This is a genomic window from Salsuginibacillus kocurii DSM 18087, assembly GCF_000377705.1.
Taxonomy (GTDB): Bacteria; Bacillota; Bacilli; order Bacillales; family Marinococcaceae; genus Salsuginibacillus; species Salsuginibacillus kocurii.
The window spans coordinates 115,344-173,014 of the sequence record NZ_KB898626.1 but is presented as its reverse complement, the minus strand read 5'-3'; the positions used below and the strand labels follow the sequence as shown (position 1 = coordinate 173,014).

Below are 57,671 nucleotides of genomic sequence, written 5' to 3'. Positions count from 1 at the left end.
GAATCGCGAGCCTCCTCAAACTCCACTCCGTTTCGTTCTGCGGAGTCTCACCTGGCTCGCTTTTCCCGCAGTGAGCGTTTTTTGCGAATGAAGAGGCTGAAGTGTTGCCCGCGGAAAGCCTCCGCCTGAAACGGATTCGAGTTATACTCACTAACAAAAAAAATAACGTTTTTATAGTAAATAGCCAAGAATGAATTATTTCATCACGAATTCAGGTATAGAGACAAAAACCACGCTTGCTTATTAAGAGGGTGAGGGCATAGTTTTTCGTTTTAGTTCATGCTCCACTTTCAGAAAAGGGAAACGCCAGAGCTTGAGTTCCTGGACAGCATACAGTGTGCCGGTTTCTCCTTTCCAGACGTGAAAAGTTTCTACGAGCGGGGTGCGGACGGTGACGGGACCGAGCGTGATATATATGCCCTCTCCTCCTTTGCCTACCCTGCTTGTGAGCCACAAACCATCTTCTTTATCATTTTCCGGCCGGAGCACGCCTACCATCACACCGCGGGCAAGCGGCAAAGCAATGTTCATAAAAGCATAGCCTTCTCGTACATCTGTGCTGTATATAGCAGTAAAAACGTGTTCTTTCGTATCCTTGCGCCAGCGCAGCCAGGCACTTGGCTGCGGGCGCCGATCCTGTTTTTCTGAAAGAGCTGCGAGCGTGCCTTCTAATTCTACTTCCCGTTCAATCGGCACATTCAATTGGCCCATGCGGCGCGTAACAGCACGGTTGAACCGCAAAAATGGTCGGGTCCAGCTTCCCCATTGAATGAAAGCGCGCATCTTATAACGGGTCGGATCGGTGTAAAATTCTTTCACTTCCTGGGCCACATCGGCCGGTTCGAAACCAGCGCTCCTGTACTGCTCCCAATCAGCTATAAGCGCTGGCGCACGCGCGTCGTCTTCTTTCCACTCTTTCTTTTCAAGCGGGCGCTTGCCGACATAGCCTTTCGTGCGCAAGTCACTCATCACAAACGCAGACAACGCTGGCTGAGTTTCTGCCAGCTTGGATGCAATCACAATGAGCGTCGTAAAAATAAGGGCGTTGACGGCCCCGTGCCAATTAACCATCCAAGGAATATCAACGATAAGCGTTCCCTGCCATAGCCCGAAGCTATACGTAACTGCAAAGCTCGTCGTTATGAGAAAAACTAAGCCTCCACTCCCCCAAAGTAATCGTTCCGCCCGGCGCAGCCGTGGGCTGTAAAAAGCTGCACCAAGCCACCAGAGAGCGAGCAGAACAAGCGCTGTCCCGTAAATAATAACGAAATAAAATTCCAGCGGCGGACCTTGCATAATACCGAACGCGACCATTAGCGGACCAAGTCCTAAAAGGGTCGCAAGGTATGGCCAGAAGAAGGGAGCGTGCTGCTTTTCTTTTATAGACCGAACGTAAAGACCTGTTACAGCAAGCAGGATAAAAGCGGCATAGTGAAAATGGACGGCGGTAAGCCAGACGATGACGTTCGTGTAAGGCAGCACATCCGCAAAGCCACCGGCCCCCAGGAGAAGCCAGGCACCTCCGACCGGCAAATAGATCATAGCCAGATTGATGATGACTTCTTCACTTTTTTGAAAACCATACCGGAGTTGACGCAACAGGCCGGCACATCCGATAAGCGCAGTATAGAAGAACCAGGCGGCCGCGGCAATGAGCGGCCCGTTTCCTTCAGGTAGAATGAAAGCGAGCGTGCTTATTAGCGCGAATGGGTAGCTGCGTTCGCTTAAGCTGCGGACCATCTGGTCGCTCCGTATAGCGGTCGGCTTTGGGACGACAAGGCTTAGAAGGGCTGGTACCCAGACAAACATGGCCATTAAAAGGGCTAAATCGATAATGGTCAATGGAAATACATAATAAACAGCCACGGCAGTGACCAAGCCGAGGCGGATGCGGGTGTTGGGCGGCACAACAATCGTTCCTTTCAACTAATCTTGCACGTGTTTAGTTATCTTTATTTGTTTAGTAAGGTTGATTTCTTAAAGGAGGGGGCTTTTTTTAATGTAAGGCTATTTGGATTCACTATTGCAGGAGCCCGGCAGGATCACTCGACTTTGATCAACTCCACCCTGTAACAAACCCTCATGATGTACATAAAAAGCAAATCACTCTCTCTTGCTACCCTTACCCTATCTTTAGGCTACAGCCCGATGTATGTAGTACCTTTAATTATAGCGAATATAAAAAATGAATGATAGCTACAAGTATTGCACCCTCTACGCAGAATCCACTTTTACGCGTTCATGTGGTAGTTCAATTGGAGAGAACGAATAGCTTCAACAATCCATATATGGCTAATGCCATTAGGAACGACTCATACAAAGGTCGGAATGTGAAAGAGCACGTTTCAGCTGGGCTTATTGCGGAAATATCTTTACTGAAAGCATAGAAGAAAAGCGAACAAAAAGGAGGTAACTATAATGAACAGAGAAGATTTTCATGGCAAATGGAACAAAATGTCCGGAGAAGCGAAACGGCAATGGAGTAAATTAACAGACGATGATGTACGCTTTGTTGATGGCAATCGTGATAAATTAATTGGTAAACTTCAGGATCGCTACAATTATTCAGAAGAAGAGGCTGAGCGGGAAGTCGATTCGTGGATTAACAAGATTTCACTTTAAGAATGGCTTAAGGAGGCTATCGCTAGGTGGAAACAACGGAGAATATTGAAAAATCCATGCAAGTAAACCACGGAGTCTGTGTCGAAGAGTACGAACGCAGCCTTAAGCGAAAATTGGAAGTCGAAGAGAAACGTTATGAAGACCACCGCCACAGCCAAATTCTTCAGCAGGAATTGAATAATAAACTGTTTTAGAAAACTGGCCAAAGTCAAACTATACCTGTGCCATCAGGTTCGATGACAAGCCCCGATCCATTTTGGATCGGGGCTTGTGTGCGTTCACCAGGTGCCTTCGTGACCCTACATCGTGAAAACAATGGTAAGATGCTAATCCAGGGCTGTTGCCGGGTTCACTGCCGGCCGTTCTACTAAAGTTTCGTCCGCCTCTTCAAGCTCAAGCGTAAAAAACCGTAAAACCGATCACATAAAATAGTTGAACGCACAAACCAGCTATTGAGGTAATGGATCCTGCCTTTGCCAATCCTTCCCCTCTCTCACGGCTGCGCCTTATTTCCTGCGTGCCTTGCTTCGAAAAAATCATGCCGACCGCAGCTAAAATGATGCCGATAAATGGTAAAAAGAAAGATAGTACGCCCAGCATAAGAGACGCTTGCGCTTTTCCATTGGTTATGGCACGTTTCGCCATTTGAAACTCCCCCTAGGTTACTTCATCCTTGCAACGTTTCTATGTTTTCTTCTGAGGCTCGAATCTCGACTTGGATTTTACCTGAATGTGCATCGATAAACGAACGCACGATAACTGGGAAATCATAGGGGTTGCTAAATCGCAAATCAGCCCATCCCCAGCTGACCATGGCATCCAACCCTTCCGGTACATATTTCACCGGTTTAGAATGCGGGTTTCTCTCTACAATGTCCATCCCAGCCTCTAGTGCTGTATTATACAGCGTTGTTGATGTTTGGCAAATCCCCCCGCCAAGACCATCTACAAAATCACCATCAATAATGACATTAGCTTCTCGGTACCCTCTCTCTCTAGTTCGCTCTCCCACCACTTCATTAAAGGAAAAAGTGTCCTCTGGTCCTAGTACTGTCCGATCGATGCTATCAGAAGATATCGCAATATTGTGCGAGCGCCCCTCAATGTATTTATCAAAATACGTGCTGTATTGCCCGATCACTGTTTCCTCAATATCCTCTAGCTCCTCTAAGCTGATGTTCGGCTCGGTAATATATAGTGGAAGCTCCACTTTTTGATTAAAAAAGCTGTCATGGGTTGAAATGGCCTCTACCAATTCTTCCTCGTCTAAAATGACTTGGGGGCGTCCTTCTTCTAATTCTCCGTCTTCGGTCAATCTTGGACTTTGCATACGTTGGTCAAACCCATCCTCACCCTGAGCTAAGTCATTCGCAAATGCTTTTAAGTTATTCTGTTTTTCTTCTCCCTCCTGGCCAAACTCCTCTTTATAGAACGTTTTTATTGTTTCGTCATTGGCTGGGTCGTACAATTCAATCCCTCTGGTCTGCGGCTGGTTTATTGTTTTTGTCGTCTCAGCGAGTGCTGATGCTTCAGTGACTTCTACCGGACCACGTTCTTCGAGTGTAGAACAAGCTGAAAGTAAAATCAGCAAAGCTGCGCCTGCAATCATTCTCCTCACCATGCAATCCTTTCCTCCCCTTGCCACTTCCTATATTTTTTTAGTGTATTCTGTTTTCTTTTGCGTTATTAAGCGTCAAATCTTCTTTTAAACGCAAGCTCTCCCATTATATTAAAGTAAAGGCATTTTATAACCAGTCATAGGTTGATTTTTTGTTATCTACAGCTTTGATTGTTCTTAAACGAACACTCTAATTCTTCCTAATTATACCACACACCTTGTTACTAAATGGTTGTCAAATCGCCTGACATGTCTGATTCTCTGCCTTTCCCCTGCATCTTTCACCCTATTAATAAAAACAATAAGATCCAACAAATTTCCTAGAATATTTATTTTTTTTGCTGGGTAACTAACAGGCAGAGTCAAAATTGAGGAGGTAGTACACACCATGAAAAAATATGTTGTAGGACTAACACTAGCCACTATTCTAGCAGCTTGCGGCGATGAAGATGCAGGCACCGATGAGACCGAACCAACTGAAGACGATCCAGGCGCTGAAGAACAGGACGATGAGAACGGTTTGGATGATGATGATGACGATGATTTGGATGAAGATGAGGACGAGGAAGACGATGAAGACGAAGATGAAGACAACGTAACACTAGATGAGGTAACTACATTTGACCTTGAAATTGAAATGACAGAGGGTGACGTTTACACCTTCCATTATGATAGCGAAGATGAAGAAGAACCAACCGTTGAAGTTAATGCAAACGGCTTATTAGATGACGACGATGATAATGGCGATGATGACGAGGACATTGACCTCGAAGAAGACGATAATGGAGATAACGGCAACGACGAAGATGTCGACGGCGTTGACGACGATGAAGAAGGCGTATTTGAAGACAATGGCGATGATGAAACAGGCGAAGACGGTTTAGCCGACGATGATGAGAACAATGGTGACAACGGACTTACTGATGATGAAGAGGATGAAGAATTAGAAGGTGACGAAGCCGAAGAAGAAATCGAAGCACTCTTTGAGGAAGTTGATTTCTCCTCTGATCGTGACCAGGAAGATATAAAAGAAGATGTGCTTGAGCATTTCGATTTGGATGAGGAAGATGTTGAGGAATTTAACCTTGAAATCATTTATGCCGATGAAGACGAAGAAGACTTCGTATATGAAGCAGATGAAGAAGACGAAGACAACGGCGACGACGGTGAACTTGGGGATAATGGCGACAATGGAGACAATGGCGACTTAGGTGACAACGGCGATGAAGATGAAGATGACGACGATGCAGACCTCGACATCGGAGAAGACGATGATGATAACGACCTCGACAATGGCGACGATGATGACGACAATGACCTATAATTTACTGTAGGATAACAATTAAATGAAACCATTCCAGCTGTATCCAGAATGGGGGGAAACATTTCTCTTTTCTGTAATCTAAGCTGACTCAAGTGCAGGAGTTGTCTTATTAAGAGGCAGCTCCTCACTTATTTTCTCATTCAACATAAAAAATAAAAAGTTGGTGACACTCCATCATAACTAAACGAAGGAGGATATACATATGAAGAAATCTGTAGTAGGACTCACACTCATCAGTCTATTAGCCGCATGTGGCGACAATACGGATACTAATGACGAGATGGAAACAGCAGATGAGGAAGCTGTTGAAAATATTGAAGAAGACGAAGTTGAACTATCTAAGGATGAAGATGACGAAGATGAGGGCAGTGATAATGAAGACGTTGAAGAAAACAGTGACGGAGACGACCATTTTCTCAGCTTGGATGAGGTGGAGGAATTTGAATTAGAAATAGAATTAACGGATGGGACCGAGTACGAGTATGAATTTGAAACAGACGATGATGCTGAAGTAGAAATTGAAAACGGTAGTGATCAGGATATGGAAGGGGATGAAGCGAACAGCGAAATCGAAGAGTTGTTTGCAAACGTTGATTTCTCCTCTAATCGTGATGAAAGTGACATCGAAGCGGATGTTTTAGACTTTTTAGAGATAGACAGCTCTGAACTCAATGAATTTGAGCTTGAGATTAAGTATACTGACGGTGAAGAAATGGATTATGAAAACGAAAATGGTTAGCGGTAAGCTCCCAACCTTATGAACCGTTTAACACACAGAACCCCCCTCACTTGAGCGGGGTTTTTACACGTCTAAGGAGGCCGCTATGGCGTAAGTGAGCCGTGAGCACAATACCTCCCTACTCTTTTCAAAATTGAAGAGTCAATTGCCCGAACGTATGCAGGCCGCTGCCATGACAAGCTTTTTCCGTTCCCAATAGCGCTGATGCTGCTTGGCCGGCATCGTCTAAGATCGCAGTTGATAATCTGACATTATTATGAGCTCCGAAAACGGACATCACATCTGTAAGCTCACTTAAACGTTGTAAGGACTGTAGTAATACTTTCGGGTCAGTAGAAGGAAAATGGGCATAAACAGGGGTGCCGCTGTACAATATATCGCCACTAAACAAATAGCCTGTGTTTGTTTCAAACAGACACACGTGCCCCGGAGAATGACCGGGTGTATGTAACACAATCAGCTCCCTCCCCCCTGCTTGCAGGCGGTCGCCATCTTGCAACAAGGCTGTCGGAGAGCCAGTAAACGGCTGGTACGTAGCTGGGTTAAAAGAATTCGGAGTCGGTTTTGTTATGTCACGCCCGACATCATGTCGAATCTGCTCCAGTGGCAGGCCCGGGATCCCATTTTTCAACCAATCTGCTTCCGCTTCGTGAACATAAATCGTAGCAAAAGAGCCATGGCTGCCAATATGGTCCCAATGCACGTGGGTTGTTATCACTTCTACTGGATAAGACGTTAACTGCTCGACTACGTGCTGTATATCAAAGATCCCCAACCCAGTATCAATTAAAAACGCTTCGCCCTCCCCTATCAAAAGATACGAGTGCACCTGCTCCCAATGCCCTAATTCGCTCAGTGCGAAGGTAGAATCATCTATTTTCGTCACCGTAAACCACTCTTCTGTTTTCATAAACACACCCCCCTTCCATTACATAGTAGCGGGCAAACGGAAAAACCTCTTTTTTGCCAAGGCTACGTATTGATGCATATAAACTATCATCAACGAAATGAAGTGACAATAATGACTTGATAATTACAGGGGATTTAATTCCAAATGTTGAACTTATGATAAACTAAAGCTAGCTATGTTAACAATATATAAATTTTTTATTTGGCGAAGAGGCAGCATTATGAATTCAAATAAGGTAGTTTTGTAGGAGTTTTCATTTTAGGAATTAGAGAAGCTCACATTACTAATAGCAACAATCTTAGTGAATTAGCTTATAGATCAAAAGCATATTGAAACACTTCTTATCGAATGTTATAAGTTCATTTTATACAAATAGGACTGTTATTAAATGAGAGTTCTACTTTTTATGACCAAACCAACAGTAAAAAATGACAGAGCCAAATAAAAAAGGCCCCTCTCTGGGGACCTTGCTTCTTAAAGCATGGATAATATAAAGCTCACCACAACAATTAAGCCAATAATCATAAGAATGGTACGAAGCATAAATAAGTCCTCCTTTTCGACATCGTATTTCTACCTTTCCCTATTCCTACGCACTTAAAAACCCTCTTCGCAAAGATTTCAACATCGTAATTTTTTTGTTACATGAATCACTTTCAACATTTAAATTAAGATGTCAAATCCGACTAATGAATGGGACCTTCACTTCAGACGGACGCTTTCCCGAGGGCTTGTCTTCAGCTACCTGTTTCGAAGGTAAAACCTTTGAAACAGTGGCCCTTCAGACTGCGCGTTATCCTCTGGGAGTCACCGTCTTACGTTTTAATCACTTTTTACATTCCGTATAGTAAATAAAAAATATATAGCATTCGTTTTATTTCTCATAAAACGTCATGATGAAATTGATTTACATGCTGTAACATTTTCCGTTTTCTCACGACAGTTAGAAAAAAGGGGGAATAGCCATGTTTCAGCGATTAGCTACATTCGGTCTCTTCGGTTGCCTTTTAATGGCTGCCGGCTGCGATTCGACGGGTGAAAGTACTCCATCCAGCTCAGCTGACGAATTTGACGCCGCTGCCAATTCAGAAGTGGAGGACCTTGAGATAGAAAGAGCTTCAGAAGATGTCATAGCCGGACAGCGAGCCTTTGGGATCGAACTTTTGCAACACACATATCACGAAGATGAAAATACGCTCATATCACCGTTAAGTATTCAAATGGCCCTTGCTATGACAATGAATGGTGCTGCGGGCGATACAAAAGCCGATATGGCTGATGTTATGCATGTAGATTCAGAGGAAATCGATGCAGTAAACGAAACGATGCAAGTGCTTATTTCACAGGCAAATGCTACTGAAGAAACAGTTTTTGCTCTTGCTAACACGATCTGGCACCAACAAGGGCGGGAAGTAAATGAAGAATTAACTGACACAGTAAGCCGTCATTACGGAGCAGAGATCGAGAGCACTAATTTTAGCGACGAGGGAACTTTGGATGAGATCAACAGCTGGGTGGAACAACAGACCGGCGGAATGATTGAGGAGCTCCTTATTGACCTTGACCCTTCAACCGTCATGCTGCTAGTGAATGCATTGTATTTTCAAGGGGATTGGCAACTGCCCTTTGACAGCAGCCAAACGACAGAACAAGAGTTTGAAACGGCTTCTGGAGCAATGGCAGACGTGGAAATGATGAAAGAAGAAGATACTTTCCCGCTCGCAGAAACAGAGACGTTCACAGCGGTTGAAATGCCATATGGAGAAGATAAAGCCTTCTCGATGCTTGCGCTTCTTCCCCATGAAGATCAAGACATAGAGGACATGAAGGCTGAGTTAGTGGATGGGAACTGGAGCTTTTTAGATGAATTTACAATGGAAGACTTCCAGCTTGAGTTTCCCAAGTTTACGACAAAAACAAATAAAAATTTAAATGAACCGCTTAAAGCACTTGGGATGGAAGTACCATTTGCAGAGAGCGAGGCTGAATTCCCCCACTTAGTTGCTGAAGAAGGGGACCCTTTGTATATCAGTGAGGTCGAACACGGCACAAAAATAAATGTCAATGAAAAAGGAACAGAAGCAGGCGCAGCAACCAGTGTCGCGATGGATGAAGACGAACCAGCTAAAGCCATCACCTTTGACCGGCCCTTTTTGCTCGCATTAGTCGAAAATGAACTAAAAGCACCTCTTTTTCTAGGCACGGTTCAAAATCCAACTCGCTAGCTGTGAAACGAGCTCAATCTCAGTTCTTTCTTATTCATATTCACAACACCACGAAGTGGCCTGCAGTTTTAGTACCAGCCTGGTTTTAGCCCAGCCCTCAGCTGATTGCGACGTCGTGTTATCATTGATTTTTCCACTTATAATCAGCGACGGTAGAGCCTGTGTACTATTTGGTTGAATACGCTCCACCTTTTTTCTTACGATCCCACTACCCTCAGAAGGCGAAGATGTGGTCGTGATTTCAATGGAACTAAAGCGGGCATAAAAATCCAATGAGGCGCTCCCCATCGTGGCGGAGCGCTTTCGTTGTTTTTAACAGCAACTCGATTTTTCAGTGACTGACAAGCGGTTTGCCTGACAGACACCTGTTGATGGAAGGTTTAACTCTGTCCGCTCCGCTGCTTCATGATCTTCTGCCAGCACTGCAGCCACGGAGCGCACTTGTTCATATCCAGTCGCGAGTAAAAATGTAGGAGCCCGACCGTAACTTTTCGCCCCTACAATATAAAAGTTAGGCTCTGGCTGAGCAAGTTCCTTGGCCCCGTGTGCCGGTACCGTGCCGCAGCTATGCACATTCGGGTCAATTAACGGGGCAAGCGCCGGCACACTTTCTATGGCTGATTCTGCTTCCACCCGCAGTTCGCGCAAATAGGAAAAGTCGGGACGCGCTCCGGTGTTGGCAATGATTTGGTCAATTTCTTTTATCTCTGCTATTTCCCCTGCGTTTTCACCAATTACTGTGAATTTCTCATGTTCTCTTACGATGCGTTTTATATAAAACGGATGAAACACTTCGACCTTGCCTTGGTCAACTAGCTCCTTTAGCTGCAAACCGATTGATCCCCGCTCCGGCAAGGCATCATCTTCTCCTCCACCAAAGACATCATTCAGCTTTTCTTTACGCACTGCCCACATAACTTTCCTGCTTGAGTTGATCTCAAGAAGGCTCAGAATAGAATGCATGGCAGAGTGGCCGCTTCCTACCACCAGAACATTGTTATGTTCATAATACGAGCGCTCAGTGCCCGTAATGTCAGGAATGGTATAGGTTATTGGAAGTGTTGGATTTGTTTCGCCAAGAGCAGGCAGGCCATTGGCACCAACAGGATTAGGCTGATTCCACGTACCAGCTGCATCAATAACAGCTTTTGCTTTCAGTTCTCCTTCTTTTCCTTCGTGATTGTAACGCACGATAAAAGGAGTACGTGCTCGTTGAGTGCTTTTAACTTTATCTATATGTTCACGGCTGATCGCGACTACTTGGTGGTTAAAGTGAAGGTGGGGTGCAATAGCTGGAAGTTCGGCCAACGGTTGTAAATACTCGTTGATTAAGTCCGCTCCCTTCGGAAGAACATCAGCTTCTGGAGGGGCCCAGCCGGCAGCTAGCAGCAGTCGGCTAGCCGCAGCATCAATATTGTATTTCCAAGGACTAAAAAGTTGAACATGCTTCCATGTTTGAATGTTGGCAGCTGGGGTTGGTCCTGCTTCCACTATCTCAAAGGGAACGTTTCGTTCAGATAACTGTGCAGCTGCTGCCAGGCCAATCGGCCCTGCCCCAATAATAATGACCGGGTATTCGTTCATCATGATCCTCTCCTTATATCAAATTTTTTTGATGTTTTGTTCGTAAAAATCGTTAGCGGCTCGGCCGGAATAAACAGCAAAGTTCTGGGGAAAGCAAGTGGTTAACAGTTTCTTCGTTAAGTTGGTAATAATGCCACGTTCCATGCTTGGTGCGGGTAATCAGCTCAGCATCCATAAGCAGCTTCAAGTGATAAGACAACTTGGATTGTGGAAGGTCCATGATGCTGCTGAGGTCACATACACAAACTTCGCCTTTTAAGGTCAACTCATGCATAAGTTTTAAACGCCTAGCATCGGATAAGGCTTTAAACTGAGTGGCGTATCGTTCAAAAGTTTGCTCGTTTGGCGAGTTAGCAGATGATTGCTGATTAATTTCAAGCTCCACCTTTCATTCTCCTCTCATTGAAGTGAATACTATACATCAATTTTTTTTGATATATATAGTGTACATCTTTTTATAAAAACAAGCAAGCAAAAATCCCCTGGTTTTTTCCAGGGGATAAGTCATTGACCTATTAAAGATTCTTTTTGCTCAAGTACCAATCGGTAATATCTATGGACTCATCTTTTAAACGCTCTTCTGCTTCTTGCTGCGTTTTTGGCGGTGGTACAACAACCTGGTCACCTGGTGTCCAATCTGCTGGAGTTGGCACTTGCTCATTGGTTGTAGTCTGCAAGGCAGTTACTAAACGCTCGATTTCGTCAAGGTTACGACCTGTTGTTAGCGGATAATAGATAATGGCACGAATTTTTTGCTGATCATCAATGACAAATACAGCACGGTTTGTTTCCGTTTGGCTTTCATTTGGGTGAATCATGCCGTATTGCGTTGCCACTTGACGGCTGGAGTCAGCAATGATTGGATACTCAATGCGTACGCCACTTTTTTCTTCGATATTGCGAACCCAGGCAATGTGTGATTGCACGCTGTCTACACTTAAACCAAGCAGTTCAGTATTCTTTTCTTTTAGACGCGGATAAATATTTTGAAAACCGATCAATTCAGTTGTGCAAACAGGAGTGAAATCGGCTGGATGCGAAAATAAAAGCAACCATTTTCCTTTGTAATCACTTAAAGAAACCGGTCCTTGCGTCGTATTTACTTCGAATTGCGGGGCATCGTCCCCAATTCGCGGCAGGCTAACTGCAGTTTGTGCTTGTGTATCTACTTGACTCATGCTGTTTCCTCCTTCAATTCATAGTAAATTTATATGATTTATAGATATTGTATATATAAATCAGAAATATTACAAGAGGAAATTTTGATTATTTCAGAAAATAAATCAATTTCATCATTTAACATAAGATGTGAAGACCCGACTAATGAAGGTGACCTTCACTGTCAGACAGACGCTTTCCCAAGGGCTTGTCTTCAGCTAACTTGTTCGATGTAAAATCATCGAACAAGTGGATCTTCAGACTGCGCATGATCCTCTGGGAGTCGCCGTCTTACGTTTCAGTCACTTTTTACATTCCGTATAGTAAATAAAAAATATATAGCATTCGTTTTATTACTCATAAAACGTCATGATGACATGGATTCAAACAAGTTATATATTAAATTTTTTTAAGACTTCACATATGAGATGAGACATCGCTTTGCCCATACCTTAGTAAACAGATACCACCAGGGAAAGAACCGTAAAAAACCCGCTGGAATGAGTGCTCCGACTAAACGGATGCCAGCGGGAGGATACTTAATTTTTTTATGTTCACAATTCATACGTTAAAGCAGCCGATACACGCAGCAGTTAGCTGCCTTTAGTTGTTCATTGTCTTACTCATCACCTGGCGGATTGGTTCATAACCAAGTGCTTCATAAAAAGCGCGCGCACTCTCGTTTTTCACCCAGACATCAAGTTCAATTCGATCGATCCCGTCCCGGATGGCCAATTGTTCAACTTCTTGCATGAGCATCTTGCCAACACCTTGCTGTTTGACACCTTCCTTAACACAGATCTGGTGTACGTAAAGGGAAGCAAAACTTTGTTTAAAGCTGTTTTCATGATAAGCGCGCTGCTCAAACCAAAGATAACCCAGCGGCTTCCCCGCTTGTACCGCTAAGAAGAAAGTCATCACAGAAGTAGCCATCATTTGTTTGAAAAAAGTGACCGTGTCAGCACGGTTATAGGATTTGAAACGTTCTGGATGCCACGTTTCATGAAGCTGGTGAACTTCTTTATTAATCTCACTTAAAATGAATGGATCTCTTGTCGGCTGAATTTCGATCGAAGCTGCCTTGGAACGATTCTTTTGCGAACGTTCAGCTTCCTTCCATTCCGAATAATAATGAACTTTTTTGCCACTACGAGTCGCATACTCGATTTCATCACGCGTACTTTCTCCTACATACTCATTCACATCAATCACAAAGATTTCATCTGCCATATCTATTTTTTTAAAATGAATGCGGCGAAATGTATCTAGTTCTTCAGCTGAGACAAGCTTGGCTTCCGCTTTCTCAAAAAAACCAACGCTCAGAACTATATGCCCTGCCCGCGTTAAGCTTTCGTTCATTTCTTCGAATTGGGATTTGAAACGAGTGGAACCACACAATGTGATCACCTTCATCAGCTATCACCTACTGGCAAGGTCTTATGCATTTCAAAAATAGCAATCTTTCCCCCATCAAAACGTGTAATTGTCCGTTCTGCAGTAATGTCATAACCTAAATGTTGATAGCGGGGGACATGTTTTTCTTCATCTTTCCGCACTTTTAAACTCATAAAAGACTTCCGGTGTGCCCTGGCTTTCGCTTCTGCATGTAGCAGCAGCGCGTTGCCCCAGCCAAGACCTCGTGCTGCCGGCCGTACCGCAAGTCGTGATAAATAAAGCTCATTCTCTTTTAATGTACAACGAAGGGCTGCGACTGGCTCATGATGATCCGTACCGAGAAAAGCTGCTTGATGCTCTTCTTTTAAAAACTGAAAAATCTCTTCTTCCTTTTCCTTCAGTGCTCCAGTCACAGGCTTTAAATGCCTCGCTTCCCAAAACGCTTCCCGAGTGATCTGTTGAATAATGTTTGTATCGTTTTCTGTAGCTTCTCGTATCACCATCGTTCATGCTCCTCTTAGCTATTTATTAATGCTGGTGTCGCAAACGGACGTATTAGTGGGGGAAACCTAAGTAGCTACAAGGCGAAACCACCAACCGGAGTGAAGATTAAACCGCTGTTGTTCTTGAGCCTGTGGTGAAAACGTCCATCTCTAGTAATTAAAAACTTTACCTTTTTCAAGATTATTAAAGGACGTTATTTAACGACCATATGATATACCGAAATGATCGACACTTCTGCGGGCCAAGCGAGCCTGGCGAAACCACGTAAGAGCCTAGCCCGAGAAGGCTTGTAGATCACCCGCAGCAAGGAAGACCATGGCCATATGGGTTACACTACGCTTTAACAAATCCTATTTTAAAATCAACCAGCTCTTCTAACACAGCTTAAAATTATAATTGCATGTTGAAACAAGATGCAAAGTCGCATTTCAGCCGCTTAGTCTTTAGTCATCACTCGGCACGGTCACCTTAAAATTGTGTTGCTCCAACTGGTCAACAATGCTATTTTCACCTACTAAGTGCATGGCGCCAACTACGACAAACGTAGTTTCCTCGTTGTCTTCTTCAAGATAATTTATAATTTCTGCAGCCATATGTGCATCACGTTCATCAAGCGCGAGCGTATCATGTGTGGCCGTTTCCCCATCCTGGTCTCGCATTTCTTCAATCGCTTCTTCATTCCCATCAAGCCAAATCTGCTGAAGATCTTCCAGCGCTTCACTCGCTCCATCCATATCTTGAAGCGTCAACTCCAGCTCCTTAATTTGTTCATCCTGAGGCGTTTGAGTGAACATGTTAATTTGGTCCTCAATGTCTTCGAGACTATCAATTGGTATGTCCTGATCACTTGCCTGCTCAAGAAAATATTGGTCCACCCCAAAATCCGGGTCAAACTCCGTTGTCATAACAGCTTGCTGAGTAAGCATCAGTGTAGCAAGCCATGGCTGAAATTGATCAATCATATCCTCCTGCCCGGGCATGAAGCTGAGCTCTTCTAACAAGTGCTCAAACGTTTCTTCAGGTAAATAATCAGAAAGACGCTCCTCTCCTTGATATAAACCAGCTGACATCAGTTGATTCGTAATTTCTTGATCCGTTTCGTAATCGCTGATATTTACTTCCACTGCTAGTCGGTCTGCTTCTTCAAACCGCTCTTCGATTACGTCATCAAGCGGATACATTCTTTCTTCTCCAATATGAATTGAGCCGAATAAGTATACCGTTTGCTCTCCCTCTTCTACTTTATAAAAGACGCCTTCATGTTCTGGCTCTGCCGTTTTTTGACCGTCTGTGCAAGCTGCACACACCGCGACTAAAATAGTTAAAAGAACAGCCTTAACAACCTTCATTTTCCGCTCCCCCATTTCCTTCCCCGCTACTCCTTTTTTTATTATGTAAGAATCTACAGATGCATGTAACCCATTTCACATAGAAAGTAGTTAGGACCTAAAGCTAAGCAGCGCCAGCCCCCGCAATACTTGCTTACCCCGCTTTTGTACAAGACTAGCATCTCATGCTTAAGTCCTTCTCCAACTAATTAACGTAAAGAGTCCTTTCCGTCCACTAACTTGCATAGACTATAACCTAGCTATGAAACTTGGCTGTTTAAAGATTCTGATAAAGAATGCTGTTGATAAGAAGCGGTGCTACCCCAAGAATGGCCAACCTTCCTGCGTGCTAAGCGGGCCTGAGGAGAATACACAGGGCGCTAGCCTGAAAAGGTTCGCAGCTCACCCGCGAATAGGAAGACCATGGACAAACTATCAATACATTTAAAGAAGCGCCCGCGGCAAAAAAGACAAAGCCCTTCAACGCAGTGAAGCCTCCCTTACTTAAAAGCAACCGTTTAGAAAACCTCTACATTGAAAGGAGCATTTATGAATTATTTTCAAAACACAGCTAGTACACCTAGCCTAGACAGCAGCATGACAGTATTAACATGGACGACAGGCGATGTTTCTGGAGATAGTATGAACGACCACATCTATCTGCTTGGCGAACCACTAGCAGACAGCCCGCTTCGAAAAAATATCAAACTTCTCGTGGTAGATGGGCAGAGCCATTATTCATATATAGTAGACCTCCCTGATGATCAAGGCTATGACCCTCGCTTGTTTCTCGGTGACTTCACTGGAAATGGTGTTGAGGAAGTAATGATAAGTATTGCATCAGGAGGCAGCGGGGGATACAGCTATTATATGATCTATTCGTTTGTACATCATCAGCCGGTCTTGCTGTTTGACAATGAAAGGTTTGACAACATGTTTACGTATCAAGTGAACTACGAAGATGATTTTAAAGTACACGTGGTTAATAACACCCTTAACCTTGCTTTTATCGTTGACATCAGTCTGCGCCCACCCGCTTATTTAAAAGAAATCTATCTTAAGAACGGTCAATTAAAAGCACCGATAGAGGGGTGGGTATCTGGTTTGAACCAACTCTATCCAATTGATTTTAACGGCGATGGCGTCTATGACTTGCTGGCTGTCCAGCGCGTCATCGGGCAATACAGCGCAGATGGTCTTGGCCTCATGCAAACTCAGCTAAGTTGGGATACTAACATATTTGCTCCTGCGTTTAATGAGCAGTCATTGGCTATTTACAGCACTGAAATTGGCAGGTAGCGACCTACAAGAACGGGCGGCGAGATGTTGCAGCAGCCCTTTTGGCCTGTAAGTAAATACTTGTCACCCTTCTCTTTTCACTCCAACTTCCTTATTTTACCACAAATTCCTCTTTTCTTGTACAGCCCCTCTAGTATTTTATGCTATGCATTTGAGGGACCTATAAAAGCCTGGACACAAGGTGTATCCAGGCTTTACAGCGGTTACGGCTTATCTGTCGTCACGTACGTATTGGCAATGAAATCATGGAGGGCACGCCTGTCCTTACGCAGGCCAATCATAAAGGCTGAAACGAGCACTCCCATCAATAAAGTGATCACATAAACAATACCACCGAGGAAATGTCTTAAAAGCATAGTACCAAAGGACACATTGGATCCATCCACTTTAACAATCCGTATACCCAACAGACGCTTTCCTACCGTATAGCCATACCATAGCGGCGGCAGAATAAAAAGATATATGATCGTTAACCCTGTTTCAAATAATTGCAGCGTGAACTCTTCAGCCGCAAATTCTCCAAATACGATCAGGGCAAAGATAAATATAACAGCCACTATCAATAGACTATCAAGTAACACCGCAGCAAACCTGCGCCAAAAACCGACTGGGTTATTCAATTCATCCACCTCTTTTCACCACTACTTCTTTACCCTACTTTAACGAAGAAAAAACAGCCCGTCCAGTATTTTAGGCTTGAGCCGGTAGGGAATGCACACCTAAAGAGCATGGAGAAGCATGAATGCAAAACAGCAAGTAGCACACGAGCTACTACTCATACATTCAGTCTTTTTTGTAGACGATAAAGAAGCTCACTCCAGAACGAATCAGAAGCCTCATATGTTTCATAGTTGAATGTGTATGGCTGGGCATCGTTTGTCCACATCTCTTCAAACCACGCCTTAACGTCTTCTGCCGCTTCAGCATCACTGCTGCTTTCCACATAAAGGTTCATATCCAAATTCCGGTTTTCCATATTGGGAGCAGAAAAGTTCGCTGAACCAGCAAGCATTTTGGCGTCATTGTTTGAAAAAACTGCCATCATTTTTACATGAAATTGCTGTTTGTCCGAATTATACCAGCGTATTTCTAGCTCTCCGTCATCCTTAGCCAACATTTCTTTTGCCACGGGGGGATTAGGCATGCCAAAGTCGGAGAGGCCAAATACATGAGTATTCGGGTCAAGAATCATCCTCACTTTTGCCCCACGCTCTGAAGCCTCCAAAATAGCGTCAATGATAGCCCGATCAGATACATAAAACATTCCAATCCAAACTTCCTCGCCCACTCCTGCTCCTTCTAACATGCTGAGCACCCGTTCAAAGTTTTTACTCTCTGTAAGAACTTGAACCTTATAGTCCCCCGCCTCTTGTGGTGTTGACTCCATTTGTTCAAGCTGAGGTCCGCCGGAAAAGTTAAGAACAGCTTGTTCGGCAGCCACAATATCTTCTACTATCTCGCCGTACACTTGAAATCCTGCATTTGTAAAGTAATAACTTTTATCATTCACGTTTGCCGAAGAAACAATCGCTGTCTGGTCTGTTACAACGACTTTACGGTGATTGGCTTTTGCGTTTAGAAGCATGAGGCCTGAGCGCAATGTCATAGCAGGTGCTTCATTACCGAATGGATTGGGGATCCACCCCTTACCTTCTTGTCCGAACCATTGGATAAACATGCGCCAAATCCCCGAATACAGGGGGTTGGGATCTTGTAAAGGATCTAAATTCGTAAGTACTGTTTCTATTCCCGCTTCTTGTAAGTTGGTTAAAATCGGCAAAGAGTGGGAATTATAACTGGTGTTGATCGGGTCCGTGATTACCACGATGTCAACATGGGGATCCCGTTCCTTTTTTTCAAGTAACGCCTCCTTGACTTCGTTACTAAGTGGAGGGTACTTCCCATTAGGATAAGGACTTTCACCATTGGTATTGCTATTTATTAAAAACATGTCCAGCACGATGAAAGATTCCGCCTCTTCAATCGCTTGAAAGAGATGAACATAAATATCGTCTTCAAAATCAATCGCTCCTCCTGATTCTGTAGGAAGAGATCGGTTAAATAAAAAATCAACTTGTTCCACCTCACGCAGTTCTCCTTCATAGGAAAGACCCGGTGGCAGTGGTTTAAAATATGCCGCTAACGTAGCGACAACAATACATATAAACAAGACAGCCAAACCTACACGAAACGGGTACTTTTTTAACATTTAGGGCGCCCCCCTTCGCAGCTATTACAAACAACTTACCTGATTTTTGCATAACAAATAGGCAAAGGAATATAGTTCCTTCACCTAGAGTGCCCCGCTTTTTATTTTCTACAACCAGCTTTACTTCTTTTTCATGTTTTCTCTATTGAGTAAATAAACATGTCTCTCCCTTTTCTGATGTGCTTCTTTTCAAAACTCATCCCGATTCGTTCCGCTACCTTAATTGATGGAATGTTTTCTGTAAGAATGATCGAAATGAATCGCTTTATTCCCATGATCTGAAACCCCTGCTGTTTTACAGCTTCTGCTGCTTCCGTAGCAAACCCTTGTCCCCACTGTTTCCGCACGAACAAATAACCAATCTCGCTTTCTATAACCTCATCCACACGTTGAGGCACAATCCCACACTGACCTAAAAATGTTCCCGTTTCTTTATGCTCACATATCCATAAGCCTGCACCCGTTTCCTTATAATTTCGTTGATTCCATCTAATCCACCGTTCAGCTTCGGCCCGGGTCTTAGTGGAAGGATAATAGCGCATAGTAACAGGGTCGGAAAAAATCTCCATAAGCAGGTCGACGTCTTGTTCAGTCATTTCTCGTAACTGCATTCGCTTTGTTTCAAGTATAATCACAAGCTCTCCCTCCTTCAGCCCTTCCTTAAAGAAACTGCATTTAACTAACTATAGCATAGGACAAGCTCGACATTTACGAAGGCCTGTCCTAAAAGGCTTTGCAAGACAGCCGCCATCCAAAATAGTAGGCACCTGCGTGCAAAGAAGACACGGTGCGACCCCAATCGTAGTGAAAGTGAAACCGAGGTCGCATGGGGCTCAGGGGTGAAAGTAAGTGTGTTTCCGAGAACGGACGTAAAGGACAGCTTCTATAGGCTTAAATATCCTTTGGCGTAAGTGTCCGTTTCATAAATAAAGACAAAATAAAGGCAATAACGGCAAAGAGGAGGCCGACAGTGAATGCGCTTTGTACGCCGGCTGTCATCGCATTGGCAATGTGAGACTCAGAGCTTGGATCACTCACATTGCTTAAATAATTGGCTTCACCTGCAGACATGATTCCAATAAATAAAGCAATGCCGATCGCACCACTCACTTGCATGAGCGTATTGATGACAGCAGTACCATGCGGGTAATAATCCTTTGGCAGTTGGTTTAATCCGTTCGTCTGACCAGGCATCATTACCATCGCAATGCCAACCATTAAGGCTGTATGTAATAGCACAAACACATACACCGAGGTCGAAGCTGAGACCTGAGTAAACACTGCCATTACAACGACGAGTATAAGCGTGCCAGGAATCACAAGGACACGCGGGCCGAAGCGGTCAAATATTCGACCGGCGATAGGCGACATGAGACCATTTAACACCCCACCCGGCAAGAGCGCCAGACCAGCTACGAGCGCAGATAAGGCGAGAGGCCCTTGGAAATACATCGGCAAAATAATCATGGTCGAGAACATGGTCATCATCATAATAATTAACAGCACAGTCGTTAATGAAAACATCGGTGACTTAAAGACACGGAATTCCAAAATCGGGTCTTTAATTTTTAATTGCCTCAGTATAAAACTTAGTAAAGCAGAAATGGCAATCACTAAAGAGAGGTATACTTCAGGACTTGACCAGCCTGCCTCACCTTCACCTACACTGCTGAAGCCAAATACAATCCCACCGAATCCAAGTGTAGATAAAATAATAGATATCACGTCTACCCGCGGCTTCGTGACTTCAGAGACATTTTTTAAATAAATGTACGCAAATCCAATCGAAAATAATGAAAATGGAAGTACAATATAAAATAAACCGCGCCAGTTTAACGTTTCTACAATAAGACCAGACAAAGTAGGGCCGATCGCAGGAGCGAACATAATCACAAGCCCCATCATTCCCATGGCTCCTCCTCGTTTCTCAGCTGGATAAAGCAACAAAATAGTATTCATCATCACCGGCAGCAAAAGCCCAGTACCTGCAGCTTGAAGAAGTCTTCCGATTAGCAGTACAGAAAAGGCAGGGGCAATCGCACAAACGAGTGTGCCCACGGTAAAAATCGTCATCGCTCCAATAAACATCTGCCGCGTCGTAAACCATTGGACAAGCAGTGCGGAGATCGGAACAAGGACACCAACCACCAGCATAAAGCTAGTCGTAAGCCATTGTACGGTCGGAGCTGTTACATTAAAAGCTGCCATTAAGTCTGTATATGCTACGTTTAACAGCGTTTCATTTAATATCGCAAAAAAGACACCGATTATTAAAGAAACCATAATCGGTAGTCGTTTAATCGTTTCCTCTGTTGCTACGTCTTCTTGTGTTTGCGTGGTTGCTGTATTCATAAACTTTCCTCCAATTTCTTTCTCTATCGTTTTACCAGTAAAAAAGGAAGCTGATCTCTACTGATTTGAAGTGGCATACTGCTTTTCTTTGTAACAGCTTGAATTAGTCCGCCTTCCATTAAGGAAATGGTAATGGTCCCCAGCTCCTCTGCTCGTTCCCTGGAGAAGCCATCTTTTATGAGCTTATCTGTATAAATGTCTTTCCACTTCTCAAAAGCTCGCTCACAAGCGATTCGCAGCCGTTCACTCATTGACCATGTTTCCAGCGCTAGCAGACCAATCGGCACCCCCTCAAACTCTTCATCGCTTTCAAATCCATCAATTAAACCTTGGAATGCTGCTTGAAATGCTTCCATACTTGTAGAGCTTCGTTCCATATGCCTAGTTAACTCGTAGCTGATTTGCCGGTCTGTCATTCGAATAGCCTCTTCAGCCAACTGCTCCTTGCCTTCTGGAAAGTAGTAGTAAAGCGAGCCTTTTGGCGAATCACTTTCCTTAATAATCTGATTCAGACCGGTGGCATGATAGCCTTGAAGTTGAAACAGCTTTGCAGCAGCCTTTAATATGCGATCTCTTGTATGTGCAGTCTGACGCTCACTCATCATCTTCACCTACCTGTATATTATAACAACTGGTCTATATATTCTGCTTCTCCTTTTCATAAAGGTCAAGTAAAAAACCCTAGCAACAATTGAAAGCGCTATATCAGTTACTTAATGATTTATATACTTTCTAAGAGTGCTTATTTTTCTGCGCAGATCTTTGAAAAAAACAAGAATTTAGTACGGCAAATAAAGAGGTATTGAAAATACTGTTTTATAGCACGTTAACGTAATAACATGTATTTTCTATACATGAAAAAGTTTGTCAGATTATTTTTCACGATTCACCAAAGACCTTATTTCGTGCTATACAATAACCTTTAACAAAACATACACACATTTGAAGCACCAGCTACAAGGGGGTTGACCATATTTGCTGATTGATGATGGCTGTATAAGAAGACAGTTTAGAGGCTGCTTACATTCTGTGCCACAAACTGATCATTAAACCAAGAGCGTACGTTGATAAGTATTACAACGAGAAGGCGATGGACCTACGAGCTCAATTTTCAGAAAAGTGATAATTAAAGAAAAGCAAACACATGGGAGTTAGCAAACTAGCTAGAAACTAGAAAGGGGCGCCTGGAGAGATGACTACACGCAAAGAGAAATTAGTCGTCGTTGGAAATGGGATGGCTGGAGTACGAACAGTAGAGGAACTATTGAAACGGGAACCTAATCGCTTTGACATTACGATTTTTGGTAAAGAACCACACCCAAACTACAACCGAATTCTTTTATCCTCTGTTCTTCAAGGTGACACATCGGTTGATGACATTATTTTAAACACTTACGAGTGGTATGAACAAAACAACATCACGCTTTTCACCGGTGATCCTGTCACTCACATTGATACGAAGCAGCAATTTGTAATAAGTGAACAAGGGCAGAAGGTTGCTTATGACCATCTCATCATGGCAACCGGTTCAAATCCATTCATGCTTCCGCTACCTGGCGCAGATTTAGAAGGTGTGATCGCCTTCCGTGACATCGAAGACTGCGAAAAAATGATTGATGCTGCGAAAAACTATAAAAAAGCTGTAGTCATCGGCGGCGGTCTGTTAGGGCTTGAAGCTGCCCGCGGATTGTTGAACTTAAACATGCAAGCTGATGTGGTCCATTTAGAACATTACTTAATGGAACGTCAGCTCGATGAAACGGCAGGAGATATGCTGCGGGACGAATTAGCTTCCCAGGGCATGACGTTTCACATGGGCAAACAAACGAAGCAAATTAACGGCAAAGAACGCGTGCAAGCCATCCAATTTAATGACGGTGAAATTGTAGAAGCAGACCTCGTCGTAATGGCAGTTGGGATCAAACCAAACGTCGCTTTAGCCGCAGATTCCGGCATTGAAACAAACCGGGCAATCGTCGTAAATGATTTCCTAGAAACAAGTGCCCCAAACGTCTACGCAGTTGGGGAGTGCGCGGAACATAACGGCATTGCCTACGGATTGGTGGCCCCTTTATACGAACAAGGGCAAGTACTTGCTGACACGATTTGTAAAAAAGAGCAAGTGGACGGATATAAAGGCTCATTGATGTATACCCAGTTAAAAGTGTCAGGTGTAGACGTCTTCTCAGCTGGTGATTTCCGAGAAGGCGAAGGCAAAAAAGCGATTCGTGTCCACGACGAATTCGAAGGCATTTACAAAAAAATCATGGTAAAAGACGACAAAATTACAGGCGTTGTCTTATACGGTGACACTTCCGATTCACCGCGCCTGTTAGACATGATGAAGCAAGGAGAAGACATCAGCGACATGAGTAAAGCGGTTCTTCTTCCTTCTGAAGACGCAGCCGGCGGCCAAAGCCCGGTTGTAAACATGGAGCCTCACGAAACGGTCTGCGGCTGTAACGGCGTCTCAAAAGAGGACATCGTGCAAGCCATCAACCAAGACGGCCTGCAATCCGTGGAAGAAATCAAACAACATACAAATGCTTCTCGCTCATGTGGAGGTTGTAAGCCACTCGTAGCTGATTTACTTCAAGAAACATTGGGCAGCGATGTCGACATCGCGCAGGCAGAACCTCTATGCGGGTGCACCGATCTTTCTCATGATGTCATTCAAGAAGCGATCAAGAGTCAAATGCTCACCAACCCGCGTGAAGTCATGAATGTACTCGGCTGGGAAAATGAAGAAGGCTGCTCAAAGTGTCGCCCAGCGATTAACTACTATCTTAATGTCATCCACCCAGAATCGTATGAAGACGATGATCGCTCTCGTTTCGTTAACGAACGGGTCCACGCCAACATTCAAAACGATGGCACCTATTCGGTTGTACCGCGCATGTACGGCGGGGTCACCAACGCCGAACAGCTGAGAAAAATTGCCGATGCTGCCGATAAATACGAAGTTCCCCTCTTAAAAGTTACCGGCGGCCAGCGCATCGACTTGCTCGGTGTAAACAAAGAAGACCTTCCAGATATGTGGGCCGACTTGGATATGCCATCCGGTTACGCCTATGGAAAAGCAATACGGACGGTAAAAACGTGTGTCGGTGAAGACTTCTGCCGCTTCGGTACACAAGATTCGATCGGCCTCGGCATGAAAATCGAAAAAAAGTTCGAACGACTTAGCACGCCCCACAAAGTAAAAATGGCCGTTTCCGCCTGTCCAAGAAACTGTGCGGAATCAGGCATCAAAGACATTGGCATTGTCGGTGTCGAAGGAGCCTGGGAAATGTACGTCGGTGGAAACGGCGGAGTAGACCTGCGCCCTGGCGACTTATTGACGAAAGTCGAAACAAGCGAAGAAGTGATGGAAATCATCAGCGCCTTCCTCCAATTCTACCGCGAAGATGCCAACTACTTAGAGCGCACCTCGCACTGGATTGAACGCAAAGGCCTCGATGCCATTCGCGATGAAATTATAGACAACATGGAAATGCGCAACGTGTACGCCGAACGCATGGAAACAGCGCTCGAACACAAGCCAGAAGATCCATGGCACAGCCTTTCTCACAACGAGAAAAAACGCCAGGAGCTATTCGAACGAAAACCAGTCGAACTCGTTTGAGACAGAAAAGCGGAGCGGGCTTGGTCAACGACGCAGAGCCCTTCTCTCCCACCGAGGAGGCTGTTGCCGCCACAGTGTGGGAGAAAGGGATCTCAAGTCGTTAGCCCGTGAAGCTAGACAGAAAAGCGGAGGGCGCCTGCACATTGGCGAAGAGCCCTTCTTCACCGCCGAGGAGGCTGTCGCCGCCGCAGGGCGGGGAAAAGGGATCTCAAGCCAATGGCGCCCGAAGCTAGACAGAAAAGCGGAGGCGCTTTGCTCAGATGCGACAAGTTTTTCTAGAACTGTGCAGCGCAGCCTGCTGCGCGGAGTCAGGACTAGAAAAAACCTCGAGCATCTAAGCGTCGCAGCTGGACAGAGAAAAGCGGAGGGCGCTCAGGGCCGTCGAGCCTGTTAAGTTTTCGTAGCGTTCATTACCCCATTTACCACCAGAAATTTTATTGAGTGAAGGGAGCTTCCAACATGTCATCAGTTCAAATCGACGAAAAGCATGTGTATGTTTTACCTTTTGAGGAGTTACGAGTAAATGTCCCGAGAGAAATTATGTGGGGCGAAACTTCGATTGCGGTATTTAAAACCAATAAAGATGAAGTCCACGCGATTGAAAACAGTTGCCCACATCGCGGCGGCCCGCTTTCCCAGGGCATTGTCAGCGGCGATCATGTATTTTGTCCGTTGCATGATTGGAAGATTAATGTCACAGACGGCCAAGTTCAGGCACCGGATGAAGGGTGTGTAAAGACATTTGACACAGCAATTATAGATGGCGCCGTCTACCTTATAGACAATGCGTAAGTGATTAACGCCCCTCATTCCAATGGTCATAAATAATAGAAACCATACGCGCTTATAAAACATGCAAAGAGAAGGTACTGCAACTTTTAAAAACAACGAAAGAACAAACCTTCGATTGATCCGTCCCATATATAACGGAAGGTGCAGGCAACCTTCCGTTCCTATCAAACAGTTAAGGCTAAGTATAACGATAAGAATAATACATTTTTATCGAATGCTTACAGTCTTAACGATTTTTACAGATAGAAAGGTGGAGGACCATTGAAAGTTAGAGATATTTTCACATTTAAAGACGAACGGATAAAAATTCTTCATTATTGCTGGTTTGCTTTTTTCGTTTCCTTTTTCGCCTGGTATAATATGGCCCCTCTCGCCACAACGATGATGGAGGATATGGGCTGGCTTACGCCCGAACATATTGCAGCCCTCGGTATTATTAATGTCGCATTAACTATACCTGCCCGCATCATCATCGGCACCCTGCTTGACCGGTTTGGTCCACGAGTGGTTTATTCAGGTTTACTTATTTTGATGTCGATCCCGACGTTTGTGTTTGCTTTTGGTGACACGTGGGCACAGCTAATGATCTCACGACTTATCCTCGGTAGCATTGGCGCCAGCTTTGTCGTAGGGATCCGCTTAGTGGCTGAATGGTTCCCGCCAAAAGACGTTGGTTTCGCCGAAGGTATTTACGGCGGCTGGGGGAACTTTGGTTCTGCTGCTGGTGCCATGCTGCTACCTTGGTTTGCCATTACGTTGTTTGGCGGCGATGAGGGCTGGCGTTATTCGATTGCTTTTACCGGGGTCGTTTGTCTTGTCTACGGGATTATTTTTTATTTCAAAGTAAAAGATACACCAGATGGCCGCGCGTTAATCAAACCTAAAGGAAATGGCGCGATGGAAGTAAGCTCCTGGGGAGATATGGTACAGCTTATTTTATGGACAATCCCGCTCGGCGGTGCACTAGCTCTCAGCGCGTGGCGTATTGAAGACATGGGTTTTATGACGATAGAGGTTCTGTATGCCATTTGGGTCGTGGTCGGGTTAGTCTTCATCTATCAGCTCTATCAAATTCTAAAAGTCAATGTCCCGATCTTAAAACGCGGCGTTCCGGAAAATGATAAATACAAGTTTAAAAATGTCGGCGCCTTGAACAGTACCTACTTTGCAAACTTTGGGGCTGAACTGGCGATTGTCTCCATGCTTCCGATGTTTTTCCAGCTGACATTTTCCTTGGATCCAGCTACTGCGGGGGTTATCGCAGCCTCATTTGCCTTTATTAACCTGCTGGCCCGGCCATTAGGAGGCATCCTTTCCGACCGGATGGGTTCAAGACGAGGTGTTATGCTCTTTTACATGCTGGGTATCACGGTCGGTCTTGCCGGCATGGGAATGATTGATTCGAATTGGCCGCTTATTTTGGCTGTTGCTCTGACTGTATTTACTTCGATGTTTATTCAAGGTGCAGAAGGTGCAACGTACGCTATTATTCCAATGGTAAAAAAGCGTATTACCGGTCAAGTAGCCGGCATGGCAGGCGCTTACGGCAATGTCGGTTCTACCATTTACCTTACGCTTTATACCTTTGTAACACCCCAGCAATTCTTTTTCGTTCTAGCGGGCGGAGCCTTGGTGAGCTTTGTCATTTGCTACTTCACCTTAGAAGAACCGAAAAATGCTTTTGCTGAGGATTACTATCTGTCAGACGAGGACTTAAAGCTAGAAGACGAAGGATTTGCTGAAGAACAACAGCCTGAAGTTGCGGCAAAAGAGGCCTAGTACCAGTTTAATAGACAAAAAAATATCACTCCCGGCTGCTAGAAATATTTCTTACTTTCTTCTGAGCCGGGATTTTTTTAGTTTGTGCGTGCGGCCTGAGCATTTGATTATATAAGCATATCCCTTCTTCCCCCTCCAAAGCTGGAGAAAAAGGAAGATATATAGAGGAGAGAAGTGTGTACATAAATAAATGAAATTGTACGCCTAAGAATTTAATAATTTACGTTATATCTCCCCTATAGGTTGGGTAATACCTCCCCTAGGAAAGAAACGCTTTTACCTTGGCAATTACAGCTGGAGTAGATACAACTTTAGAAAGAAAGCGGGGGATCAGCTGATGCTGAAATATTATGTCTTATTGGTTGCTTCTATCATTTTCGAGGTGATAGGAGCAACGTTCATGAAAGTGGCAGAAGGCTTTAATCATTTAGGCGCCGGGTTGATCGTAATTGGTTGCTATGGAATCTCGCTTGCTTTCTATGTCATTATCACCCATCAGCATGAGATTGGCATCGTTAACGCGATTTGGTCGGGAGCAGGGACTGTATTGGTTTCTATTATTGGCATTGCTGCTTTTCAAGAATCAATCTCACTTGCCAAAACAGTCGGCATTATATTAGTAGTTGGAGGAGTTGTTGCGCTTAACTTGCCAGAAAAACCTCAAGCAAGAGAGGAGCTGACATAATGGGAGCCTTACTATTAACAATTAGTCTCTGTTTTTCAGTAATTGGCAACTTTATGGTCAAGCTCTCTAAAGGGTTTCAAAATAAACTTCCTAGTATCGGTGTATTTGTTTCGTTCAGTCTCTGCATATATTTTCTGACTTTAAGTGTTCAATATATGGAAGTTGGAATTGTTTACGCCATTTGGTCAGGAGTGTCTGTAGCTGCCACGACCTCCCTTGGAATTTTGTTTTTCCAAGAGCCAAGTTCACGAAAAAAAATTACCTCTATTCTGGTCATCATTGTCGGTGTCGTTCTCCTGCAATTTTACAGTTAATTCTCCCTCTGCTCCCCTTCCTGCTAAACAGCGTTTTGACGAGCAGGCTTTAGTAAAAACTGGCTGTTTCGGCTGCTTAGCCACTTATTAAAGGAGCACTTGAGTTTGGCGCTTCTGCAGAGCAGGCTTTGAAGCAATAGCTACTTCTTCCCTACAAAAAGTGGACGCCTCACCCGTTGCGAGTGACACGTCCACTTTTTTAATTTGCGCTGATTGCTACTTTTTGTGTTATTGGTTTTAATGCTACAGCAGAACGTTTGAAACCAGGCATCCCACAATCTGGGTCAAGCGTTCCATCCACCACATTATTGATGTTTTGTTTTCCTCCCCAGTGCATCGGAACAAATACTGTATCCTGCCGGATTTTTTTTGAATGGGTGCAACGCACGATCGTTTCTCCCCGCGCAGAAGTTAATATGACTTGTTCCCCATGCTTTAGCTCATACTTTTCAGCCGTTTCCGGATGAATGTGAACGGTCGATTCAATTTCTCTTGCAAATAGACGGGAACTACGCCGCGTTTGCTCTCCCGTTAAATAATGGCTCATCGTCCGGCCTGTGGTTAGATAGAGCGGATAGGCGTCATCGGTTTCTTCTTTTTCATGTGTTGCAGCAGGGTTATAGAACAGTTCGGCTTTTCCATCAGCTGTAGCGAATTGTTCGGTGAACATCTGCTTTTCATCTGCTGTTCCTTCGGCTCGGCACGGCCAAAATACCCCATGTTCCTCGCGAATTCGATCGTAAGTAATGCCGTAATAATCTGCTTTTCCGCCTTTGGAGGCAAGGCGAAGCTCATTAAAAATCTCTTCGGCTGAGGAAAAAGAAAAAAACTCCCCTTTTCCGAGCTGTTTGGCAATGTCTGCTAAGATCCTCCAATCATGCCTGGCTTTCCCTGGTGTCCGTTTAGACGCTTCTCTTAGTGTCACCCGCCCTTCAACATTAGTCAGCGTTCCTTCATCTTCCAGATAGGAAGTGGTCGGTAATACAACGTCCGCATAAGCAGCTGATTCTGTTAAAAACATGTCTGCCACCACCATAAAAGAAAGCTCTGAAAAACCGCGACGCACTCGGTCGGCATGCGGATTGGAAAGCAAAGGGTTAGAGCCGAACAAAAACAAGCTGCGAATCTTTCCTGTTTCCATAAGAGGCATCATCTCGTGGGCGGAGACGCCTTTGTCCGGAAGCTCACTTTCCCTGATCCCCCAAACGTCAGCTATATATTGACGGTCCGCTTTATTATCAATTTTCCGATAACCAGGTAGCTGGTCAGACTTTTGGCCGTGTTCGCGTCCGCCCTGGCCATTTGCCTGGCCAGTAATGGCTCCGTAGCCACAGCCATCCTTTCCTATTTTTCCAGTCAAAAGCAGCAAATTAAGAAAGTGGCGGACTGATTCATGGCCGTCTGTCTGCTGCTCTACTCCGCGCGCCGTAAAAATCATACCTGTCTGCGCACGGCCAAAACGGTGAGCTGCTTCTAACACTTCTCTTTCAGTAACATCCATTTCCTCATAGCTTGTATGGTTGGCTTCTTCCTGTAAATAAGCTAGCAGTTCGTCCAACCCGTTCGTCCGCTCGCGGCAAAATTCTTCATCAATGAGATCTTCTTTGATCAGGTATGAAGCAATACGTTTGGCTAGCGCTTGATCATACCCCGGTTTGATTTTCAAATGAAGATCTGCCATGGCCGACGTTTCCGTCTCTCTTGGATCAATTACAATAATAAATGAGCCATTTTCTTTTGCTTTTTCAAAATAAGGAACAAAAGTAGGCTGACATTCTGCAATGTTCGTGCCTGCTAAAATAATACACTTGGCCTCTTCAATTTCAGCTAGCTGGTTGGTGAGGCCACGGTCTATTCCAAACGTTTTTGTACTGGCAGACGCTGCTGCTGACATACAAAACCGTCCGTTATAATCGATATATTTGGTACCAAGCCCTACCCTGGCAAATTTCCCTAACAGGTATGCTTCTTCATTGGTAAGGGAGCCGCCGCCGTAAACTGAATGAGCGTTCGCTCCGAATTCATTGCCTATTTCTTCAGTACGTTTTTTAATGAGCGTTAACGCTTCTTCCCAGGTAGCTTTTTTAAATTCCCCATTCTCTTTAATAAGCGGATGCTTTAACCGCTCAGAATGAAAGGCATGCTGATACGCATTTTCCCCTTTCACACACAGTCTGCCATGAGTGGTCGGATTATCCATACCTACCGTATGATAAACGTAACGAGAAGGCGTGCGTTCTTCGATGACTTTTTTCTTGCACTGCATGCTGCAAAAAGGACATTGCGTTTCATAAATCTTCTCCGAAGCTACTTCTTCCAACCGGTTGCGAAAACCGGCCAACATATTTTCATTCATAACATGACCTCCTGAAATTCCCGGTCTCTCTGCATTTACAACAGTGAATATTCACCAATTGACTGAACCACTTCAGTTTGCATAACAAGCCGATCCTTTAAAGCTGCCTGGTTTTCTCCTGATAACAATAATTCACGTATATTTACCGGCGTGTAACGCTTCACCCAGTTGGCAAACGTTTCATTAAAATAAGCTGTCTCCCGGTATAGTTGAATTAAAGCAAGCACCGTATCCTTCAAATCTTTCACAGAGACAACATATAAAATTAAACGATCGCTACCATCATCCACATGGACTTCCCACATATCGTCTACCAGAACGAGTGTGAGACTATGCGGGCTGATTGATGAAGGGAACAGGTCATGCGTTTGCAAAGTAAAGGTGGTTGGGAAAGCGAGCATAAACAAGCCAGCTTCTACTTCTGCTAAAACTTCCTGTTGGAAAGATGTCTCCAGTCCAAAAGGTTCCAAATTTGCTTCCGGCTGGGAAGACTGAGGAACCTTCAAACTTTTACAAACTTCCTCCACTTTCTCTTCAGGAACGCCTTTCAATTGAATTCTTCTGTCCTCTAAGAGGCCAAGTTCGCTTTCAGGAAGAGAAGCTTCCATATAAATCCAGGGCTCCATCGCTTTTGAAATCGAATGCGTTCGCAGTGGAAAGGAAGAAATGCTGAGCATCTCTTCGCTCTCTTGCTTAATCCACGGTGCTCTGATGGTTCCTGCCTTCTCTGCTTCGCTAAATACAGCGAAATAATACCGTAAAGCAGGGAGGCAGGTTGCGCATCCTTTTTCCAGCCACTCCGAGGAGGCCAATAACTGCTCAAGTGCTTCCCAATCTCCTATAGCAATCCGCTGCCTTACTTCTTCTTCCTCCAGTGAAGTACAGCCACAAAATGCAGCTTCTTTTTCCGGCATTTCACAGCGGTCACTAACATCAAGCAGACAGGAGACATCTTTTGTACACCCGCCACAGGAAGTAGAAGCTTTCGTCTCTGTCTTGATAGTAGAAAGAGTTGGATTCTCCGTGGAAGTGATATGGCGCAGAATCGTCTCTTTGTTCACCTGATTGCATAAACAGATCTCTTTTTCCATCGGCATATCAATAAATGTTTCTTCTTCTGTACCAGCATGAAACAGTTGTCCCTTCTCTTCATTAGAGAGGGGTTTTTGCGTTTGAAGACGCTCGGTTACTTCATCAGCTTTTGAAGTGTCTCCAAATAAAATCGCTCCTTGGATGACATCATCGTATAAAACGACCTTTTTATAGAGCGGTTTCGTGCTGTCAGCTTGCACGATAACATCCCGGCCTTCTCCTTCTTCTACCTCCCCGGCAGTGAAAAGATCCATTCCGCCGATTTTCAACTTACTGTGTGTGGTACTGCCTGCATAAGGAAAAGACAGCTCTCCGCATAAATAATGAGCGGCGGCCTCTGCTTGCTCATATACAGGCGGCACCAAGCCATAGGTTTTTCCTGCGTGTTCTATGCACTCTCCAATGGCATAAACGTTTTCTGCACTTGTTTGCATATAATCGTTAACGATAATCCCGTTATTCGTTTTAAGCCCGCTTTGTTTAGCCAGCTCAATATTAGGCCGGATGCCAATGGCCACGACAACCAAACTAGCAACAAGCTCCTGCCCGTCGTCGAGTCTAACGTGTTCCGCCTGGGAACCTCCTTCAATGCTTTCAATACCTACATCGAACATAAAAGAAATGCCGGCATGTTCTAGTTTTTGCTGCAAATATGAAGAGGCTGTTTTATCCAGCTGCTGATTGAGTAATTTGTTTCCTTTTTGCACGACTGTCACTTTCATACCAGACTGCCTCAACCCGTAGGCGGCTTCCAACCCAAGAAAACCAGCACCGATTACGACAGCCTCTTTCCTAGGTTCAGCCAGGCTCTCAATCTGTTTCGCATCAGCTATCGTGCGAAAGGTATGTACTCCTTCTTTATCCATTCCTGGGAGTGGCGGTTTAATAGGAGAGGAACCGGTAGCTATGACTAACTCATCATAAACGTAACTATCTGCTGTGGTATGTATTTGTTTTTCTGCTGTGTCAATTTCTAGCACTCGCTCGTTTGTATGCATCGTTAACGTGTCCGTTTCATACCACTCTTTATTGTGTAAAAACAAGGACGACTCTTCTACTTCATGTTGAAGGTAAGAAGAAAGCATGACACGATTGTAAGGAAACGCTGGTTCTTCCCCAAAGCAACGAATGGCGTATCCTTGGCTTTCATAAGATAGGACCATTTCAATAAAACGTAAGCTGCTCATGCCGTTTCCGATTACAATAAGTGTTTGATTCATCACTCGTTCCCCCTAATTAAACCGCTTCGTTAAGCTAATCGTTTCTCTTTGCCTGTATTTACTTAATGTACGAGTTTATTAATACCTGCAGGCGGAAAAAGTCGTTTCGCTCAGGAAAATATCGGCTTTCCTGTTTGATTCGAGCTTGTCGTTTGAACAATTGCCTTTGTATGCTCAACTATCACTTCTTCTAAGGCTTCCTTAGCCCCTAAATGCGGACATACTTTAAAGGTTTTATGCAGATGCTTATGCTGCACGTTTTGGACTACTTGATGAATCTCTTGCATCAGTAAGCCCGTAAAGAGCAAGTAAGGAACTACATAAACAGTCTCTTCTTCCTGCCTGGCAGACTGATGCATCGTCTCTTGAAAAGGAGGATTTGCAGCAGCTAAAAAACAAGTTGCCGCGTTGTTAAACTGGTGTCTGTTTTTTAGGATCTCTGTAATCTCTTTTACTTGAGAAACTACAGCTTCTTCACTGCTTCCGCGGCCAACAAGAACGAGCCTGGATGCACCGGAATCTTGTAATATGCCAGCCTCGGTCAAATGGTCACTTACAATTTGCAATAAAGACTCGCGAATCCCTAACGCGTCTCCCAACTGAATCGTAAGCTCTGGGTGTACGTGTTGAGCCCTGCTTAATTCAGCTGGTATGTCATCATGCAAATGGCGGGCTGAGAAAAGTAGGACAGGGACCACATATAACTCCGTGACGCCTTGGGCCACGCAGCGTTTAACCCCTTCTGGAATGGTCGGTGCGGCCAGCTCTAAAAAAGCTGTCTCTTGCACAGGTACAGGAACTTGATCTTTAACTTTTTCGGCAAGGGATTTAACTTGTTCGTTGCCTTCCTTAACTCGTGTGCCATGCCCGATGTAGAGTACGCCTTTCACTCTATTTAACCTCCTTTAGAAACAAGTCCAGCGGCCGGTTGAAGGGGGGATAGCGGAAGACCAGCTTCTAACGCAAACGCTTCTACTTTTTCATTTAAAGCAAATAGATTAAGTTCCAATGGCCATTCTCCCTTGGCAGTCTGCCACTCCACTGCTTCTACTGCTTGAATGTCCTCAAGTAAAAGGGAAGTTACATGTCCATCAACCATCATTTGCTTGATCCCTTCCAATTGCTGAGCTTCTACCAAATATTCGTGGGTCACAAGGTGGTTTGGCAGTACTTGCCCTGGCTGCACAGCATGCTTTATTTCCAAAGCACTGCCCAGAAGCAATTCGCCCCCCCGGCGTAATGAAGGTTGTTGTATAGTTACTGAGAGTCCACGTTCTTTTAAATAGCGCTGTACTGTTTCATCCGCGGCATAAAAGTCACCCTGGACCTGGCGAATGTCTTTATTAAGCCGTTCAAGTGTATGGAAAAAATGAGCCGCTGCCGTTGTAGACAAAAACAGGTAGCGTTCATGCGTTGCAAATGCTTTCTCCCACTGCTTCGGTTCAACAGATAAAAACTTTTTCTCTACCGTTAACTCCCGGTCAGATAATTCTTTTGGAGTGGAAGGATTTTTTAAAACAAGTTGTTTCTTCTCAGCTTCCGGTTGGAACCACTGGATGTCTTCTTTTAGGCCAACAACATCTCCGACCATAATTACCGCAGGGTTTTCAATGTGCGCTTCTTCACACACCGTGCCTATGGTAGCAAGAGTACCTGTTACTTCCCGCTGCCTGCTTAAGGTAGCCCATTCGGCGACAAGTACGGGAGTTTCTCTCTTTTTACCATGCGCAATCAACTGTTCTGCAATATAATTTAAGTTCTTCACTCCCATATAGAAGACGATCGTGTCAACTCCTTCAGCTAAAGCTTTCCAATTTACAACGGGACGGCCTTCTTTGTCTTTTTGATGACCGGTGACAATAGAGAAAGATCTCGATTTTTCCCGATGCGTTATAGGAACGCCTGCATACATAGCACCTGCAATGCCTGCTGTAACTCCGGGAATGATCGTATAACTAATGCCATGATCTTTTAACAGGTGTGCTTCTTCGCCGACCCGGCCGAAAACAGCTGGGTCACCGCCTTTTAACCGCACCACTTTCTTTCCTTTGCGCGCTTCAATTAAGAGCATTGTTTGGATGTCTTCCTGCCGGAGGGTATGTTTACATGGCTGCTTGCCGCAATAAATCCGGGTGGCATCCGGCCTGGTTTCAGCAAGAAGGGTCGGATGAGCAAGACGGTCATAAACAACAACATCTGCTTCTTTTAATGCCTTCAAACCTTTTACTGTTAATAAGCCAGGGTCTCCAGGACCTGCTCCGATAAAATCAACATGTCCTACTTTTATCATCCAACCACCTCCTTCTTTCTTTTTAAATTGCTGAACAATCTGTAAGGTTCACCGTCATCCAATAACCTTCTAGCTTCGTCTATTCCTGCCGTGACAGAAGAAACTCTATTCAAAAGAAAATGTCTAATCCCAGCGTTATATACAACTTGCTCACGATACGGTTGAATGTCAGCGTTCTTCTTTCCCCCAAGAATTTGTTCTGTGATACTAGCCTGCTGTTCGGCTGTTATCGGTTCTTTAGAAATGGTTTGTTTACTTACTCCTGTCTCGTCTAAGCGAAACGTAAGCTGTCTTACCTCTGCGGAAGTAATCACATAAGCAAAGCTGGCTGTCCGGTCGACCGGCAAATCTTCGGAACCTTCATCACCTTGAAAAACAATGACTTTTTCGTACGGCAGTGTCTGCAGCATTGGTGTCATCCGCTCAATCGCTGTTTTATGGAATGCGCCTAGCAGCAAAGTGTTTCCTTGCGTTGGACACAACGTCTTTTCAATAGTATTTATAAATGTGCGCACGCCGAGTTGTTCACGTACGTGTCTTAGTTTTTTTAAGGGAGCGCAGCGTGTTTCGAGGTTCACATACGTTACCGCGCAACCATCTTGTGTCTGAGCTGGGTCAATACCGCACGCTTCTAAGATCACTTCAAGCGGCGTCCCATATTTTGGAGGAAGTGTCCGGCTCCCTTGCAACGTTACAGGCAACCCAGCTGCCGCACTTACAAAAGCCGCTGGTATGGTAGCAGCAAACCTGTGCCTGCCATCAAATGGCCCTGCACAATCCAGCCCGTTGGGAGATGGAAGGGGAAGTACCTGGGTGTGCTCTCGAAAAACCTCGGCAAAAGCTTGCAATTCAGCCCCGGTAGCTTCTTTCATTCTCATGAGAGAAAAGAAAGCTCCCGCTTGCACATCTGTCCACTGCTCATTTGCGAAAGCTTCCGCAGCTGTTCTTGCTTCTGAATAACTTAAATCACGACTTCCTTTTTTGCCACGGCCGATTGCTTTTATCCATTCTTCCATGTTGTGCCTCTCTCCCTTTTAATGGTTACGTCTATCATAAAACAACACAAAACCCTATTTGTTAGATCTTGATAGATATTCTGACACACTTTTCGAATAGTCTGACTTTTGATAGTGGTCAAAACGCTGGCACAACAAGAGTTACCATACGTTGTTCTGGAGAGTGGAGTTGAAATTGGTAAACCGCTTACAAGTTTCTCCTTTATGTTTCTTTATTCAAAGAGAAGAGGGGGGTAGAAGTTCTGGTAAAATAAACATATAAATAACTGGCGAAGGAAGGAGGAGATTGTCAGTTCATCAAGACTCCCTTGAACCGCTAGCAGGGGTTATGTACAAATCACTGCAACATTATGTATTCTTTACTTGCAAAAAAACATTTATTTACCTATGCTGCTGTATTACTTGGATTATTGATTCTCCACTTAGATATTTGGCTGCTGCTGGACCCCGGCTTGATCGAGCTTTTTATAGTTCAGCTCCTGTTAACTTCAAGATACTAATTTCTTCAACATGACATGCACTTCATTTGTCCATAATAGTTCATGGAAACAAAAAAACGTCCGTACCGTCATTTAAGACGTTACGGACGTTTGTATAGAACGAATTCCTCTTACTCAGCTGCTGCTTTGGTAGTAACGCATCGACATTTTCTGCACGGATTCCAACGACTGAAAATATTCCAGGGCGGAAAGATCTCCCCCATCTTCCATTAAAAAAGCTGTTTTCACGGCTCGCCTCATGACTTTTCCATTTCTAGTGTCTTCGGCAGATCCTCTATAAAAAAGAGTGTAGAGGGTCTTAAGGACTTCCCCATATTATCTGCGCAGCTTTGTAGTAGTTCCTCTTTTAGATGAATAAGATCTCTCGGCTCTGTATTCAGTACGGCAAAGCAGACGACGGCCTCTCCCTTATTTTTATCCGGGACACCTATGGCTGCGGCCTCCTTCACCGCCTCATGTTCGACTAGAATTGACTCTATTTCTGCCGGCCCCACTCGTTTGCCCGCTGTGGTAATAACATCGTCAGAGCGTCCGGTAATCGTCCAATATCCTTCTTTATCTTTTACGACCCAGTCGCCGTGCACCCATGTATCTTCCCAACGGTTCCAATAGCTTTTCTCATATCGTTCCGTATCCTTCCAAAACCCTGCCGTCATGCCTACCCATGGCTTTTTCACAACCAGCTCGCCGACTTCCTCTACTACAGAGTTCCCGCTGTCATTAAATATGTCCGCTGCCATACCTGGCAGAGCGCTATTAAACATTGCCGGACCAATCGGCTTTAACAGGATGTTTCCTAATATCCCTCCCGATGTTTCGGTGCCTCCGGAATAATTAATAATAGGCGTTTGGCTTCTTCCCGCTGTGCGGGACAGCCATTTCCACGGTTTAGGATTAAAAGGCTCTCCTGTCGAGCTAATTACTCGCAAGGAAGAAAGATCATTTATTTCTGTCCATTCTGTTCCTTTCTGCATAAGAGAACGCACCAACGTTGGGGATACTCCCAAATGAGAAATGTGGTACTTTTCCGTTAACTCCCACAACCGATTCGGCTGCGGATAATCCGGAGCTCCCTCATACATCATTAAGCAGGCCCCGTTTACTAAAGCGCCATATACAAGAAACGGCCCCATCATCCAGCCCATGTCTGTATACCAGCAGAATGTATCGTCTTCCTGGACATCCATACAGATCCCTGCGTCAAACGCAGCCTTTATCGGAAAGCCTCCATGATTATGAACGGTACCCTTTGGCTTACCCGTAGTGCCTGATGTATAAATGAGCATAAAAGGATCTTCGCTTTTTGCTTCTTCCACTTTTTTCAATGGAGATGAAAGCATCACTTCATCCCAGCTGATATCTACAGCACTCCGCCAGCCCATATCTTCTTTCGTCCGCTTTACGACAATGAGTTTTTCTGCTGAGGCTGCTGCATCCAACGCACGATCCGCTTCTTTTTTCATCCGCACAAGCTTGCCTTTTCTGAAATACCCATCTGCGGTAATTAGTATGTTTGAGCCGGCTGCCTCCATTCTTGAGGCTACCGCCTCCGCCCCATAGCCGGAAAAAACCGGAGAAAAAACCGCTCCTATTTGCGATAAGGCCATCATGGATATGACGGCTTCAGGAATCATCGGCATGTACAGTGTTACTACATCCCCTTTACGAATACCGAATTCTTTGAAACCGCCGGCGGCTGTATGAATTTTTTCTCTTAATTCTGTGAATGTATACTCTTCATGACTGCCGTCTTCGCTTTCCCACTGCAGCGCTTTTTTGTTTTTCGTTCTTTCTTTTTCCGTCCATTTAAATACAGCGTTATGAGAGGCATTTAATGTTCCTTCCACAAAAAAGTGAGGCCATTTTTTCCCATTGGAAAGATCTAGGGCGTTTTTGTAACGGGAAAACCACGCAATACCGAGTTCTTTCTCCGCCTGGCTCCAAAACCAGCTTTCGTTATCGATGGAAGCTTTATAAAAATCATCATAATGGTCAAAACCAAGAACCTTCATCCACTGATGCAGCCTTGTTGCTTTCATCTGTTCCTCACTGGGGTACCACCAGTCTTCAAGTTTTTCCGTATTTTCTAAGTTATTCATGTTCTTATTCTCCTTTTATCCGATTGGTTATCACTTTTCTAGTAAAAGAAAATACTGATGCATATTGCAAAAATCAGTGCTATTAAAGGACCGACTACACACGTCCAAAAAATCGGCATATAGCTGTCTTTATGGGTGGTTCCGCAGACAACCAGGGCCGTCACTATCGCCCCACTGTGAGGCATGGCATCCAATCCGCCCGCACTGATAGCACCAATACGATGAAGAACTTCTGCGCTTACATAAGGGGTGTATTCATTAATCAACAGTTCAAGAGCTATTCCCAATCCGCCAGATGCCGAACCCGTTATGCCCACGATAATATTTACGGCTATTGCAAAAGATATAATCGGAGGGCCGGGTATATCTAAAAGAGCTGCCTGCATGACTTCAAATCCATTGGTTGCAGCCACAACCCCACCGAATCCAACCACTGCACTGGTATTTAAAATAGGAGCGGCTACGTTCATTGCTCCTGTATTAAATGTTTTGAGAGGTTGAACTAAATAATTAAAAAACAAAATCCCAGCCGCTGCTACAGCTATTGCCAAAGATAATTCTATGTTAAATTCAACAACATTTATTAATAAAAGCAGAATAGCAGAAGGAATGATACTAACAAAAAATGTTGGGTAATTTTCCTTTATTTCAAGCTCTGAGGAAACGTCGCCCTTTGTTTCTTCGTACCCAATATTTTGTTTCTGGTATTTTTTGTCCCGTTGATTCAACCACCACAGTCCAAATAGTACTACTACTACACTTGCTACCAAGCCGAGCGGTGCTCCGGCAGTAGCAGTCGTATCCAGGTATGGAATAGGAATTAAATTTTGAATCTGTGGTGTTCCGGGAAGCATGGTCATAGTAAACGTCGCAGCCCCCAGGAAAAAAGAACCGATAAAAATAGGCCAGGGTATATCCATCTGTTTAAATATTGGTCTTGCGATTGGCATGATCGCAAAAATAGCAACAAACATACTTACTCCGCCGTAAGTTAACGATGCCGTAATAAGCATGGTCGTAACAATAACAGCTAGCCGACTTTTCGTTCCGGTTACTTTAATAATTCCTTTAGCTATACTCGTGGCAGCCCCGCTATCCTCCATCACTTTCCCGAAAATTGCGCCAAATAGGAAAATTAAAAAATAGCTTCCGGCAAAACCTATAAAACTATCCATATAAGAGCCCGTCAGTACTTCCACTATATTCATGCCGCTTGTTACAGCTACCAATATTGCTAATGCTGGAGTGATCAGAAGAAGCCCGTAGCCTTTCATCGCTAAATAAATCAGTAAACCAAGAGAGAACAAAATCCCTATCAAACTTATCATTTTATCCAGTCTCCTTAGTTAATGAGTTCCACCTAACACATAATGGTCTATCGTTCCGCGCTTATTTACCTAAAGACCCTTCGTAATAGTCGGATGCTTTTAATTGATGGATCAATCTTTTAGCAAATTCTGTTTTTATAGCTTGTATATCTGCATGCCTGTAATCATAAAACCCCTCGTTTGATTTGATACCCAGCTTGCCTTCGTTCACTTTTTCTCTTAACAACGAGTTAGCTTCTGAAGAGTTATCCATCACGCTTAATAAGTTATCTCCTACCACACACCACACATCTAGGCCTCCTAAATCACAGATCTCCAGCTGGCCGGTCGTTGCATATCTAAACCCTGGACCGTACCTTAAGGCTTTGTCTGCATTTTCTGCATCCACTGCTCCCATTTCCATTAAGGAGAATACTTCTCTTGCGATACCCTGCTGGATTCTATTCGCTATAAGGCCCGGAATGTCTTTCAGCACTTTAACCGTCTGCTTATTGATGGAGTGGTACAGGTTTTCCACTTCTTCGTAAACGAATTGTTTTATATCACCGAAATAAGAAAGTTCCACAAGTGGCATTAAGTGCGCAGGGTTATACCAATGATTAATCATTATTTGTTGCTTACGCTCACCGCTGACAAATTTCAACATCTTATGCAGCTCGAAGCTGGAGGTATTACTCGCTAAAATCGTATGCGCCGTACAGTATTGATCCAATTGTTTAAACAACTGCTGCTTTACTTCTAAGTTCTCCGGAGTCGCTTCGATGACGTAATCGCATCCCTGCACGCTGTCTTGTAAACTGGAAATGAAGTTTATTCTATTAATCGTCGCTTCTAATTCATCAGCTGGAAAAAATTTTTGTTCAATCAACAGGATAAGCTCTTCTCGAATTTCGTCTTTTGCTTGGTTTAATTTATCCTTACTAATGTCATACAAGTTCACTTCATATTTATGCATCGCAAACGTTTCAGCCATGCCATGCCCCATGGTTCCAGCCCCTAATACCGCTATTTTAGTAATCATATAAAACTCCTTTTAGGATATAGTTTGAAATCACCCTATTTTGATAGCGTTTACATTTTATTGTTAAGGGTTTGGAACTCCTCAATATTTTGATCGAATATAGGAAGGTCTTTTGTCATCTCTGATTTTTTAACGAGCTCGCACACTAAATCATTAAACGGGGTGGATAAGTTTTGTTCGCTCCCTTTTTTAACCACATACCCATTAATGAAATCTATTTCTGTTTTAATATTTTTCTCTAAGTCTTGCAGCATGCTGGCTTTTGTATTGGCATGCGGCCCCCACACTTCATGGTAAAACTCCATTTTTTCTAGAATACTTTCCTGGTTTTCCAGTTCAAGAAATTCCATGTCTTTTCCCTGTATTTTTTCCAGCTGAATATTGTTGGCCCGGGCTACCTTTATCGTTTCATCTGCAATGTTGGCCAGACTTTTCATTGCGTCTTCGTTGTTTAACACATCTCCAAATGTGCAGTTAAGAGAGGCAGACATGCCGCTGAATGTAGCATTCATTAATAGCTTGGACCATTTTACACCTAGGATATTTGTAGACATTTCGCAGTCGCCAATGGTATCCAAAATCTTCTTGATCGTGATTAATCGCTCTGATATTTCGCCATTTAATTCCCCGATGTCAAAAGCATACTTTTTAACCGTTTCCCATTTAGTCGCTAATTCAGATTTACCCGGGCCTTTCCAGGTGGCACCAAATCCCACGCATCCCCCTACTGTTCTATCCGATCCCACTATTGAAGCAACCTTTTCTTCCGGGACCCCGTTTTGAAGAGTACACACGACGCTTTCCTCATGAAGAAATGGAGAAATAGAGGATAATGCAGCTTCGGTAAACACCTGCTTAGTGAGCAAAAAAACGGTGTCATATTTAGATTCCAGATCATCATAGTGTTTGGCTGAGACAGGAATTACTGTGTTTAAATGCCCGGAGATCTGGGCTCCATGTTGATTAAGTCCTTCTATATTTTCTTTATTAATATCTATTAAATCCACATTGTACCCTGCCTGAGTGATTAACCCACCAATTATCGTACCTAAGGAACCTGCACCTACCACTGCTATTTTCATTTATTTCACTCCCATGTTAGAGTTTCTTGGTATTTTCAACATTGCTCTTGCTTCATCGGGTGTTGCTATCTCTCTGTTCAATGTATTTGATAAATCGACAATTCTTTCTACAAATTGCGCATTGGATTCAGCAAGCTCTCCTTTTTTGAAATAGACGCTGTCCTCCATACCTACACGGACATGTCCTCCTAAAAGAATACTCATCGTATTAATAGTTAGTTGATCTTTACTGGCACCAATAGCTGACCAAGTTGATCCTGCGGGAATACTTTCTGTTAAGTACATTAAATTTTTCGGAGTAGCAGGCATGCCGCCGGGGACACCCAATACAAACTGAAAATGATAAGGCTCATGTATCAACTCTTTTTTAGCAATTCGCAGTGTGTTGTGGATCATTCCTACATCAAATATTTCAATTTCTGGTTTGATGTGGCGACTTTGCATTTCAGCAGCTAATTTTTCCAGGAAATTTGGAGTGTTGTAAAAAACGTCTTTGCCAAAATTCATCGTTCCTGCATCGAACGTGGCCATTTCCGGATTGAGCTCACAAACCCGCAGCCGATCTTCGTCACTCATTTTCAATCCGCCGGCGGTCGTTAAGTTTAAAATAATATCACACTTACTTTTAACCCGGTCTATCACTTCTTTATAGATATCCAGATCAAGTGAATTATTGCCATCGCGATCCCTAACATGAACGTGCCCGATAGCAGCACCGGCCTGCCAGGATTTATAAATCGAATCTGCAATTTCTTTAGGGGATAAGGGCACATGGGGAGTATGCTGCCTAGTTGTCTGAGCTCCGGTTGGTGCAACCGTAATGATCATTTTTTCCATAACTACCTCCTGAATGTTTTGTCGGTACACCTTAAACAATTGCAAGTTCTATGCCAGTCCTTTATAACTGAAAGACAGGAATTTTTGCCCTAATAAAACCACTAAGTGATGCAATTATTCATCACTTAGTGGTTTTATAAATAATACATCATACATCCGGTGGTAAAGGGAACTTCGATGAATAAATGCATCTATTGGTGCATTTGTTCATCAATGAACGTTTAGTTCTAGTCTTTTTGCTTTTTTTACTAAAGTAGACTGAGGGATTTTCAGCTTTTTTGCGGCTTTTCTCGTACTCCCTTCACTGATTAATGCTTGTTTGATCAAATCTCTTTCTAAGTTATTCACTATTTCTTTTAGGCCGCCTTCCTCTTCAACAGCGGTTTCATCCATGTCAATATTAATAATTTTCTTTACTTCTTGTTCGCCTATAACAGCATTTTTTTTAGAAATAATGACCATGCGTTCAATTACATTTTTCAATTCACGCACATTCCCCGGCCAGGCATACTTCTTCCAACAATAGAAACCGGACTGGTCTAGTTCAATATTTTTCTTGTATTTGCTGTTGTAATCCTGTAAAAACTTTTTAGTCAGAGGCTCAATGTCTTCTCTTCTTTCACGTAAAGGTGGAATGTCTAGAGGGAAGACATTTAATCGATAATACAAGTCTTCTCTGAATTCGCCTTTCTTTACGAGTTGCAGCAAATTAGCATTGGTGGCCGCAATGATTCTAATATCGAGTTTAATGGACTCGGTTCCACCAACTTTAGTGATTTCCATTTCCTGAAGCGCTCTTAATAATTTTGATTGTAACTCTAAAGGAATCTCTCCTATTTCATCTAATAGAATAGTGCCTTTATTAGCTAATTCAAATAGCCCTGTTCGGCCTTTCGATGAAGCACCAGTAAACGCTCCTTTTTCGTAGCCAAATAATTCAGCTTCCAGTAACTCTCCCGGAATAGCTGCACAGTTCACTTTAATAAAAGGCTGGTTATTTCTATGGCTGTATTTATAAATTTCATCTGAGAACACTTCTTTTCCTACTCCCGTTTCACCGGTTAATAGCACAGCTACATCCAGATCAGCTATATGATGGATCATCTCCATAATACTTTTTATTTTAATACTGTCTCCAAGGAATACATTTTTTGTTTGATAGTTCTGAAGATTTTCCAGGTTTTTCTTATGTTTCAATTCTTCTTTTTCCACAATTTTCATTTTTTCTTTCGTGGAATTTAGTTCTTTCTCTATTTTTAATAAGTCGGACATATCTCTATTTATGATAACAACGGCTTCCACATCTCCGTTGCTATTAAAAATGGGGTTCCCTGTCAGAAGAACTGTAACTCCATTTCTGATTTCCGCTACAGAGTTCACTTGTTTTTTATGTTTGAGAACTTCAGAAGCAACTCCATTCTTGTAGACTCCCCGCTCCATTAAATCAACTACATGATAGCCAACCACTTCTTCTGCTTTTAAACCAGTGATTCTCTCATACGATTTATTGACATAAAGTGTTTTTCCGTTTTTATCAGTTATGTATATCCCATCGTATATGTAACGACCAATTTCTTCAAAATTTAATATTTCCGATAAGCTCTTATCTGTCATTGTTATTAACCTCCTTTTTACAAGTCTGGTAGTAAGTTAGATAAGCCTTCCTTATGATTTATTATAAAGAATTTTAACTTTTCATCCATAAGTTCATATCGAAACCGACATCTGTCGGACATCCTACTTTTTGCTTTCTTCAAATACCGTAATATTTTTTACCGTATTTCTTGCAACTTTTGTTGCTTTTGAAATGCTTCTATCGATCTCCCCATTTAAATATCTTTAAGTTGTTTTTTGTTTCATGTGCCCACTCCCTTAACTCCCCCCAATTTTAAATTGTAATATTAGAATTATTTTCTATCAGGGTAGTTCAATTTTAAGTTACCATATACACGAAATGAATTTGACCGTTAAGGAATCAAAGCTGCTAAAACCTTTAAGAAAAGTAGGCATTACAATTTCTTTTTTCTTTCCTGCGCGTACATTTGTCCATTAATTTTTTGTTTGATTTTTTTAAAATAAGAACTGGTTTCAAATGCTCTATTAATAATTATAAATCATTAATGATTCTCATACTGGCAAAACATACAAAATTAAATGCCATATACACTACAAATAGCATTAGTATTATACTAAACAAAATTAAAACACCCCCTAAAGTATCAGGGAGTGCTTTACATCAAATTAATTTTGTCTTGATACCAACATGCCCGCAAGTAAGTACACTTGCGGGCATGTCCTGCTGCAATATTTAGCTCTGTTTCACTTGCACGGAAGCGCGTACTCTTTTGGCCGCTTGGACCATGGCAGCAAGCGACTCACGCACTTCTTTTTCTGAGCGTGTTTTTAAACCGCAATCCGGGTTGACCCAGAACACTTCAACCGGCAAATACGTTAAGCAGCGATTTAACATAGACTCCATTTCATCAACGTCTGGAATACGGGGACTGTGAATGTCATATACGCCTAAGCCGACTTCATTAACGTGCTGGCCATCTTCAAAACCAGCGAGAATGTCACCGCCACTCTTTGACGCTTCTATGGAAATAACATCGGCATCCATCGCACCAATCGCAGGCAAAATATCTTGGAATTCGCTGTAGCACATGTGCGTATGAATTTGCGTCTCGTCTTTCACATCACGGTGCGTGCGCTGGAACGTCTTAACGGCCCAGTCTTCATAGGCAGGGCGGTCTTCTTTTTTGAGCGGGTAGCCTTCTTTAAATGCTGGTTCATCAATTTGAATCATGGAAATGCCAGCCTTCTCCAGGTCCAGCACTTCTTCAGCCAACGCTTCCGCTACCTGGGCAGCCGTATCCGCTTTTGGCTGGTCACTTCGAACGAATGACCAGTTTACGATCGTAACCGGCCCGGTCAGCATCCCTTTTAACGGTTGCTCTGTAAGAGATTGAGCATATACCGTCTCCTCAACTGTCATAGCTTGCGGGCGTTTCACATCGCTATGAATAATAGGCGGTTTCACACCGCGTGAGCCGTAGGACTGTACCCAACCAAAATCGGTAAATGCAAAGCCATCGAGTTTTTCACCAAAAAATTCAACCATGTCATTGCGTTCAAATTCCCCGTGTACGAGCACATCGAGACCAAGCTCTTCTTGTTCTTGCACCCATTTTTTAATATGACCTCTTACTTCTTCTTCATAGCGTTCAGTTGACAAATCCCCACGTTTCCAATCACGGCGCAATTTGCGGACTTCTGTTGTTTGCGGCAGGCTTCCAATCGTAGTAGTAGGAAGTAGAGGCAGGTTAAATGCTTGTTGTTTTTCCTGCCGTTTCTCAAAACTGGTGCCGCGGTGAGTTTGGATATCTTTAAATACCGATGGGACGGGATCTTGTGCCAAGTAAGTGGCTAGTGTATCTTGATCTGCAGCTTGACCTTCCTTTAAGGCTTCTGTTACTTCCACCACTTCAGTTAGCTTTTCATCCGCAAAGCTTAACCGGTCATAAAGTTCAGCCGGCAATCTCGTTTCATGAGTTTTCGTTTCTGGTACATGTAAAAGCGAAGTAGTAGGCTGCACCCAAACTTCATTTACGTTGATTTTTTCTAAAACAGCTTGGAGGTAGCTCGCTTTTTCCTTTGTATGTGCGCGCCAAATGTTATCACCTGTAATAATGCCGGCTCCAAGCACTTTATCATCTGGAAACTTGCCACTTGTAAGTTGAGCAAGCGCACGCTGTGAGGTTAAATCTAAGCCCCATCCATCCACAGGAAAAGCCATGCACGTATCAAAATCAACGAGCGCCTCATAATACGTTTGAATGAAGAGCTTCATTCGTGGTGCTGCGGTTCTTAGGGCGGAATATGCCTCATGCACTTCTTTTAGGAAAGGTGCTGCTTCACCGACAACTAAAGCAGGTTCTTCGATTTGCAGCCACTCCACACCTGCTGTATCAAGCTCTTCAATCATTTGTTTATAAAGAGGAAGTACCGTCTCTAATGCTTCAGACACAGAGGTAAACCCTTTAGAAAAATAAGCAAACGTAAACGGGCCGACCAACGTCGGTTTAGGATTTGAAATACCCGCTTCCTTAGCCTCTTTCCAGGCTGCCAGCGGCATATTTTTAATAAGCGAAAGTTCCTGTCCTTCCCATTCCGGAACAATGTAATGATAGTTTGTATTAAACCACTTTTTCATCGCACATGCTTCGGCGGTTTGTTCGCCACGTGCCATCGAAAAGTAGTTTCGAAGCGAACTTTCCGAAGTATGCTGATGACGGGCAGGAATGAGATTAAACATCCAGGCCACATCCAGCATCCGGTCATAATAAGTAAAATCATTCACAGGCACGTAGTGAATTCCTGCTTTTTCTTGCTTCTTCAAACGATCCACTTTCAATTCTTCTAATTTATCATACAGTTCAGTTGCTGATAGATCTTCTTTCCAATATGATTCTAACACGCGTTTCCATTCTCTTTTCCCATCTAATTGCGGGTAACCAATATTAGTTGCTATTACGCTTCTAGACAATCCAATCTCTCCTCTTATCTCTACACATTTTGTCTGTTTCTGCTCTTGGCGCCATCGTTAATCACCTGGGCTATAAACGATGAAACGTAAAAAACCCTGCCATAACATGACAGGGGCTGATTCAACGACAAAACGTTATAGACACATAGATCCATCCGGTGCCTATACTTTTCCACATTTCGCCGTCCCTCTGCTCACCCCCCGAAGTCAGGAAACTTAAAAGACTGCGCGGCAGGTCTCCTGGCTTATGCTTCGTCCTACCAAGACCCCTTCCCGGCTTCAAAAGCCAGTGGTTTGGTCTCTTCGTCCACACTTACAGTTGCGGGGACAGCTCCGACTTTTCATCGGATTCCCTATTAAACCTCCTTTGAGGTACCGCGAATCTTTAAATGATATGAACCTGTTGGTGTTCTATTTTTATCAAAAATCAGAGTTTTTTGCAAGTGTAGATACTAGTTTTATCCTTCCAAACTATAATTGTTCTTACTCTTTATGGAGCATGCCCGCAAATACGCTCAGCTGCTTTACGGGCGCCGGATATATTTTTAGCTATCGGCCCAATTTCAAGTTCTGCAAGAGCCCCCATCACATGTAAACCGCGGGCCCAGGCAAGATCAAGTGATTGAATAATCGGAAAACCGCATGGGGCGACGGGCAGGTGATATCTATCTTTTACTGTGGTCAGCCATTCGTTTGCTGGCAGATCTTTTTTAAAACCTGTGGCCAGGATGATTGTCTCAGCTTCTATCTCTTTCTGTTCATCTCCTATCCTCATTTTGTTGTCGGTGTCTACACTCACTCTGCCATCTGTTTTCTCATGTACAATAACTGAGTTTCTTTTTTGCGCTTTTTGAAGTTGATTGTATATAAAACGAGGGATGGTTCCAATATTTCTCGCAGTTTTAATCATCTCCCGCCTTTTTGTGTAATCTTTTGTCTGCAGAAAATGACGCATATACTTCGGTCCCAACCAGCCTGGGTCTGAGTCAAAGGTGGCAACCTTTAAGTTATGTTTACTAATCAAATGAACGGGGGTTCTTGCTTTCTCTTGAAGGGCTAATACAGTTTGGGCTGCACTGATTCCACCACCAATTACTGCGACCGGACGCTTCAGCATCGTAAATTCAGGTAATGAGGTTGAAAAAATATGATGAATTCCTTTTCGATTCTGCTCTTCTTCGGCTATATCCAACTCGTCAGGCACATGTGGTTGTTCACTCATACCTAAAGCGAGAATGACCCGTTTGGCTTCAAGCTCCTCACCACTCATTAATCTAATTTTCCACCCGTTCCTTAGTTGTTCAAGATCTTCTACTTTACCCTGCTTCCACATGTCCTGCCACTTGATCTTTTTAAGCACTTCATCCGCATGAGCGTTAAATACTTCCAGAGATGGACGGGCATATTTTCCCCTGAAAGGCTGTTGCGACAGTTGCTTTCCCTGTTGTTTAGCAAAAACCTTTAAAGAAAACGAATTGATTCCAATATGATGGACGCCCGGAGACCGTAAATAGTTCATACCAACCGCATTCGTACATCTTTTCCAGGCAGCCAGCGGACTTTTTTGAGGATCAATCCAAGCAATCTCGCTAGCAGATACTCCTCGTTGTGATCGTAAAAAATGAACCATGGTCGCCCCTTGAATGCCCCCACCTACAACCATCCATTCCAGCATCTTATCTACTCCCCAATTTGAAATGTACCAGTAACAAATCGTAATTATTACTATTTAAGTTGACAGCTTTAGTGTAAAGAAATAAAATAAATTTGTAAATCGTAATGATTACAATTAATGTGTTAGTAGGAAGGAGAGACGAGATTGAACGAACAAATTCCTGTAACTGTCTTAAGTGGCTATTTAGGGGCTGGAAAAACAACAATCTTAAATCATATTTTGCACCAACGTACTGATATGAATGTGGCTGTACTCGTTAATGATATGAGTGAGATGAACATTGACGCTGAACTGATAAAAAAGGGAAATTCGCTTACTCATGCTGATGAACAGCTAGTTGAAATGTCCAATGGCTGCATTTGCTGTACCTTACGTGAAGACTTACTAATCGAAGTTAAGCGCTTAGCTGAACAAGGCCAATTTGATTACATTTTAATTGAATCATCCGGGATTTCTGAGCCGGTGCCCGTTGCTCAAACGTTTTCATATATTGATGAAGAATCAGGAATAGATTTAAGCAAATTTTGCCGCTTAGATACGTTAGCAACCGTGGTAGATGCCGCCCACTTTTGGGAAGAGTATCATTCTGGTGCCAGTTTATTAGAAAGGAATCAAGCAGTTAGTGAAGATGACACCCGTGAAATTAGCGATTTGTTAATCGAACAAATTGAATGTTGTGACGTTTTGATTTTAAATAAATGTGACCGGGTCGAGCGTACAACAATCCAACATTTGGAATCGGTATTAAAAAAACTACAGCCTAAGGCAAAGATTATTCAGGCGAAACACGGGCAAGTGGCACCTGAAGAACTTTTAAATACACATTTATTTGATTTTGAACAAGCAAGTCAGTCTGCAGGTTGGCTTAAAGAACTTCAAACTCCTGAACATACACCAGAAACAGAAGAATACGGGATTTCATCATTTGTTTACCGGAGACGTCGCCCTTTTCACCCCGAACGATTCCACAACTGGCTTAATCAATGGCCTGAATCTATCATCCGCGCCAAAGGACTATTCTGGCTTGCTTCACATAACGATATTGCTATTGAATTAAGTCAAGCTGGTCAATCTATACAAGTCGGAGCTGCCGGCTACTGGTTAGCATCGCTGCCTGCGGAAGAACTTCAGGTTACGTTAGAAGAGGAACCAGAGTGGTTAGAGACGAGGGATGAGAACTGGGGAGATAGAATCACGGAACTCGTTCTGATTGGTATCGATTTTTCCCATGCAGAGATTGCTGCCTCTTTAGATCGTTGTCTATTAAACGACAATGAAATGAAAGAAGACTGGAGCTCTTTTGCAGATGTCTTTCCCATTCAAGAAAAAGTAGAACATTAATCTCTACTTTTTTATAGATGCGGCTGATGATGATGCAGCTGCTAAACGAATTGAAGTTGCTTTAGCCCGGCTCATCAAATAAATTTATACAAAAGGAGCTCTCCCTCAACAGGGAAAGCTCCTTTTTTTAACACTTTCTATTAACGTTTTTCGTTCACTTCAAAGCGTTTCACTTCCGGCGCTCCTTCCAACAGATTTTCGGCAATGTCGCCAAAATGAGCAAAGTGAGGCGTTTGAAAGTGATATTCAACCGCATCCTCATCCCGCCATTCTTCGAGCATGACAAATTTATTCGGCTCACTTACATCTTCATAAAGGTCGTAAGAAATGTTTCCTTCTTCTGCTTGTGATTCTTTTATCAAGCTTTGCACCCGCTCTAAAAATTCCTCCCGGTTTTCTGATTTCACTTTCATATGTGCATGGATCACTTGCATACTAACAGCCCCTTCATCTATGTATTTATTATTAGTTTATCATTAATCCATTTAAAACAGAGAATCATTTGCTTTTCATAAAAGCAACACTTTACAACAACGTTTCTTCTTATCTTCTTTGTTTTCTTCTCACGGGCTGTCACTACTTTTACCCACCATAAGTTCTCCCTGCTCTTTTCTTAATATTGCATAGCTTACCTTCTTTAAATAGTTGTTGCTTCTGCACTTCTCGTTGTTTACACAAAAAGTGAGTACTGAGAGTTCAAATAAAGTGAGGATGAAGCAGATGTCACACTTGTACCTATAGATGAGATCAACGCTACTCTGTAACAGACATCTGCCTTAAATTTAAATAGCAAACTAAAGAACGCTTCACCCGCTTTTCGCATTTACTATTTCTATATAACCTACTTTTCTTATCAAGTATTAAACTTTTTGCTTCACTTCTTCCTTAAACTGGATTGACAACAGTTTCATCCCGTGATACCTTAAATTTTAATTAATCCTATTGGTCAACTAGGCTTTTATTTTAACAAGAGGTGATCATCGTTGAAGTTGCAAGAAACAAATAGTCCTTTTACGCATGAACAAATTGAATACTTGAACCAGCTGCTTCCAACGTTAACGGAAGCACAGAAAATGTGGCTGAACGGCTTCCTTGCCGCCGGTCCTGTTGAAGCTCCTGCAGCTCCACCGACAAACGGGGCAGCTACTGCTACCGCCACCGCCACTGCTGTCAAGCCGGCTGAAGCACCCACCGCAGTGGCTGAACCTATCAGCGCGCCTCCTCTTACCAAAGATGTGACGGTTCTTTATGGTTCGCAAACGGGAAATAGTGAAACGCTTGCTGAAGAGTTATCTGCAAAGCTTAAAGCTCAAGACTTTAACGTGACGCTCTCTTCAATGGATGATTTTAAGCCTAAAAACATAAAGAATCTTGACCATTTATTTGTGGTCGTAAGCACACATGGCGAAGGTGATCCGCCTGATACTGCCCTTTCCTTTTATGAATTTTTACATGGCAAAAAAGCACCTAAACTGGACGGACTTAATTACTCCGTGCTTGCGCTCGGTGACAGCTCATATGAGTACTATTGCCAGACTGGAAAGGATTTCGACAAACGCTTAGAAGAACTAGGCGCTAGCAGGCTTACGGACCGGGTCGATTGTGACGTAGACTTCGATGAAGATGCGGCAAAATGGGCGAATAATGTCCTTGAATCATTACAAGCTCTGCAGTCTTCTACGGGTGATGCGGTCCAAGAAGCCGCCGCTGCAGTAGCAGAGGCTGATACAGCACCTGAAACACCGGTGTACTCACGGACGAATCCGTTTTATGCGGAAGTGCTAGATAATGTGAATTTGAACGGACGCGGTTCGAACCTTGAAACGCACCATATTGAATTATCACTTGAAGGCTCGAACTTGCACTACGAACCAGGTGATTGTTTGGCCATTTACCCAGAAAATCATCCCAGCTTAGTTAACGCCCTGCTTGAAAACTTGAGCTGGAGCGAAGATGAAAGTGTGACGATAAACAAACAAGGTGACGAAGGAACGCTCCGTGAAGCGCTGAGCCGCCATTATGAAATTACAGTACTTACGAAGCCGCTTCTTAAACATGCAGCTGAAATTAATGCAAACGAACAACTACAGGACCTCGTTAAAGACGACAACAAAGAACAGTTAAGAGAATATATTAACGGCCGTGATTTACTTGATTTAGTAACGGATTTTGGCCCGTGGAATGTAAGTCCGCAAGAATTTGTGAAAATTCTCCGGAAAATGCCGCCGCGGCTTTATTCGATTGCCAGCAGTGAAAACGCGAACCCAGATGAAGTTCATCTTACGATCCGGACAGTGCGATATCATACACACGGACGCGACCGCTTCGGTGTCTGCTCCGTACAATGCGCGGAAAATCTAGAGCCGGGTGACACGATTCCTGTATATATCCAGAAAAACCCGAACTTTAAATTGCCGGAAGACCCGGAAACACCGATTGTCATGATCGGCCCGGGCACTGGAATTGCGCCATTCCGTTCCTTTGTGGAAGAACGCGAAGAAATTGAAGCAGACGGCAAATCCTGGCTCTTCTTTGGCGACCAGCATTTCCGAACCGATTTCCTCTATCAAACGGAGTGGCAGAAATGGTTAAAAGACGGGGTGCTCACGCGCATGGATGTCGCTTTTTCCCGGGACACGGCACAAAAGGTTTACGTTCAGGACCGGATGAAAGTACAAAGCGCCGAGTTGTTTAACTGGATTGAAGAAGGCGCGCACATCTATGTATGCGGTGATAAGAACCGGATGGCAAAAGATGTCCATGCAACGCTTGCGGCGATTATCAGCGCGGAAGGCAACATGAGCGAAGAAGAAGCAGAAGCTTATTTAACCGGCTTAAAGAAACAAAAGCGTTATCAACGCGATGTCTATTAATCAGGCACCCAAGTACTGAGGTGGCGGATTCCGCGCAATACAGAGCGAAGCGGAATTCGCCCTTCAATTCTCAAAATTTGAATACGATAAGTGAGGGGGAATTCATCATGTCAAACGATACAAAATCCGGTGAAACACTGCCTTCCCATGATGAAGTTGAACATATTAAACGCGCTAGCCGCTACTTGCGGGGAACACTTGAAGAAACACTAAATGATCCGATTACCGGTTCAATTCCTGATCAAGATAATAAAGTACTTAAATTTCACGGGAGTTATATGCAGGACGACCGCGATTTGCGCAACGAACGGCGCCAGCAAAAATTAGAGCCGGATTATCAATTCATGGTGCGTGTATTAGCCCCGGGCGGCGTGGCTACACCTGAACAGTGGCTTGTCATGGACGATCTCGCTCATAAATATGCAAACGGAACGCTTCGCCTCACGACCCGCCAGGCTTTCCAGCTGCACGGGATTGTAAAACCGAATTTAAAAAACAGCATCAAAGAAATGAATGAAGCGCTGCTGAGTACACTGGCAGCTTGCGGTGATGTAAACCGCAATGTGATGTGTACGCCGAACCCTTATCAATCAGAAGAGCAAGAAGAGGTATATGAAAAAGCAGAACAATTAAAAGATCACCTTGCTCCAAAAACACCGGCCTACCATGAAATTTGGCTCGACGGTGAAAAGCTTGAAACAGAAGATACTAGCGAAGAAGTAGAGCCCATTTACGGCCCGGTCTATTTACCGAGAAAGTTTAAAATCGGCATTACGGTACCGCCTTCTAATGATGTCGACGTCTTCTCCCAGGATATTGGCTTTATCGCGATCTTTGAAAATGGGAAATTGCAAGGCTTTAATGTTGCCGTCGGCGGCGGACTCGGAATGACGCATGGCGACACGAACACGTACCCGCAATTAGGACGAATTATCGGATTCTGCCCGGCTGATAGCTTGCTTGAGGTCGCAGAAAATATCGTTACGATCCAACGCGATTACGGTGACCGTGAACATCGAAAGCAAGCGCGCTTAAAGTATACGATTGACCGTAACGGCCTGGATTGGTTTAAGGCTGAACTTCATCACCGTCTCGGCTGGGAATTAAGTGAAGAAAAACCGTATCATTTCGAACGCAATGGCGACCGCTACGGCTGGGTGAAAGGCACAAACAACCGCTGGCACCTAACTCTTTTCATTCAAAACGGCCGCATTAAAGATGACGAGGATTCACAGTTTATGACGGGCCTTCGTGAGATTGCGAGAATCCACACCGGCGATTTTCGCATCACCGCGAATCAAAATGTGATTATCAGCAACATCACCAACTATAAAAAACCTAAGATTCAAGAATTGGTAGACATGTACGGTCTGACAGATGGTTCTACCCAGTCGCCTTTGCATAAGAATTCCATTGCCTGTGTAGCTTTTCCTACGTGTGCGCTGGCAATGGCTGAAGCTGAGCGTTATCTTCCAACTCTGGTGGATAAACTAGATCTAATCATCGACGATGCCGGTCTTCAAGATAAAGAGATTACTATTCGGATGTCAGGCTGTCCAAACAGCTGTGCTCGTCCTTCCTTGGGTGAGATCGGCTTTATCGGAAAAGCACCGGGTAAATATAACCTTTACTTAGGAGCTGGATTTGCCGGAGACCGCTTGAATAAATTATATAAAGAGAACATCGGCGAACAAGAAATCTTGGAAACACTCACTCCTATTATTAATGACTATGCAAAAGAACGCTCAGATGGTGAACATTTCGGGGATTTTGTCATTCGTAAAGGCTATGTCAAAGAAGTCCCTTCCGGTGAAGAATTTCATGTGTAATTATTCAAAGCAGATTTACAAATAACTGTGAATACCTCTGTTTTCTTTTCACATACTAATGTTCATCTGAACAAAAAGTAGACAAGAAGCATCGCACAAAGCGATGCTTCTTTATTTTTTACAGGATATCAAGTACCACGGCAATGGCCACAAGCAGTTGCAGGAGCAGCTGAATGTTAACATGAGCTTGTAGGTCAGTACGGTCTACTGATACATTTTTGCTATTTTCAATGACAGTTTCTTGATGGGTGATTTGTTTTGTTTTTACTGTTTGCGTTAGTTGCTGGACAAATTCTTCTGGGTCTGCGTCATCACCGATCGCGATGGCTATAATTACTAAAATAGCTGCCTGGAGTCCCGCCTGAACATTAACTGCTGCTTGTGTTCCTGTTGAGGAGATATCAATATCACAGGAGTCGCTGACATGGATATAATCTTGAGACAACTGCAAGGTTTTATTTGTTTGTTCTGCTTCTTGGGTTGCATCCTCTACTCGTTTAGCGCAGGATGCTGAATGAGGTTTAGCCGGATGCTTATCACTGGGATCGCGAAGAGCATTCCAGTCGCGGTCTCCTGCACCTCTTGCTCTTCGTTTTCTTCTTTCATAAGCATGTTCTAATCCACTCATTTTTCCACCTCCTTACATGTTTCGATTCTATCCTATTCATTAGTTTAGAAGCTGATTGGACAGGTTGCGCAGGAGTAACGTTTATTTTTTTGTTTCTCTTTCCTTTTTGAACTTTTTACGTTCTTTTTCTTCCTCTTCTTTTTTCAAAAAGTCTTCAACGTCCTGTATAATACCTTCAATCAGCTCTCTTAAACGAGCTTTATCCTCCACTGACAATTCAATATCCTCCGGAGAGATCCCAAGCTTTTTTAACTTCTTTCTGACCAGCATCTCAAAGGACTTTTGCTGACTTGACACTTTACTCCCTCCTTTCCTATTCACTTAATTAATTTATGGAAAAGAGACAAAAATGCATAGGTTGGTAAACTTATATTGAGGAAAATTAGACGAGCGCCTTTCCTTTAATTTTTCATAACATGCGGCATAATTAAAAAGCGTTTCTACCAATTGATAGAAACGCCTTTCCGTTATTGTCCTTTTTTTCTTCGGTCTGATATTTGCTCTGCGCCAATTCCCCAGTTGTCCATGTCGATTTCGTCGATTGTAACTACGGTGGTATTCGGATTTTTGCCGAGTGTTTCTTGAAGAAGCCGGGTTGAACCTTCAATTAATTTCTGTTTTTCTTCTTTAGATAGTCCACCATTTTCTTTAGTCACTTTAATATTTACATATGGCATTACTTCACTCTCCTTTTTTAAAATAAAGTCCGCTGTAGCCGACGATTAAAACAATAGCGGCAAGGCTAAATGCCAGCGTATAGTCTCCTTCTTGAATTAATAAAACAGCGACCAAGGGGCCTGCAATCTGGCCCAGGGCATAAGCGCTGGTAAGTCCGGCTACAAGCCGCTGGGCCCCGGCTCCAAAAAGTTCATTCGCTTTAAGCATGGTAAGCATGACAATCCCCATGAATGTTGCCCCAAAACCGAAAGCCGCAAGCGCTGCTGGAAAAAACGATGTGGAGATGACCGGTAGTGAAACGCTTACAATTTGCACAAGATACGCACGTTTTAGTGTTTTTGTGACAGTTTGTTTTTTAGCAAGCCAAGCCCAAAATAGGCATGACGGAATGGCACCAATCCCTGCTATCGCCCAGATATAGCCGGCAGGCCAATGCATTTCAGGAGCGGCTTCAAGCATTGCAACGATAAATGTGCCAAAAATAATGTAGCCAAAACCTTCACAGGTGTACGATAAATAAAGGCTTACTACATCCTTTCGAGCTGGTGGTTGCGCATCATTTGTAGCAGCAGCTTCAGCAAGCGGAGGATCGTAAGGAACAGCTTTTGCAACGAAGAGAGCTGCTACCAGGCTGAAAAGGCCTAGTAACACCCAAATATAAGACCAATGCATGTTAAGGGCGGCAAAAGGAATGGACACTCCAGAAATAAAGATGCCAAATCCGACACCGCCATACATGTAGCCCGACCAGCTGAGACGCCCAGATTTCGTAAGCTCATACATGACGAGACTTACGAC

Annotated in this window: 47 protein-coding genes and 1 riboswitch (1 of these 48 only partly in view); of the genes, 14 read left to right on the top strand and 33 right to left on the bottom strand. The window is 43.6% G+C overall.

Features of this window, described 5'->3' with window-relative positions; translation table 11 throughout:
• Positions 1 to 243: 243 nt before the first annotated feature.
• Positions 244 to 1,926: a YndJ family protein gene (locus tag D469_RS0109435; RefSeq protein WP_156816958.1), complete on the bottom strand. Its 1,683-nt coding sequence runs from the start codon at positions 1,924 to 1,926 to the stop codon at positions 244 to 246.
• 492 nt (positions 1,927 to 2,418) lie between these two features.
• Here D469_RS0109435 and D469_RS0109430 point away from each other — a divergent pair, with 492 nt between their 5' ends.
• Together D469_RS0109430 and D469_RS22060 are read left to right on the top strand one after the other, a co-directional pair.
• Positions 2,419 to 2,622: a CsbD family protein gene (locus D469_RS0109430; RefSeq protein ID WP_018923144.1), complete on the top strand. Its 204-nt coding sequence runs from the start codon at positions 2,419 to 2,421 to the stop codon at positions 2,620 to 2,622.
• 26 nt (positions 2,623 to 2,648) lie between these two features.
• The gene (locus D469_RS22060; RefSeq protein WP_018923143.1) at positions 2,649 to 2,816 is read left to right on the top strand and encodes a YuzK family famiily protein; all 168 of its coding nucleotides are present in this window, start codon (positions 2,649 to 2,651) and stop codon (positions 2,814 to 2,816) included.
• Positions 2,817 to 3,015: 199 nt separating this feature from the next.
• On the opposite strand, the gene D469_RS0109420 is transcribed toward D469_RS22060, so the two are convergent.
• Positions 3,016 to 3,267 carry a DUF4190 domain-containing protein gene (locus D469_RS0109420; protein WP_018923142.1) on the bottom strand — a complete coding sequence of 84 codons (252 nt, stop codon included), beginning with the start codon at positions 3,265 to 3,267 and terminating at the stop codon, positions 3,016 to 3,018.
• A gap of 22 nt (positions 3,268 to 3,289) precedes the next feature.
• Positions 3,290 to 4,243: a VanW family protein gene (locus D469_RS20095; RefSeq protein ID WP_018923141.1), complete on the bottom strand. Its 954-nt coding sequence runs from the start codon at positions 4,241 to 4,243 to the stop codon at positions 3,290 to 3,292.
• 385 nt (positions 4,244 to 4,628) lie between these two features.
• Here D469_RS20095 and D469_RS22055 point away from each other — a divergent pair, with 385 nt between their 5' ends.
• Entirely contained in the window at positions 4,629 to 5,564 is a 936-nt protein-coding gene (locus tag D469_RS22055) for a YusW family protein (protein ID WP_018923140.1), read from the top strand.
• A 202-nt stretch (positions 5,565 to 5,766) separates the two neighbouring features.
• On the top strand, positions 5,767 to 6,303 hold the full coding sequence (locus tag D469_RS0109405; RefSeq protein ID WP_018923139.1) for a YusW family protein: 537 nt from the start codon (positions 5,767 to 5,769) through the stop codon (positions 6,301 to 6,303).
• Positions 6,304 to 6,430: 127 nt separating this feature from the next.
• Here D469_RS0109405 and D469_RS0109400 read toward each other — a convergent pair whose 3' ends face one another.
• The gene (locus D469_RS0109400) at positions 6,431 to 7,213 is read right to left on the bottom strand and encodes an MBL fold metallo-hydrolase (protein WP_018923138.1); all 783 of its coding nucleotides are present in this window, start codon (positions 7,211 to 7,213) and stop codon (positions 6,431 to 6,433) included.
• 965 nt (positions 7,214 to 8,178) lie between these two features.
• On the opposite strand from D469_RS0109400, the gene D469_RS0109395 reads away from it, so the two are divergent.
• Complete coding sequence (locus D469_RS0109395; RefSeq protein WP_018923137.1) at positions 8,179 to 9,438, top strand: serpin family protein; 1,260 nt, start codon at positions 8,179 to 8,181, stop codon at positions 9,436 to 9,438.
• A 312-nt stretch (positions 9,439 to 9,750) separates the two neighbouring features.
• Here the strand turns inward: D469_RS0109395 and D469_RS0109390 are convergent, their stop codons facing one another.
• The 6 genes from D469_RS0109390 to D469_RS0109360 form a co-directional block, all read right to left on the bottom strand.
• On the bottom strand, positions 9,751 to 11,025 hold the full coding sequence (locus tag D469_RS0109390) for an NAD(P)-binding domain-containing protein (protein ID WP_240473327.1): 1,275 nt from the start codon (positions 11,023 to 11,025) through the stop codon (positions 9,751 to 9,753).
• A 49-nt stretch (positions 11,026 to 11,074) separates the two neighbouring features.
• A complete protein-coding gene (locus D469_RS0109385; RefSeq protein ID WP_018923135.1) occupies positions 11,075 to 11,407 on the bottom strand; it encodes an ArsR/SmtB family transcription factor in 333 nt (110 codons plus the stop codon).
• Between the two features lie 130 nt (positions 11,408 to 11,537).
• Positions 11,538 to 12,200, bottom strand: coding sequence for a peroxiredoxin (locus D469_RS0109380; RefSeq protein ID WP_018923134.1), 663 nt, complete (start codon positions 12,198 to 12,200; stop codon positions 11,538 to 11,540).
• A 583-nt stretch (positions 12,201 to 12,783) separates the two neighbouring features.
• Positions 12,784 to 13,593, bottom strand: coding sequence for a GNAT family N-acetyltransferase (locus D469_RS22720; RefSeq protein WP_018923133.1), 810 nt, complete (start codon positions 13,591 to 13,593; stop codon positions 12,784 to 12,786).
• Positions 13,593 to 14,078 carry a GNAT family N-acetyltransferase gene (locus D469_RS0109365; RefSeq protein WP_018923132.1) on the bottom strand — a complete coding sequence of 162 codons (486 nt, stop codon included), beginning with the start codon at positions 14,076 to 14,078 and terminating at the stop codon, positions 13,593 to 13,595. The genes D469_RS22720 and D469_RS0109365 overlap by 1 nt, the downstream gene beginning before the upstream one ends.
• A gap of 444 nt (positions 14,079 to 14,522) precedes the next feature.
• Positions 14,523 to 15,428 carry a TraB/GumN family protein gene (locus D469_RS0109360; protein WP_018923131.1) on the bottom strand — a complete coding sequence of 302 codons (906 nt, stop codon included), beginning with the start codon at positions 15,426 to 15,428 and terminating at the stop codon, positions 14,523 to 14,525.
• A 528-nt stretch (positions 15,429 to 15,956) separates the two neighbouring features.
• On the opposite strand from D469_RS0109360, the gene D469_RS0109355 reads away from it, so the two are divergent.
• Positions 15,957 to 16,706, top strand: coding sequence for a hypothetical protein (locus tag D469_RS0109355; RefSeq protein WP_018923130.1), 750 nt, complete (start codon positions 15,957 to 15,959; stop codon positions 16,704 to 16,706).
• Between the two features lie 203 nt (positions 16,707 to 16,909).
• Here D469_RS0109355 and D469_RS0109350 read toward each other — a convergent pair whose 3' ends face one another.
• The 5 genes from D469_RS0109350 to D469_RS0109330 form a co-directional block, all read right to left on the bottom strand.
• The gene (locus tag D469_RS0109350) at positions 16,910 to 17,326 is read right to left on the bottom strand and encodes an RDD family protein (protein WP_018923129.1); all 417 of its coding nucleotides are present in this window, start codon (positions 17,324 to 17,326) and stop codon (positions 16,910 to 16,912) included.
• A 155-nt stretch (positions 17,327 to 17,481) separates the two neighbouring features.
• Positions 17,482 to 18,915 carry a phospholipase D-like domain-containing protein gene (locus D469_RS0109345; protein ID WP_018923128.1) on the bottom strand — a complete coding sequence of 478 codons (1,434 nt, stop codon included), beginning with the start codon at positions 18,913 to 18,915 and terminating at the stop codon, positions 17,482 to 17,484.
• A gap of 131 nt (positions 18,916 to 19,046) precedes the next feature.
• Entirely contained in the window at positions 19,047 to 19,550 is a 504-nt protein-coding gene (locus D469_RS0109340; RefSeq protein WP_018923127.1) for a GNAT family N-acetyltransferase, read from the bottom strand.
• Positions 19,551 to 19,806: 256 nt separating this feature from the next.
• The gene (locus tag D469_RS0109335) at positions 19,807 to 21,267 is read right to left on the bottom strand and encodes an MDR family MFS transporter (protein ID WP_018923126.1); all 1,461 of its coding nucleotides are present in this window, start codon (positions 21,265 to 21,267) and stop codon (positions 19,807 to 19,809) included.
• A gap of 23 nt (positions 21,268 to 21,290) precedes the next feature.
• Complete coding sequence (locus D469_RS0109330) at positions 21,291 to 21,872, bottom strand: TetR/AcrR family transcriptional regulator (protein WP_051081183.1); 582 nt, start codon at positions 21,870 to 21,872, stop codon at positions 21,291 to 21,293.
• 587 nt (positions 21,873 to 22,459) lie between these two features.
• Here D469_RS0109330 and nirB point away from each other — a divergent pair.
• The 5 genes from nirB (at position 22,460) to D469_RS0109300 (ending at position 28,462) form a co-directional block, all read left to right on the top strand.
• Complete coding sequence (nirB, locus tag D469_RS0109325; RefSeq protein ID WP_018923124.1) at positions 22,460 to 24,892, top strand: nitrite reductase large subunit NirB; 2,433 nt, start codon at positions 22,460 to 22,462, stop codon at positions 24,890 to 24,892.
• Between the two features lie 459 nt (positions 24,893 to 25,351).
• Positions 25,352 to 25,684, top strand: coding sequence for a nitrite reductase small subunit NirD (gene nirD, locus D469_RS0109315; RefSeq protein ID WP_018923122.1), 333 nt, complete (start codon positions 25,352 to 25,354; stop codon positions 25,682 to 25,684).
• Positions 25,685 to 25,945: 261 nt separating this feature from the next.
• Positions 25,946 to 27,463: an MFS transporter gene (locus tag D469_RS0109310; RefSeq protein WP_018923121.1), complete on the top strand. Its 1,518-nt coding sequence runs from the start codon at positions 25,946 to 25,948 to the stop codon at positions 27,461 to 27,463.
• Between the two features lie 337 nt (positions 27,464 to 27,800).
• The gene (locus D469_RS0109305) at positions 27,801 to 28,148 is read left to right on the top strand and encodes a DMT family transporter (RefSeq protein WP_018923120.1); all 348 of its coding nucleotides are present in this window, start codon (positions 27,801 to 27,803) and stop codon (positions 28,146 to 28,148) included.
• Positions 28,148 to 28,462, top strand: coding sequence for a DMT family transporter (locus D469_RS0109300; RefSeq protein WP_018923119.1), 315 nt, complete (start codon positions 28,148 to 28,150; stop codon positions 28,460 to 28,462). Before D469_RS0109305 ends, D469_RS0109300 begins: the two co-directional genes overlap by 1 nt.
• Positions 28,463 to 28,661: 199 nt before the next feature.
• Here D469_RS0109300 and nasC read toward each other — a convergent pair whose 3' ends face one another.
• From nasC to D469_RS0109230, 13 genes are all read right to left on the bottom strand, one after another.
• Entirely contained in the window at positions 28,662 to 30,818 is a 2,157-nt protein-coding gene (gene nasC, locus D469_RS0109295) for an assimilatory nitrate reductase catalytic subunit NasC (RefSeq protein ID WP_018923118.1), read from the bottom strand.
• Between the two features lie 35 nt (positions 30,819 to 30,853).
• Positions 30,854 to 33,130, bottom strand: a complete 2,277-nt coding sequence (locus tag D469_RS0109290) for an FAD-dependent oxidoreductase (protein WP_018923117.1) — start codon at positions 33,128 to 33,130, stop codon at positions 30,854 to 30,856.
• Between the two features lie 110 nt (positions 33,131 to 33,240).
• Positions 33,241 to 34,020 (bottom strand): sirohydrochlorin chelatase, encoded by a 780-nt coding sequence (locus D469_RS0109285; RefSeq protein ID WP_018923116.1) that lies wholly within the window; start codon positions 34,018 to 34,020, stop codon positions 33,241 to 33,243.
• A gap of 5 nt (positions 34,021 to 34,025) precedes the next feature.
• The gene (cobA, locus tag D469_RS21155) at positions 34,026 to 35,420 is read right to left on the bottom strand and encodes a uroporphyrinogen-III C-methyltransferase (RefSeq protein ID WP_018923115.1); all 1,395 of its coding nucleotides are present in this window, start codon (positions 35,418 to 35,420) and stop codon (positions 34,026 to 34,028) included.
• On the bottom strand, positions 35,417 to 36,436 hold the full coding sequence (locus D469_RS0109275) for an anthranilate phosphoribosyltransferase (protein ID WP_018923114.1): 1,020 nt from the start codon (positions 36,434 to 36,436) through the stop codon (positions 35,417 to 35,419). The genes cobA and D469_RS0109275 overlap by 4 nt, the downstream gene beginning before the upstream one ends.
• Before the next feature lie 736 nt (positions 36,437 to 37,172).
• On the bottom strand, positions 37,173 to 39,035 hold the full coding sequence (locus D469_RS20075) for an AMP-binding protein (protein ID WP_338053734.1): 1,863 nt from the start codon (positions 39,033 to 39,035) through the stop codon (positions 37,173 to 37,175).
• Between the two features lie 38 nt (positions 39,036 to 39,073).
• Positions 39,074 to 40,363, bottom strand: coding sequence for a GntP family permease (locus tag D469_RS0109260; protein WP_018923111.1), 1,290 nt, complete (start codon positions 40,361 to 40,363; stop codon positions 39,074 to 39,076).
• 61 nt (positions 40,364 to 40,424) lie between these two features.
• Positions 40,425 to 41,384, bottom strand: a complete 960-nt coding sequence (locus tag D469_RS0109255; protein WP_018923110.1) for a 3-hydroxyacyl-CoA dehydrogenase family protein — start codon at positions 41,382 to 41,384, stop codon at positions 40,425 to 40,427.
• Positions 41,385 to 41,434: 50 nt separating this feature from the next.
• Entirely contained in the window at positions 41,435 to 42,466 is a 1,032-nt protein-coding gene (locus D469_RS0109250; protein WP_018923109.1) for a ketopantoate reductase family protein, read from the bottom strand.
• A complete protein-coding gene (locus D469_RS0109245; RefSeq protein ID WP_018923108.1) occupies positions 42,467 to 43,303 on the bottom strand; it encodes a beta-keto acid cleavage family enzyme in 837 nt (278 codons plus the stop codon).
• Positions 43,304 to 43,513: 210 nt separating this feature from the next.
• A complete protein-coding gene (locus tag D469_RS0109240) occupies positions 43,514 to 44,917 on the bottom strand; it encodes a sigma-54 interaction domain-containing protein (protein WP_018923107.1) in 1,404 nt (467 codons plus the stop codon).
• A 694-nt stretch (positions 44,918 to 45,611) separates the two neighbouring features.
• Positions 45,612 to 47,849, bottom strand: a complete 2,238-nt coding sequence (metE, locus tag D469_RS0109235; RefSeq protein WP_018923106.1) for a 5-methyltetrahydropteroyltriglutamate--homocysteine S-methyltransferase — start codon at positions 47,847 to 47,849, stop codon at positions 45,612 to 45,614.
• A 213-nt stretch (positions 47,850 to 48,062) separates the two neighbouring features.
• A riboswitch (cobalamin riboswitch) is annotated at positions 48,063 to 48,244 on the bottom strand.
• A 95-nt stretch (positions 48,245 to 48,339) separates the two neighbouring features.
• Positions 48,340 to 49,524, bottom strand: coding sequence for an FAD-dependent oxidoreductase (locus D469_RS0109230; RefSeq protein WP_018923105.1), 1,185 nt, complete (start codon positions 49,522 to 49,524; stop codon positions 48,340 to 48,342).
• A 144-nt stretch (positions 49,525 to 49,668) separates the two neighbouring features.
• Here D469_RS0109230 and D469_RS0109225 point away from each other — a divergent pair, with 144 nt between their 5' ends.
• Positions 49,669 to 50,865, top strand: coding sequence for a GTP-binding protein (locus D469_RS0109225; RefSeq protein WP_018923104.1), 1,197 nt, complete (start codon positions 49,669 to 49,671; stop codon positions 50,863 to 50,865).
• 140 nt (positions 50,866 to 51,005) lie between these two features.
• Here D469_RS0109225 and D469_RS0109220 read toward each other — a convergent pair whose 3' ends face one another.
• Positions 51,006 to 51,299 (bottom strand): putative quinol monooxygenase, encoded by a 294-nt coding sequence (locus D469_RS0109220; protein WP_018923103.1) that lies wholly within the window; start codon positions 51,297 to 51,299, stop codon positions 51,006 to 51,008.
• 549 nt (positions 51,300 to 51,848) lie between these two features.
• On the opposite strand from D469_RS0109220, the gene D469_RS0109215 reads away from it, so the two are divergent.
• Both D469_RS0109215 and cysI read left to right on the top strand, forming a co-directional pair.
• On the top strand, positions 51,849 to 53,738 hold the full coding sequence (locus D469_RS0109215; RefSeq protein WP_018923102.1) for an assimilatory sulfite reductase (NADPH) flavoprotein subunit: 1,890 nt from the start codon (positions 51,849 to 51,851) through the stop codon (positions 53,736 to 53,738).
• Between the two features lie 107 nt (positions 53,739 to 53,845).
• On the top strand, positions 53,846 to 55,567 hold the full coding sequence (gene cysI, locus D469_RS0109210) for an assimilatory sulfite reductase (NADPH) hemoprotein subunit (RefSeq protein WP_018923101.1): 1,722 nt from the start codon (positions 53,846 to 53,848) through the stop codon (positions 55,565 to 55,567).
• Between the two features lie 118 nt (positions 55,568 to 55,685).
• On the opposite strand, the gene D469_RS0109205 is transcribed toward cysI, so the two are convergent.
• The 4 genes from D469_RS0109205 to D469_RS0109185 all read right to left on the bottom strand — a co-directional run.
• Positions 55,686 to 56,195 carry a spore coat protein gene (locus D469_RS0109205; protein WP_018923100.1) on the bottom strand — a complete coding sequence of 170 codons (510 nt, stop codon included), beginning with the start codon at positions 56,193 to 56,195 and terminating at the stop codon, positions 55,686 to 55,688.
• A gap of 81 nt (positions 56,196 to 56,276) precedes the next feature.
• The gene (locus D469_RS0109195) at positions 56,277 to 56,492 is read right to left on the bottom strand and encodes a hypothetical protein (RefSeq protein WP_018923099.1); all 216 of its coding nucleotides are present in this window, start codon (positions 56,490 to 56,492) and stop codon (positions 56,277 to 56,279) included.
• Between the two features lie 170 nt (positions 56,493 to 56,662).
• Entirely contained in the window at positions 56,663 to 56,872 is a 210-nt protein-coding gene (locus tag D469_RS0109190) for a tautomerase family protein (RefSeq protein WP_018923098.1), read from the bottom strand.
• Between the two features lie 4 nt (positions 56,873 to 56,876).
• A protein-coding gene (locus D469_RS0109185; protein WP_018923097.1) for a YbfB/YjiJ family MFS transporter crosses the window boundary here: on the bottom strand, positions 56,877 to 57,671 show its 3' portion. The gene runs 348 nt beyond the window's last position; only the last 795 of its 1,143 coding nucleotides appear in the window; its start codon lies beyond the right edge, outside the window — the gene reads right to left on this strand; the stop codon is at positions 56,877 to 56,879.

Coding starts and splice junctions, on each gene's coding strand:
- D469_RS0109430 (WP_018923144.1), top strand. CDS start 2,419: ATGAACAGAGAAGATTTTCATGGCAAATGGAACAAAATGTCCGGAGAA.
- D469_RS0109420 (WP_018923142.1), bottom strand. CDS start 3,267: ATGGCGAAACGTGCCATAACCAATGGAAAAGCGCAAGCGTCTCTTATG.
- D469_RS20095 (WP_018923141.1), bottom strand. CDS start 4,243: ATGGTGAGGAGAATGATTGCAGGCGCAGCTTTGCTGATTTTACTTTCA.
- D469_RS22055 (WP_018923140.1), top strand. CDS start 4,629: ATGAAAAAATATGTTGTAGGACTAACACTAGCCACTATTCTAGCAGCT.
- D469_RS0109405 (WP_018923139.1), top strand. CDS start 5,767: ATGAAGAAATCTGTAGTAGGACTCACACTCATCAGTCTATTAGCCGCA.
- D469_RS0109400 (WP_018923138.1), bottom strand. CDS start 7,213: ATGAAAACAGAAGAGTGGTTTACGGTGACGAAAATAGATGATTCTACC.
- D469_RS0109395 (WP_018923137.1), top strand. CDS start 8,179: ATGTTTCAGCGATTAGCTACATTCGGTCTCTTCGGTTGCCTTTTAATG.
- D469_RS0109390 (WP_240473327.1), bottom strand. CDS start 11,025: ATGATGAACGAATACCCGGTCATTATTATTGGGGCAGGGCCGATTGGC.
- D469_RS0109380 (WP_018923134.1), bottom strand. CDS start 12,200: ATGAGTCAAGTAGATACACAAGCACAAACTGCAGTTAGCCTGCCGCGA.
- D469_RS22720 (WP_018923133.1), bottom strand. CDS start 13,593: ATGAAGGTGATCACATTGTGTGGTTCCACTCGTTTCAAATCCCAATTC.
- D469_RS0109365 (WP_018923132.1), bottom strand. CDS start 14,078: ATGGTGATACGAGAAGCTACAGAAAACGATACAAACATTATTCAACAG.
- D469_RS0109360 (WP_018923131.1), bottom strand. CDS start 15,428: ATGAAGGTTGTTAAGGCTGTTCTTTTAACTATTTTAGTCGCGGTGTGT.
- D469_RS0109355 (WP_018923130.1), top strand. CDS start 15,957: ATGAATTATTTTCAAAACACAGCTAGTACACCTAGCCTAGACAGCAGC.
- D469_RS0109345 (WP_018923128.1), bottom strand. CDS start 18,915: ATGTTAAAAAAGTACCCGTTTCGTGTAGGTTTGGCTGTCTTGTTTATA.
- D469_RS0109335 (WP_018923126.1), bottom strand. CDS start 21,267: ATGAATACAGCAACCACGCAAACACAAGAAGACGTAGCAACAGAGGAA.
- D469_RS0109330 (WP_051081183.1), bottom strand. CDS start 21,872: ATGATGAGTGAGCGTCAGACTGCACATACAAGAGATCGCATATTAAAG.
- nirB (WP_018923124.1), top strand. CDS start 22,460: ATGACTACACGCAAAGAGAAATTAGTCGTCGTTGGAAATGGGATGGCT.
- nirD (WP_018923122.1), top strand. CDS start 25,352: ATGTCATCAGTTCAAATCGACGAAAAGCATGTGTATGTTTTACCTTTT.
- D469_RS0109305 (WP_018923120.1), top strand. CDS start 27,801: ATGCTGAAATATTATGTCTTATTGGTTGCTTCTATCATTTTCGAGGTG.
- D469_RS0109300 (WP_018923119.1), top strand. CDS start 28,148: ATGGGAGCCTTACTATTAACAATTAGTCTCTGTTTTTCAGTAATTGGC.
- nasC (WP_018923118.1), bottom strand. CDS start 30,818: ATGAATGAAAATATGTTGGCCGGTTTTCGCAACCGGTTGGAAGAAGTA.
- D469_RS0109290 (WP_018923117.1), bottom strand. CDS start 33,130: ATGAATCAAACACTTATTGTAATCGGAAACGGCATGAGCAGCTTACGT.
- cobA (WP_018923115.1), bottom strand. CDS start 35,420: ATGATAAAAGTAGGACATGTTGATTTTATCGGAGCAGGTCCTGGAGAC.
- D469_RS0109275 (WP_018923114.1), bottom strand. CDS start 36,436: ATGGAAGAATGGATAAAAGCAATCGGCCGTGGCAAAAAAGGAAGTCGT.
- D469_RS20075 (WP_338053734.1), bottom strand. CDS start 39,035: ATGAATAACTTAGAAAATACGGAAAAACTTGAAGACTGGTGGTACCCC.
- D469_RS0109260 (WP_018923111.1), bottom strand. CDS start 40,363: ATGATAAGTTTGATAGGGATTTTGTTCTCTCTTGGTTTACTGATTTAT.
- D469_RS0109255 (WP_018923110.1), bottom strand. CDS start 41,384: ATGATTACTAAAATAGCGGTATTAGGGGCTGGAACCATGGGGCATGGC.
- D469_RS0109250 (WP_018923109.1), bottom strand. CDS start 42,466: ATGAAAATAGCAGTGGTAGGTGCAGGTTCCTTAGGTACGATAATTGGT.
- D469_RS0109245 (WP_018923108.1), bottom strand. CDS start 43,303: ATGGAAAAAATGATCATTACGGTTGCACCAACCGGAGCTCAGACAACT.
- D469_RS0109240 (WP_018923107.1), bottom strand. CDS start 44,917: ATGACAGATAAGAGCTTATCGGAAATATTAAATTTTGAAGAAATTGGT.
- D469_RS0109230 (WP_018923105.1), bottom strand. CDS start 49,524: ATGCTGGAATGGATGGTTGTAGGTGGGGGCATTCAAGGGGCGACCATG.
- D469_RS0109220 (WP_018923103.1), bottom strand. CDS start 51,299: ATGCAAGTGATCCATGCACATATGAAAGTGAAATCAGAAAACCGGGAG.
- cysI (WP_018923101.1), top strand. CDS start 53,846: ATGTCAAACGATACAAAATCCGGTGAAACACTGCCTTCCCATGATGAA.
- D469_RS0109205 (WP_018923100.1), bottom strand. CDS start 56,195: ATGAGTGGATTAGAACATGCTTATGAAAGAAGAAAACGAAGAGCAAGA.
- D469_RS0109190 (WP_018923098.1), bottom strand. CDS start 56,872: ATGCCATATGTAAATATTAAAGTGACTAAAGAAAATGGTGGACTATCT.